This is a genomic window from Methylomonas sp. (assembly GCF_023228165.1).
Taxonomy (GTDB): domain Bacteria; phylum Pseudomonadota; class Gammaproteobacteria; order Methylococcales; family Methylomonadaceae; genus Methylomonas.
On sequence record NZ_JALOBS010000036.1, the window covers coordinates 1 to 45401 of the forward strand.

At 53.9% G+C, this 45401-nt stretch carries 41 protein-coding genes and 1 riboswitch; of the genes, 26 read left to right on the forward strand and 15 right to left on the reverse strand.

Features of this window, described 5'->3' with window-relative positions:
• Positions 1 to 377: 377 nt before the first annotated feature.
• A complete protein-coding gene (locus tag M0R33_RS20360; RefSeq protein WP_292573657.1) occupies positions 378 to 935 on the forward strand; it encodes a hypothetical protein in 558 nt (185 codons plus the stop codon).
• Positions 936 to 938: 3 nt separating this feature from the next.
• Here the strand turns inward: M0R33_RS20360 and M0R33_RS20365 are convergent, their stop codons facing one another.
• The 3 genes from M0R33_RS20365 to M0R33_RS20375 all read right to left on the reverse strand — a co-directional run bounded on the left by M0R33_RS20365 (position 939) and on the right by M0R33_RS20375 (position 6676).
• A complete protein-coding gene (locus M0R33_RS20365) occupies positions 939 to 4136 on the reverse strand; it encodes a conjugal transfer protein TraG N-terminal domain-containing protein (RefSeq protein WP_292573659.1) in 3198 nt (1065 codons plus the stop codon).
• Between the two features lie 63 nt (positions 4137 to 4199).
• Positions 4200 to 5663: a conjugal transfer protein TraH gene (locus M0R33_RS20370; protein ID WP_292573661.1), complete on the reverse strand. Its 1464-nt coding sequence runs from the start codon at positions 5661 to 5663 to the stop codon at positions 4200 to 4202.
• A complete protein-coding gene (locus tag M0R33_RS20375) occupies positions 5660 to 6676 on the reverse strand; it encodes a conjugal transfer protein TraF (protein ID WP_292573662.1) in 1017 nt (338 codons plus the stop codon). The genes M0R33_RS20370 and M0R33_RS20375 overlap by 4 nt, the downstream gene beginning before the upstream one ends.
• Before the next feature lie 506 nt (positions 6677 to 7182).
• Between M0R33_RS20375 and mobI the strand changes: the two genes are divergently transcribed.
• Complete coding sequence (gene mobI / locus M0R33_RS20380) at positions 7183 to 7653, forward strand: conjugative transfer protein MobI(A/C) (RefSeq protein ID WP_292573663.1); 471 nt, start codon at positions 7183 to 7185, stop codon at positions 7651 to 7653.
• A gap of 347 nt (positions 7654 to 8000) precedes the next feature.
• Here mobI and trfA read toward each other — a convergent pair whose 3' ends face one another.
• Complete coding sequence (gene trfA / locus M0R33_RS20385) at positions 8001 to 8867, reverse strand: plasmid replication initiator TrfA (RefSeq protein ID WP_292573665.1); 867 nt, start codon at positions 8865 to 8867, stop codon at positions 8001 to 8003.
• A 7-nt stretch (positions 8868 to 8874) separates the two neighbouring features.
• A complete protein-coding gene (locus M0R33_RS20390; RefSeq protein WP_292573667.1) occupies positions 8875 to 9315 on the reverse strand; it encodes a hypothetical protein in 441 nt (146 codons plus the stop codon).
• 129 nt (positions 9316 to 9444) lie between these two features.
• Between M0R33_RS20390 and mobH the strand changes: the two genes are divergently transcribed.
• Genes mobH through M0R33_RS20405 form a run of 3 tightly spaced genes read left to right on the forward strand, consistent with a single transcriptional unit; the run spans position 9445 to position 14308 of the window.
• Complete coding sequence (mobH, locus tag M0R33_RS20395) at positions 9445 to 11850, forward strand: MobH family relaxase (protein WP_292573669.1); 2406 nt, start codon at positions 9445 to 9447, stop codon at positions 11848 to 11850.
• Entirely contained in the window at positions 11847 to 13679 is a 1833-nt protein-coding gene (gene traD, locus M0R33_RS20400) for a conjugative transfer system coupling protein TraD (RefSeq protein ID WP_292573671.1), read from the forward strand. Before mobH ends, traD begins: the two co-directional genes overlap by 4 nt.
• Positions 13676 to 14308, forward strand: a complete 633-nt coding sequence (locus M0R33_RS20405; RefSeq protein WP_292573673.1) for a DUF4400 domain-containing protein — start codon at positions 13676 to 13678, stop codon at positions 14306 to 14308. The genes traD and M0R33_RS20405 overlap by 4 nt, the downstream gene beginning before the upstream one ends.
• A gap of 176 nt (positions 14309 to 14484) precedes the next feature.
• Here the strand turns inward: M0R33_RS20405 and M0R33_RS20410 are convergent, their stop codons facing one another.
• Positions 14485 to 15360, reverse strand: a complete 876-nt coding sequence (locus M0R33_RS20410) for a LysR substrate-binding domain-containing protein (RefSeq protein ID WP_292573675.1) — start codon at positions 15358 to 15360, stop codon at positions 14485 to 14487.
• A gap of 311 nt (positions 15361 to 15671) precedes the next feature.
• Here M0R33_RS20410 and katG point away from each other — a divergent pair, with 311 nt between their 5' ends.
• Positions 15672 to 17894, forward strand: coding sequence for a catalase/peroxidase HPI (gene katG, locus M0R33_RS20415; protein ID WP_292573678.1), 2223 nt, complete (start codon positions 15672 to 15674; stop codon positions 17892 to 17894).
• A 78-nt stretch (positions 17895 to 17972) separates the two neighbouring features.
• Here katG and M0R33_RS20420 read toward each other — a convergent pair whose 3' ends face one another.
• The 3 genes from M0R33_RS20420 to M0R33_RS20430 all read right to left on the reverse strand — a co-directional run bounded on the left by M0R33_RS20420 (position 17973) and on the right by M0R33_RS20430 (position 22298).
• A complete protein-coding gene (locus M0R33_RS20420) occupies positions 17973 to 18260 on the reverse strand; it encodes a cysteine-rich CWC family protein (protein ID WP_292573680.1) in 288 nt (95 codons plus the stop codon).
• 85 nt (positions 18261 to 18345) lie between these two features.
• A complete protein-coding gene (locus M0R33_RS20425; protein ID WP_292573682.1) occupies positions 18346 to 19509 on the reverse strand; it encodes a ribonucleotide-diphosphate reductase subunit beta in 1164 nt (387 codons plus the stop codon).
• Entirely contained in the window at positions 19506 to 22298 is a 2793-nt protein-coding gene (locus tag M0R33_RS20430) for a ribonucleoside-diphosphate reductase subunit alpha (RefSeq protein WP_292573684.1), read from the reverse strand. The genes M0R33_RS20425 and M0R33_RS20430 overlap by 4 nt, the downstream gene beginning before the upstream one ends.
• 111 nt (positions 22299 to 22409) lie before the next feature.
• Positions 22410 to 22628: riboswitch (cobalamin riboswitch) on the reverse strand.
• A gap of 285 nt (positions 22629 to 22913) precedes the next feature.
• On the opposite strand from M0R33_RS20430, the gene M0R33_RS20435 reads away from it, so the two are divergent.
• Positions 22914 to 23597 (forward strand): pentapeptide repeat-containing protein, encoded by a 684-nt coding sequence (locus M0R33_RS20435; RefSeq protein WP_292573686.1) that lies wholly within the window; start codon positions 22914 to 22916, stop codon positions 23595 to 23597.
• A 62-nt stretch (positions 23598 to 23659) separates the two neighbouring features.
• Here the strand turns inward: M0R33_RS20435 and M0R33_RS20440 are convergent, their stop codons facing one another.
• From M0R33_RS20440 to M0R33_RS20460, 5 genes are all read right to left on the reverse strand, one after another.
• Positions 23660 to 24187 (reverse strand): PepSY domain-containing protein, encoded by a 528-nt coding sequence (locus tag M0R33_RS20440; RefSeq protein WP_292573688.1) that lies wholly within the window; start codon positions 24185 to 24187, stop codon positions 23660 to 23662.
• Between the two features lie 281 nt (positions 24188 to 24468).
• Complete coding sequence (locus tag M0R33_RS20445; protein ID WP_292573690.1) at positions 24469 to 24681, reverse strand: hypothetical protein; 213 nt, start codon at positions 24679 to 24681, stop codon at positions 24469 to 24471.
• Positions 24682 to 24903: 222 nt separating this feature from the next.
• Positions 24904 to 25401, reverse strand: a complete 498-nt coding sequence (locus M0R33_RS20450; protein ID WP_292573692.1) for a hypothetical protein — start codon at positions 25399 to 25401, stop codon at positions 24904 to 24906.
• A 178-nt stretch (positions 25402 to 25579) separates the two neighbouring features.
• Positions 25580 to 26248 carry a MotA/TolQ/ExbB proton channel family protein gene (locus M0R33_RS20455; RefSeq protein WP_292573694.1) on the reverse strand — a complete coding sequence of 223 codons (669 nt, stop codon included), beginning with the start codon at positions 26246 to 26248 and terminating at the stop codon, positions 25580 to 25582.
• A gap of 15 nt (positions 26249 to 26263) precedes the next feature.
• The gene (locus M0R33_RS20460) at positions 26264 to 26701 is read right to left on the reverse strand and encodes a biopolymer transporter ExbD (protein ID WP_292573695.1); all 438 of its coding nucleotides are present in this window, start codon (positions 26699 to 26701) and stop codon (positions 26264 to 26266) included.
• Positions 26702 to 26832: 131 nt separating this feature from the next.
• Between M0R33_RS20460 and M0R33_RS20465 the strand changes: the two genes are divergently transcribed.
• The 3 genes from M0R33_RS20465 (at position 26833) to smbP (ending at position 28646) form a co-directional block, all read left to right on the forward strand.
• Positions 26833 to 27606: an energy transducer TonB gene (locus tag M0R33_RS20465; protein WP_292573697.1), complete on the forward strand. Its 774-nt coding sequence runs from the start codon at positions 26833 to 26835 to the stop codon at positions 27604 to 27606.
• 184 nt (positions 27607 to 27790) lie between these two features.
• A complete protein-coding gene (locus M0R33_RS20470) occupies positions 27791 to 27967 on the forward strand; it encodes a hypothetical protein (RefSeq protein ID WP_292573699.1) in 177 nt (58 codons plus the stop codon).
• A gap of 337 nt (positions 27968 to 28304) precedes the next feature.
• The gene (smbP, locus tag M0R33_RS20475) at positions 28305 to 28646 is read left to right on the forward strand and encodes a small metal-binding protein SmbP (protein ID WP_292573701.1); all 342 of its coding nucleotides are present in this window, start codon (positions 28305 to 28307) and stop codon (positions 28644 to 28646) included.
• Positions 28647 to 28680: 34 nt separating this feature from the next.
• Here the strand turns inward: smbP and M0R33_RS20480 are convergent, their stop codons facing one another.
• Entirely contained in the window at positions 28681 to 29586 is a 906-nt protein-coding gene (locus M0R33_RS20480; RefSeq protein WP_292573703.1) for a LysR family transcriptional regulator, read from the reverse strand.
• Positions 29587 to 29693: 107 nt separating this feature from the next.
• Here M0R33_RS20480 and metE point away from each other — a divergent pair, with 107 nt between their 5' ends.
• From metE to M0R33_RS20560, 16 genes are all read left to right on the forward strand, one after another.
• Positions 29694 to 32015, forward strand: a complete 2322-nt coding sequence (gene metE / locus M0R33_RS20485) for a 5-methyltetrahydropteroyltriglutamate--homocysteine S-methyltransferase (protein WP_292573705.1) — start codon at positions 29694 to 29696, stop codon at positions 32013 to 32015.
• The gene (locus M0R33_RS20490; protein WP_292573707.1) at positions 32012 to 32797 is read left to right on the forward strand and encodes a methylenetetrahydrofolate reductase; all 786 of its coding nucleotides are present in this window, start codon (positions 32012 to 32014) and stop codon (positions 32795 to 32797) included. The genes metE and M0R33_RS20490 overlap by 4 nt, the downstream gene beginning before the upstream one ends.
• Before the next feature lie 24 nt (positions 32798 to 32821).
• Positions 32822 to 34201: a DUF6513 domain-containing protein gene (locus M0R33_RS20495; protein WP_292573709.1), complete on the forward strand. Its 1380-nt coding sequence runs from the start codon at positions 32822 to 32824 to the stop codon at positions 34199 to 34201.
• 286 nt (positions 34202 to 34487) lie between these two features.
• Positions 34488 to 34769 (forward strand): type IV conjugative transfer system protein TraL, encoded by a 282-nt coding sequence (gene traL / locus M0R33_RS20500; protein ID WP_292573711.1) that lies wholly within the window; start codon positions 34488 to 34490, stop codon positions 34767 to 34769.
• The gene (locus M0R33_RS20505) at positions 34766 to 35377 is read left to right on the forward strand and encodes a TraE/TraK family type IV conjugative transfer system protein (RefSeq protein WP_292573713.1); all 612 of its coding nucleotides are present in this window, start codon (positions 34766 to 34768) and stop codon (positions 35375 to 35377) included. The genes traL and M0R33_RS20505 overlap by 4 nt, the downstream gene beginning before the upstream one ends.
• The gene (locus tag M0R33_RS20510) at positions 35374 to 36345 is read left to right on the forward strand and encodes a type-F conjugative transfer system secretin TraK (RefSeq protein ID WP_292573715.1); all 972 of its coding nucleotides are present in this window, start codon (positions 35374 to 35376) and stop codon (positions 36343 to 36345) included. The genes M0R33_RS20505 and M0R33_RS20510 overlap by 4 nt, the downstream gene beginning before the upstream one ends.
• On the forward strand, positions 36345 to 37724 hold the full coding sequence (locus M0R33_RS20515) for a TraB/VirB10 family protein (protein ID WP_292573717.1): 1380 nt from the start codon (positions 36345 to 36347) through the stop codon (positions 37722 to 37724). The genes M0R33_RS20510 and M0R33_RS20515 overlap by 1 nt, the downstream gene beginning before the upstream one ends.
• Positions 37725 to 37751: 27 nt before the next feature.
• Positions 37752 to 38570 (forward strand): DsbC family protein, encoded by an 819-nt coding sequence (locus M0R33_RS20520; RefSeq protein ID WP_292573719.1) that lies wholly within the window; start codon positions 37752 to 37754, stop codon positions 38568 to 38570.
• Complete coding sequence (locus M0R33_RS20525) at positions 38567 to 39082, forward strand: TraV family lipoprotein (protein WP_292573721.1); 516 nt, start codon at positions 38567 to 38569, stop codon at positions 39080 to 39082. Before M0R33_RS20520 ends, M0R33_RS20525 begins: the two co-directional genes overlap by 4 nt.
• Positions 39083 to 39214: 132 nt before the next feature.
• A complete protein-coding gene (gene traA, locus M0R33_RS20530) occupies positions 39215 to 39514 on the forward strand; it encodes a TraA family conjugative transfer protein (RefSeq protein WP_292573723.1) in 300 nt (99 codons plus the stop codon).
• An 11-nt stretch (positions 39515 to 39525) separates the two neighbouring features.
• Entirely contained in the window at positions 39526 to 39783 is a 258-nt protein-coding gene (locus M0R33_RS20535; protein WP_292573725.1) for an RRXRR domain-containing protein, read from the forward strand.
• The gene (gene traC / locus M0R33_RS20540; RefSeq protein WP_292573727.1) at positions 39780 to 42194 is read left to right on the forward strand and encodes a type IV secretion system protein TraC; all 2415 of its coding nucleotides are present in this window, start codon (positions 39780 to 39782) and stop codon (positions 42192 to 42194) included. Before M0R33_RS20535 ends, traC begins: the two co-directional genes overlap by 4 nt.
• Positions 42184 to 42501 (forward strand): hypothetical protein, encoded by a 318-nt coding sequence (locus M0R33_RS20545; protein WP_292573729.1) that lies wholly within the window; start codon positions 42184 to 42186, stop codon positions 42499 to 42501. Before traC ends, M0R33_RS20545 begins: the two co-directional genes overlap by 11 nt.
• Positions 42502 to 42505: 4 nt before the next feature.
• Positions 42506 to 43069 (forward strand): signal peptidase I, encoded by a 564-nt coding sequence (gene lepB / locus M0R33_RS20550; protein ID WP_292573731.1) that lies wholly within the window; start codon positions 42506 to 42508, stop codon positions 43067 to 43069.
• Positions 43070 to 43124: 55 nt separating this feature from the next.
• A complete protein-coding gene (locus M0R33_RS20555) occupies positions 43125 to 44258 on the forward strand; it encodes a TrbC family F-type conjugative pilus assembly protein (RefSeq protein WP_292573733.1) in 1134 nt (377 codons plus the stop codon).
• A 23-nt stretch (positions 44259 to 44281) separates the two neighbouring features.
• The gene (locus M0R33_RS20560; protein ID WP_292573735.1) at positions 44282 to 45292 is read left to right on the forward strand and encodes a TraU family protein; all 1011 of its coding nucleotides are present in this window, start codon (positions 44282 to 44284) and stop codon (positions 45290 to 45292) included.
• Positions 45293 to 45401: the final 109 nt, after the last annotated feature.

The window sequence follows — 45401 nt, forward strand, 5'->3', positions numbered from 1 at the left end:
TTCGAAGCCTTATTTTAGTAAGCATGAACGTCCGCTTTCGAGCAGCACCCATGGGCCGACTAAAATTTCTTTAGGTTGGCGATTGACTGCTAATGGCCGGGTCTTGCCTGCCAGTTCCTAAAAAACTAGAAAATTCGAACGACAGGTTTCGGGTTTAATTCAGTTTAAAAATATCCCGTTTCGTCTTTATTTGGCTGCGTTATGGTTGGTGACCTCTTGAAGTCACAGAACCTCAACGTCAATGGCTATCAATTCAATTGGATTAAAGCTAACTTGGCAACTCAGCCTATTCGCAGTACGATAAGATCGTTAAGCAAGGTTGGAGATCACCAATGCCCTCGTTTTCATCACACTCATGTCGCTTAAGACCTTCAACTATGCCGAACCATACTGATTCCGTAAATTCGGTATTTTCTGGTCATCATGCCACGGTCAATTGTCTCGAATGTAATCGATCCATGGTACCCAGGGTTGTTAAGTATTATGGTCAGCCACTGCGATCAATCTGTCCGTTTTGCGGTGCAACTTTTGCGAAGTTTTCGGGGGGATTTCAGCAGTTTTTTCAACGGTTTTCCAAGAAAATTGTTTCGTTCGATGCTTTTAAACGAATAGCCTTGGTTGCTGCTGGCTTTGGTTTGATTTGGCTTCTTGCAAAGATGGAAATAATCCCTCGCGAGATGGAAGCCCTTGGGATATTTGGTAGCATTATTTTCAGCGCATTCGGCCTCGCCGAACTTTTTTATCAAACGATCGAATTCATTGCGAAACAGTTTTCACACAACAGTCGCTATTACTGGTCGGCTACAGCTTTGATCGCAATTCTGATTCTGTATGTTAGAGATGATTTAACCCGTTACGTTGTAATGGCTTCTTTTCTTATGATAGTTAGATGGATACTGGCTGGTTTTGCAGTCGCGAGAAGTCACTCTCATTGAAAGTTAATAGTTTATGCGGCCACGCGCCCGATTGTAATTTCCAATTTGATCGATTAAGTCCATACGACCTTGACCAGCCGCGCTTTTAAGTAGCTTGGCGATATCATTACCTTCGATACTGCCTTCCTCATCTATCAACTGGCTTTTAGCAATACCAAGTGTGCCGCCATACTCTCCGGCAACAGCAATCCCCGCAAAGGCTTCAAACATCGCGGCACGATAATAAGTTTGCTGAGTCGGAGTTAATTTATCTGCAACTTCATTTACTCTTTGATCTGCCCATACTTGAGAAGCCTCCTTAAATCCAGAATACGATTGGTTTGAAGCGTATTTTATTGAATCCCAAACTCCCATTCCTTGCGCTTGAGATTGTTGAACATATTCTGCAAACTCCTTGATATGTTGATTACTAACCGACCCTAATGCTTCCAAATTTTTCGCGGAGTTATAAAGACTGCCCCCTAGATAATTGTAAGAAGCCTCTGCAGCAGAAGGCGTGTCATTGGCCGCAGCCGCAATCGATTGCCTAAAATGCTCGACTTTGACATTCGCCAATTGCCCAAAACCATCTTTTGAATTTTGTTCACGCTCAGCTAGGTTACGATCGTGTTGTGCTTCAACACGAGCTTCGCCACCGGCAATTTTTCCCGTCACTGAACCAATCTGTGCCTGAGCACGCTGATTTAGCGATTCGGTTTCAGCGCGAGGGTCTTTGAGATTGGCCTGTTCGACGACTGATTGAACCTTACCAGTTTCCGGTGCATTGGCCTTCAGCGATTCGTTCCGGCTGGCATCCCAGCTTTGATCGGCCTGCGGCGCATTAAACGCATCGCCCAACAGTTGATAACCCGAGACTTGGGCCAGATGCGATTGTTGATCATCCATGGTCCGGTAGGTGGGCGACGAAAAACCGGTCAATAACGACATGCCGGCGGTGGCATAGGCTTGATCGGCATCGCTGATCCAACCGGCAGCTTTCCATTGCGATGCCAGCCGTTGCGTATCGCCGCGCAAGCCGTATTGATCCAGCGTCCGATCCAGGCGTTCCATCAGGCCGGGGTCATGGGCGATTTTGTTACCTGTTTCTGCCGCACCGAAACTGGCTTGTGTCCCGAAGCGTTGTTGGGCCGATAGGGTTTGTTGATAGGATTCGCTGGCGGATACCGCATCCGTTGCGCTGTGTTGCAGTGATGACAACGATTGATTTTGTAATCCCATGGATGCGACGTTTCGGGTGCCGGTTTGCGCATCCATTGCCAGGCTTTTCGCCAACCCCGCTTGATAGCCCTGACTGTCGTTGACGGTTTGGCTGATGTCGGCGGCAATGGCGTCGGACTTGTCCTGACTGACTTTGAAATCGTTCTGCAAGCGTCCGGAGATTACGCCACTGAGTTGGTCATTACCCAACTTGGCACCGGCATTGGCACTGCCGGCCACCAAGGCCGAGAACTGATCGGCGGATATGCCGGTATCGGCATGTTTCTTGGCGAAAGCTTCACCAAACTGACGGTTGTAGGCATCGGTATAACTGGAGCTGCTGGCAATCTGATTACCCAGCGACCGGCTGTCAAAGGCATCGTTAGTGATGCTGGCCGACTTCGACGCCGTAGACGACACACTCTGCATGAAGCTACTGGTCGCCTGTTCCGAAGCGCTGTAGGTCGACGATACCGCCGCGCTCATGTCCTTGCCGGCGGTAAAGGTCGGCAGCACCTTGTCGACGCCCGTTTGCGTAACCGCCGACAATGGACTGTATTGATGTTGCGCTTGCGCATTCAAGACCGGCGCCGGACTTATCACGTCGGGCGTGGCGATTTTTTCGTTCACGTAATCGCCGCCGTCCATCCGTCCAAGGAAATGCGTGGCGGTCACTGCCCCGCGATAAATCAGCATCAAGGTAATGGCCGGCGTTGAAGCGGCCAACATACCACCGATCGACAGCCACTGTTGCAACTCCATGTCCAACTGGTAAATGCCCATCATCGACGGCAGGTTGTAGGTAGCCGTGGTCAGCGCCGCCATTTTGCCGGCGGCTGACATTTGGATGAACAAATTGATCACCGCCAGAATCGGCATCCACAATTGGATCCACAGCAGCATCGAGAAGTAGCCGATATTCATCCGGATACCGACATTGCCCAGCATCACCACAAACGCCATGATCGGTGCGATGGCATAACTTAAACCTTCGATGAAGGCCATCATCGGCCGGACGATCTTGGCAAACAGGGTTTGTTCGGCCGCCCATTGGGTATTGCGTTGTTGAATGGCTTGTTCGACCATCGCCGCTTTGTTCCAATGCAAGCCGTCTTCATGCCGGCCGATGACGCCTTTCTCGAACATCGGCATGATCGCCGACATCAGCATGTAATCGGCGGCATCGACTACGCCGGGGCCGGCCAACGCATCGAAGGCATCCTGGACTTTCGGCACGGTGTCGGCTGCCGCCGGTACGCCCAAGGTCGGTTGCAACAACCCTTCCAACGCTGTCGCAAAATTGCCATTGGCCACCACACTCAAATCCGCCCAAGCATAGGTGCAGGTTTTGGTTTGCGGTTGACCACCAACATAGATTTGGGTCATGTAGATGTCGGAATCAAACCTGATCGCATTCAACGGATCGGCATCGCGCAAGATGGCATCCACCGATTTTTGATTCAGATCCACACCGGTCAAGGTACATTCGCGGACATAGTTGGCAAACGAGGTTTCCATATCGCTGCCAGCATTCGGTGCGTTAGCCGCACCTAGATTCACCCGCGACAACAGATTCTTCCGCACTGCGGTCAAGGTCTGCAAACTGTCGGCAAAGCCATTGCCGGTCATCGACGGTGTGCCAAAGCCTTGCTCAAACAATCGCGTGGTCCGATAACCCATGTTGGACATCACACTACCCACCACCGCAGGTCCCAGCGGTACGTTGTCGACTACCACCACGCTGCCGGTATAGGCATCCTCGATCGACACCCGTACCGACGGCGCATACAGCATCAACCACAACACGTAGGCCAGCAATAAATCCTGATAGCGTATGCCCCGGCCATCCCATTGCAACAACGCCCTGAGCATGACGATGATGACGCCGATCAAGCCGCCGACGGCCGCCGCGGTGCGGTAATCACCGGTCCCGGAAATCATAGCGATCGCATTGAGGACAGCTTGCAAATAGGCGGAATCGCCCACGGAGAAGATTTCAAACATGGACGACCTGCCTTTTAATGAAAGAGGGAGAAATGCATCGTGGGGAGGACGGGGAATGAGCGTTTAAGGACTTGGCCACGCCATCCCGGACGCCGGCAACTGTGCCACGGTACCGTAGTGTTTCGGCTTCACCGTGGCCATCAATTGCTGGTAAAACGCCATCAGGGTTTGCGGATTGCCATAACGGCCGGCGATGGTGACGTATTCGTCCTGGATTTGCTCTCTTGCATCCTTCAAGGCATCCATCAGCAATTTGGCATAGGCATGGTCGTTCATGTGTGCAGCGGCTTGCACGGCGTTCAGCAAATCGTTAACGATCAGCTGTGCCAATTCCAGGGCAATCACCGGCGCCGCTTCTTCGGCCCACAGCTTGGCAATGCCGGCATCCTCCCTCGCCAGGTTATGGATCATGCCGCCGATGGCATCCGGCACGGTTTGCATGAAGGCTTTTTCGCTATCGGTGATCTGGCCGCTGTTGGTTGAGAATTTGTAGATCAAGCCGTTGCCGGAATTGGCAGACCCAAGCAGAATCTCCATCACCCGTTGCTTCATACCGACCAGATTGACGTTTTGGACGATGGGTTTCAGACATTGATCAGCATCGTGGCCATCCGAACAGCTATACAGCCTGACGGTTTGATAACTGTTACCCGCGTCGTTGCCGTACATCAAATCCTTGATCCGCAACACCGGCGGCGGCGCGCTGATGGCATTGTTCTCGCCTTTGCCGTCGGGTGCCACTTGTGGGGCGTCGACGATCACCGTGCCGGAAATACTCATCGCCGCTTCCAGCAAACTGTTGCCGCCGAAACGGAACCAGCCGCCGGCGTTCTGATTGACCAAAGCCCGCCAGACTAGATTGCCTTGAATGATCTTGGTCATGTCGGCCGGGTCGTTCTGCTTGATCTGCTGTACCGGATCGCCCAAGGTGCTGGTATTGGTCCAACTGGAAAATACATCCGAAATGCCTTGGGTAAACGAGGCATTGGACAGATTGGTTTTGCTCTGTAGATCGAAAGCTTTAACCGTGTCGTTGACCAGGCCCTGCGCCAAACGGCAGGAGTTGCTGAACATCTGGTTCATTTCCTGGATTTTCTTTTGCAGGTCGGTCATCACCGACGCACACCAGGGACACATGGCGCCCACGGCGAGTTGGAATGCATAGCCTGAGGCATTGGCGGCGACATTGCGCAGCAATTGCACGAACTGGTTGAAGTTGATGAAGCTGAAGCTGCCGGCAAACAAATCGATGCCGCCACAGCCGGCACTGAACGACGGCGGTACGAACGACACCAGATTGGTGTTGGTGATGCCATTACGCGCCACTAAGCTACCGCCGGTAATCACGCCACGGCGTTGCCCCAAATGCGCGGTCGGGGCCGTGAAATTGGTCATGGTGCCGAACATGCTGTCCATTTCCTGTTGCAGGTCGGCATAGGCTGGAACGACACTCTCAACCAACAGAATCAATACTAATACCTTGCGATATGGGTAACGATAGCGAAATCGATATGAATACGACATCATGGTGTACTCCCCCTTTGCGCACTGCGTTGCAATTCCTGGATCAGTGACAATGGATCTTGAGTGACCGCAGGGCTGATGCTACCGGCGGCCGGTAACAACATCGGTGTATTACGAATACCTTGGGTGGTTTGATATTGCGAAGCATCGATCCAACCGGCTTCCTTGGCGGCCAGCAAAATCCGACCGGTGATTTCTTCCAACGACAAGGCACCTTGCGCCAACGGTACAATTTGCTTGGGCGGTTTCATCAGAAACAGCGCCGGGGTTTGTTCAACCCCCAACATCGCGGCTTGCCCTTGATCGCGTTTGAACTGACTGAAAAAGCCGTTCGGCATCGGTAAGCCATCCAGCGACACGGGATAAATCTTGAATCCGTAGGCGTTTTCCAGCATCGCCAGAATCGGCGCCTGCACATGGCAGTACGGGCAATCGGAGCGGAAGAAAAACAATAGGCCGGCTTGGGCGGCAACCGCTTTCAAGGCGCGCTCGGCCACCACGCCGGCCTGATGATTGGCTTCATTGGCCGCATAAGTTGCCACCGGACGGCGCACGGTTTCATCCAGTTGCGGATCGGACATCACCACGTAACGGGCGGCGTTGGTAAAGCGTTCGGCCTTATCCATCATCACCCGTTGCAGGTAATAAAACGCCGCCACATTCTCGGGACTCGGATCGTCGATCGCCTGGTTCAGGTAATGCTCGAGGTTTTGCTTCAACCAGGCCGAGGACAGCGGTTGGGGTTCCGTAGAGGGCTTGGCTTGTGTTTTGGGTTCAATGTCAGCTTGAACGACGCTGGGCGGTTTGATGTCAGGCTTGGGTTTTTCCTGATCCGCTTGAATTTCGGGTTGCGATTTTTTAACCGGCTCCGGCAGCACCTCATACCAAAACCAGCCACGTTGTTTGTCTTCGAAATACGACACAGCCGGCCTGTCGACAGACGCATCCCCACAAACCGCCGATGCCGGCAGTAGCAGTACGAGCAAAAAGGGATGCAGAGCGTGTTTTGGGTTCATAGCTCAATTGTCTACGACACCCAAGACCTGGTTGTCATCGAAATCGCGATAATTTTGGCGATTTCGACAAAGCGGTCGAAAAAAGTACCCCTGTGTTGTCGGTATCGACGAAACCGCCGAAATTATCCTCCTTTCGCAACCCTGCCTCGGGCCCGAATCTCTAAAATCCGACTCGGAGTTCTGAAATGTGCCGCAAAAACCTAACAACGCACGGAAGGCTGAACGCCATGCACAATCGGACTTTGTGGGTTAGGCCCTGGTCATGACTACACACGGGAAAACCTATTTAGGGTTGTTGCCCAAAAGCCTGTATAGGTAAACACCACCGAAAATATCAGGCCAGCACTAACCGGCAAGCCTTTGCCCGTCATGGGTTAGCGTGGGTCGTGACGGTGTTAGGTCATTGCCTCGATTTTTGACGCTGCCGGAAACATTGAATAGTCATCATCAAACTCACTAGGTTTTTTGCCGCGAAAAACCTGTGGTTAAGGATAGGTTTTTTTTACATGAATTTGTTAAATGCAGAGCACGATGAATCGGCATTAGCTGATGAACGCGTGATTGAGTGGCTGGAAGCCCAGGTTGAGAGTTTGCATGGCCAAGCCCGCATGCTGGTCGATGATTATTGGCGACGCGTTAACCTGGAACGCAAAAAGCATCCGGCATCGCTACGCGGCAGAATGGGGGTGCGCATCCGTCGGAGGGAAAGCGCTTATTCGTTCACCATCGAGTGGTTTCTGATCGCCTCGCTATCGATCGACGGCAAAACCAAACCGGTCACCCAGCACATCAAAAAAGGCAAAGGCTATCGCTATCCCTTGCAGCATATTCTGAAAAAAGAACCGGATTGGGAAGTCTCGCTAGTGGAGGAATTTGAAAACGAGTTTGTCGATCTGCGCAAACAAATCGATTTATTGGGCAAGTTCCGCGATGCATTTCATCGCTGTCGGCAAAGTTTACGCGACGCTCTCGACTGAAAGTTATCCACAGGGGCGTAGCCCCTTATTAAGATTAAAAAAAGATTATAAATAGATTAGCACCCGATTTTTCGAGTCATTGAAAATCGCTGTAGGCCACGCCGAACATGGCTTACAGCGATTTCAAAAAATTGACGAAGCGTTAGTCGAATGCCGTGTGTTTTGTCAGCCGAATGCCGTGCTTTGCGTTAGCCGAATGCCGTGGGGTGTCAGTCGAATGCCGTTACCTTGTTAGCCGAATGCCGTGCCTCTGTCAGTCGAATGCCGTGTACCCGTCAGCCGAATGCCGTGTTGGGGCGGCATCGACCGGGCTAAAAGTGCGTCAGTCGAATGCCGTGCCATTTTGGTTAATGTTGCCTGAGTTCGAGATGCCGTTTTTGCGTGGGTGTGGGTTGTTTTTTGACCTTGACGACATCCTCATCGATTTCAAAGCGCTCAATAGCGCCGATAGTGACCAAGGCCTGCAAGGCTTTGCGCATCCGCAGTTTGAAGTCGCGGGGATTTTGGGTGCTACTGCCGCTGAGCTGATAAAGCGTTTGCAGTTTCAACGGATACGGTGCGGCATGCGACGACAGGAAGCCATGCAGCCATAACGCCAGTGGACGTTTACGCAATTGCTGTCGCTGTTCGAATTCGATATGGGTGTAACCGTCTTCGAACAGTCGTAACATCGACTCGGTCAGTTCCACCACATAGCGCTGAGTGATTTCGTCGCGGTGGTAGCGCAGAAAGCCTTTTTCACCAAACGTCTGCCGACCGTGGTAGGTGATTTCAACGAAGGCGCCGCCTAAACGCGCCATGGATTCCTTCAACCATTCGTGCTGACTTTTGCCGGTCGATCGGCCTAACGCCATCAGCAGCGCGTGCGCACTGAAGGTGACGCTAAAGCCCGGCAATTGCATTCTGGACAGGTGCACGATCTGCATCCAGACGTCCAGATCGGACTGATTGAGCTGAACGCCCAGATAACGGACTTCGATGCCCTCGACAGCGGCCAGTAAGGTGCGCTTTTTGTACGCTATCCGCTCATTGCCCTGCACACCAGCAAACAACGCACTGCGCAAACAGGCATTCGGGGTGCCGCGCATACCGGCTGGCCAACTGGGAAGTGTCGCTAGCGACTCCACGCGTCGGGGCTGGGCTTTCTTGCGTTCAGTCAATGACTGGAAGCGTTCGGTCAAATTGGTCAGTGACGTGACGGTATTTTGCGTCATACCCACCTCACTTTTTCAAACTGCGGGGATCGCAGTGCGTGGATGGCGAAGTCACCGGCGGTGGATTTTGCTGGAGCATCTCGCGCTCTACGTCTGTCAGGTCCAGTTGATGATGACAGTATTTGCGCCAAGCCCGTTCCAGGGTCATGGGGTCGGGCGCTTCGGCGCTTTCATTTCTGACGAATTCATCAAGGGAGGAATCCGTTATGGTTGACTCTACCGGATCCTCGCGTCTGACCACATGTTCGATGGATGAGGTACACCATACCGAACCACCCAAACGACTGGGCTGTCTAGCGTGGTCGAGGCGCCAGGCTAACGCGGCCGGTGGAACCAGCGATTCAATGGCGGTTTCGCTGACTAGGTCAGACGGCGCGGGTAAGGTACTACAGCCCATACAGATCAGGATGGGAATTAGTGTGCTAACGGGGGTGTTTCGGATACTCATGTCGTCTCCAGTCGATTTTTGAAGACTCAACACAGTAAGCATTATTTTTTAGGGCTCGTCATCGAAATCGCGATAATTATTGCGATTTCGAAGATGACCTCGAAAAAAAGTTAGGCATGATGGGTCGCCATGAAAACTCATCACTCTTCATTCCGGATTCCTTGGCTGCAACGTTGGTTTGGCATTAGTCAACCTGCGCCTGAGCCTTGCCCGGCCATCCAGGAAGACGAGATTCCCCGTTACCCGCCCTTCATGAAGGGGCTGCCGGCCGCGCCGGTGGCCCGCATTCTCGGTACCCAAACCGAGCTGATTCAGACCATCGAACAGACCTTGGCGCTACCGGACGCGCTGTTTCAAAGCATCGTATTGCCGGTGATCGCGCGTTACGCCGCCTTCAGTCATCTGCTACCGGCATCGGAATCCCATCACCATCGGGGAGCTGGCGGCTTGTTTCGGCATGGGCTGGAGGTTGCGCACTGGGCGACCCTGGCGTCCAAAGACTGTCTGTTCGCTACCGATGCCACCCCTAAAGTTCGAAAATCCCTGGAACTGCGCTGGCGACTGGCTGTGTGTTTTGCCGGGTTGCTGCATGACATCGGCAAACCGGTATCCGACATGGCCGTGGTCGACCAACAAGGCGAACACACGTGGAATCCTTGCGATGAAAACCTGACGGATTGGGCTAACCAGCATCACATCGAGCGCTATTTTTTACGCTGGCGAGAGAATCGGCATAAACGTCATGAACAGTTTTCGGCCCTGGTCATCGAGCGGGTTTTGACCCGCGAATCACGTGCCTTCATTCTGGAGCCAGGCCCTGAGATCATGCAAGCTTTGTTGGAAACCATCCATGGTCTGGATCGGGGCTCCAAATGCTATGCACTGGTGATGGCCGCCGATTGCATGAGTGTGGAACGGGATTTGAAGGCCCACTACCACGGTTTGGAATCCGCGATGGGCATGCCGGTTGAACGCTACCTGTGCGATGCCATGCGCCGTTTGATTAAATCCGGTCAATGGCTGGCTAACGAAAAAGGTGCCAGGATTTGGCGATTCGAAGACGGTCTGTATATCGTCTGGCGCACCGCCGTTAAAGAAATCCTGAGCCTGTTGGACAAAGATCATATCCCCGGCATCCCGCGCGATGAAGATACCCTGGCGGATATTTTGATCGAACGCGGGCTCGCGATTCCAAAATCTCTACCCAACGGCGGACGGTTTCGTTATTGGCGGATGCAAACCGAGACCCTGAATGGCAGCTTGTTCATGTTGCGCTTGGCCTCGATCGAGCTGGTGTATAGCGGTGAACCGCCGGTCGCTGTGATCGGTGCCGAAGTGAAGGATGAAACCGAGTCACCTGCTGCTGATCAAATCCCGTTAGTCTCCCAGTCTACGAGCGAACCTAACGTCAAGGTCGGCAAGCGGCGAAAAGTGAAGGCGCATGATAACCCGGTCAAAATCACCGCAGACGAGCCCAAAAGTGAACACGTCGCTGAACCCATCTTACCCGCCGATTTAGCGGCAATTTTGGCTATGGATGCGCTGGCAGACAGTGGAAGTGGGTTGAGCGGTCATGAAGATGACGTCGTGAAGGATACGATTGGACAACACCTAAACGACACCGCCTCAAATGCATCAAGCAGCGACGCGAAAAGCGTGATTGAAGTCGAGTCAGACGCCCTTGCACCGAACAATACTCAGCAAGATCAAAGCGACGTTACCCGACACTGGCTGGCATCGCAAGGTCAAGCTGGGCACTGGCTGATTCAACTGGCCGCCATTGTCACGGCTGAACACTGGCGCTGGGGCACGGATATTTTGGAGGTGCAGCAACAGTGCTTGCTGAGTTTTCCCAAAACGCCGGATGCACTCAAGCTGGAAGCCAATCAGTTTATTCGCGTTCTGGAGGAAAAAGGCTGGTTGGTGACCGATGTGCTTTCGCCTATGCGTAAGGTCAGAGAGATCCAGCAGATCCGTGGCGTACTTCTCGCCAGTGAACCAAGCGGCATGTTCAAACAGCTTTTGGCCAACACCACCATACCCGATGTCTATCGGCCTCAACCGATTGAATCAGAGTTGTCAGTTCAGACACGGGAACAGAATGCCGAGCGCACGTCAAAAAACACTCCAAAGCCATCAGCGCTTTCACCCAGTACGCCAGGAATCAGCCAGGAAATTCCTCTCGATGCCAAACCCTTGCTGGACAACGCCACACCCCAGTCAGCTTCAGTGGTACCCCACAACCCAGAACACGTGCCTGCCAAGTCGTCCAAAGCGAAATCGGACACGGGCACCCACAAAAAGCAGCACTACCGGCAAGCCATCAGACACTGGATGGACGAATTGCAACAAGCACCCGCGCGAATGGCAGTTACTGGGGATGACTCAACATGGCTTGAAGTGGACGAACAGTCGATAGCGACTTTTCTGAGTAACACACCCGGCTTGACCCGCACCCAGTTAATGCGAGAACTTGCCAGTCATGGTGATTTCCGAAGTGTCGGTACCTGTTTACAACTGCGGCCTACGCCATGAAATCCGATTACGACTACCAGTTTCCCTGGCGGCCCATCTTCGAGGTGTATGCCATCTCGGGCTGGCTAGGCGGTGCCGGTCTGGCGCATTTCACGAGTCGCTGGTCGGGCTTGCCGCCTGAGCCTTTCGATTGGTTGATGACGGCGTGCGGAGTCATGGCGTGTTGGCGGATGTCACCGGCGCTGAGTCTCTGGTACCGCAAACGCCGGTTGCGTCAGTTTCGATTCCAATACCTGGATGCCGAAAAGCTGGTAGCGATGGTGAAACAGCATCCCGAGGCCTTGTGGTTCGGCTGGGGATTCGATTGGGTGCAAAAGCATGCCCAGTTGGCCTACGAGATTTTGAAACGGGATGTCTCGACGCTGATTCCGAGCGATCATCAACGCATGGGATCGGCCTGGATACATGGACTGGAAGTGTCCGAAGGTGATATTCGCCAGCCCTTGCAGCATACGGCCGGCCATACGCTGCTAGTCGGTACCACTGGCGCCGGTAAAACGCGCGCCTTTGACGTGTTGGTGACGCAAGCCGTGTTGCGCGGCGAAGCAGTGATCATCATCGACCCCAAGGGCGACAAGGACTTGATGGCCTGCGCCAAACGCGCCTGCGCCTTGGCCAAGCGTCCGGATCGTTTCGTGTATTTCCATCCGGCGTTTCCGGAAGACAGCGTGCGACTCGATCCCTTGCACAACTTTAACCGGCCTTCGGAAATCGCCAGCCGCATCAGCGCCATTTCACCCAGCGAAAGCAGTAACGACCCGTTCAAGGCATTTGGGCAAAAATCGCTGGATAACGTGATTCAGGGTTTGATGGTGATCGAGGAACGGCCTACCTTGGTGAAACTGCGCCGTTATTTGGAAGGCGGTCCTTCGACGCTGGTGATTCAGGCCTTGGAACGCTATTTCGACAACAAACTGGGGCATTGGCGGCAAGAGGCGCGGCCTTACCTGAAAAATGCCAAGGAGATTGATACCAAAGCGGTGGGACTGGTGCGATTTTACCGGGAAGTCATGCAGTACCAATTGCCTAATCTGGATTTGGAAGGCTTGTTGTCCTTGTTCGAACACGACCGAGCCCACTTCAGCAAGATGGTCGCCTCCTTGATTCCGATCATGAACATGCTGACCTCGGGTTCCTTGGGACCTTTGCTGTCACCGAATCCGCACGACGTGGATGATTTGCGTCCCATCACCAATACCGGCCACATCATCGAAAAAGCTCAGGTCGCTTACATCGGCCTGGACTCGTTATCGGACGGCATGGTGGGCAGTGCTATTGGTTCGATTCTGTTGGCGGATTTGGCCGCTGTTGCCGGCGATCGCTACAACTACGGCGTCTCGGACCGACCGGTGAATGTGTTTGTCGACGAGGCGGCGGAAGTCATCAACGATCCCTTCATTCAGGTGTTGAATAAGGGCCGGGGCGCCAAGATTCGGCTGTTCATTGCCACGCAAACCTTTGCCGATTTTGCCGCCCGTACCGGTTCCCAGGACAAAGCGCGGCAAGTGCTGGGCAACGTCAATAACCTGATCGCGCTCAGGATCATGGACAGCGAAACCCAGCAGTACATCACCGACAATCTGCCGAAAACCCGATTGAAATACATCATGCGCACCCAAGGCGTAGCTACCAGTGCGACCAATCCCACGGTGTTTTCCGGCAATGTCGGCGAACGCCTGATGGAAGAAGAAGGCGATTTGTTTGCGCCCCAGCTACTCGGACAACTGCCTGACTTGCATTACATCGCCAAGTTATCCGGCGGCCGGATTGTCAAGGGCCGCTTGCCGATTCTGCGGTCGGCACAAGATCATCGTGGCGCGGGCTCATGACGCGCAATCTGTTGTTCAGCCTGATGCTGTGGCTACTGGAAGTGATCCTGGTGGCCAGTTTTGTGTCCGACCGCTGGACGCGTGAACTGCAGCGCTCGGAAGACCAGATGATGATCAGCTACTTTGGCGCCGATAAAGAATCTCAGATCAGCCACACCGCGCAGCGCTGGTTTGATCGCTTGTTCGTCACCACCGGCATTCGGGAAAGCGTTTTCCGCTACTTCATTCCGACCGAGCGCGAACGCCAGATGTCCAGAGGCTTCGAGGATTTGGGGCGTAACGATTTGTTCCCCTTTATCGAAAGCCGACTCAACGTGCTGTGGGACACGATCTTTCAAATGATCAAGCGCCTGACTACTGCTTATATCTGGTTGCCCTACCTGGCGGCTGCCATGCTGCCGTTTGTCGTCGACGGACTGGTGCGGCGCAAGATCAGCCAGACCAATTTCGATTACCCCAGCCCCATGGCCCATCGCTACAGCCTTTACCTGATTCTGGGCGCGCTGTATCTGCTACTGGTCAGTTTGACCCTGCCGTTTCCGATTCCGCCACAAGCCGTGCCGGTGGGCGTTTTTGTCGTCGCCTATGCCGTGAACGTGCTGTTGGCCAATACGCAAAAGCGGATTTAGCCGGACAAGCCTGGCGTTCAAAACAGGTTCATTTAAATCTCGTGACAATCTCGCGGGGCATTATGCCCGAAATAACTCATAAATCTGCTTAACTCTATAGTCGTAAGCTTTAACGCCACGCTTCAGTCACAATAACGCATTGTGGCGCTCAATTATCCGAATTTCAGCAATTAGGCTCAGGGTAGTGGTTTATAAGCCAGCAGTCCGGCCAGAGTTTCCATTAGTTCGCCACGGGGATGGTTCCTGAGCCAGACAAGCGCGATTTTGCGGCTGGGCCGTTGACGGATGTTGATATAACGAATGTCCTTATCGTCGGGCTGAACAGCGACGGATGGCATCAGCGTGACACCGACGCCGTTTTTGACCATGAAACGCAAAGTTTCCAGGCTGGATGCCCGGAAGTCGTGTTCCACGAATCGGGAAGGATTGCACAACTTCAAGGCCTGATCGCGCAGGCAATGACCCTCGTCCAGTAACAGCAGATTCTCCTTGGCCACCATGTTTAGGTCTACTTCCTCCAGATCAGCCAGTGGGTGATCTACGCCAACTGCCAAAGTAAATGGGTCTTCAAATAGTATTCGACATTCCAAAGAGTCATGTTCTACCGGCAGGGCTAGTAAAGCCGCGTCCAATTTTTTGCCGAGCAGCAATTCGATGAGCGAATTGGTTTTTTCCTCGAGCAGTTGTAACTTAATATCCGGATAGTGTTGCTTGATGCGGAATACATACTCCGGCAGCACGTAACTCGCCAGAGAAGGAAACGCCCCAAGCGACAGCATGTTGCGATGCCGAGCACTGGCGTGGATGGCGATTTGCCGAATGCCCTGAACGTCGTCGAGAATTCTTCTCGCAATCGGCAAAATCTCTTGGCAAGTTTCCGTCACTTCCACGCTATTTTTCTCGCGCACGAACAGGTCTACGCCCAAATAATCCTCTAGTTTTCTGATCTGAGTGCTCAACGTTGGCTGGCCGATCGAACATTGGTCGGCCGCCTGACTAAAATTTCTTAATTCCGCTACCGCCACCAGGTAGCTCAAATCACGCAAGTTCATCGCTAATTATTCCCTACAGTGTGAGTTGTTCGGCAAAAAGCCGGCCGATTTTAAATAGTACCACCTTGCGATTGCAGTCTATTGATTTGAAAAATGGGGCTATCGATGAAATGAATTTCAAAATAACTGCATAATCCAGTTAAATACATCCGCCGAAATGATCAATTAGCGGATTTTGAATCCGTTGCTTCGTCCACTACCAATAGAATGTTCGATAAAAATCGGCGGTGTCTTATTGATCGCTTCTGCTACCTGAAGCGCCAACTGCATGATTTTTAGCATTCACCTACAACCAGGAACAGAGGTGTACCATGAAAACCAAACAAATTTTCCTGGCTTCCGCATTGGCGGTAGCCATATCGGCAGCTTTGACCGCCACTCCGGCTCTTGCCGAAATGCAGCCGACAACCAACAGCTTTTGGTGGCCGGAGCAACTGGATCTGAAACCGCTACGCCAGAACTCAGCCGAGTCCAATCCGCTCGGTAAAGCCTTCAACTATGCCGAACAATTCAAAACCCTCGACCTGAAAGCGGTCAAAAAAGACATCGCCAATGTACTGCATACATCTCAATCCTGGTGGCCGGCCGACTACGGTAATTACGGGCCGTTTTTCATTCGCATGGCTTGGCACAGCGCCGGCGTCTACCGCATCTTTGATGGCCGCGGTGGTGCGTCTGGCGGTCAACAAAGATTTGAGCCACTGAACAGCTGGCCGGACAATGTCAATCTGGATAAAGCGCGACGGCTGTTGTGGCCGGTCAAACAAAAATACGGCGCCAAACTGTCGTGGGCCGATTTGATGGTACTGGCCGGTAACGTCGCGTTGGAAGACATGGGCTTCAAAACCCTCGGCTTCGCCGGCGGCCGCGCCGACGATTGGGAAGCCGAAAACGTCAATTGGGGCATGGAAAAGAAATTTCTGGCCGACGAACGCCATGACGTCAAGGGCGAGTTGGCGAAACCGTTGGGGGCCACGCAAATGGGGCTGATTTACGTCAATCCGGAAGGTCCGGGTGGCAACCCCGACCCGTTGGCTGCCGCCAAGCACATCCGCGAAGCCTTCGGCCGCATGGCGATGAATGACGAAGAAACCGTGGCGCTGATCGCCGGTGGCCATACCTTCGGCAAGGCACACGGCGCGCATAAACCCGACGAATGCGTCGGCAAGGAACCGGCCGCCGCCGGCATCGAGGAGCAAGGCTTGGGCTGGGCCAATAAATGCGGCAGAGGACATGGCGCCGACACCGTCAGCAGCGGCCTGGAAGGCGCCTGGTCGACCAATCCGACCCGCTGGACCCACGACTATCTGACCTGGTTGTACACTTTCGATTGGCAGCAAACCAAAAGCCCGGCCGGCGCCACTCAGTGGATTCCGAAAGACGGCAAGGGCGACAACTTCGTGCCGGACGCACACGACAAGACTAAACGCCATGCGCCGATCATGTTCACCACCGACCTGGCGTTAAAAATGGACCCGGAGTACCAAAAGATCTCCAAACGTTTTCTGGATAACCCCAAGGAGTTTGAAGCCGCGTTCGCTAGGGCCTGGTTCAAACTGACCCACCGCGACATGGGACCGAAGGCGCGTTATGTCGGTGCCGAAGTACCGGCCGAGGATTTTGTCTGGCAAGACCCGATCCCAAAAGTCGATCACAAGTTGATCGACGCCAAGGATACCGCCAAGTTGAAAGCAGCGATTCTGGCCTCGGATTTGACCATTCCGGAATTGATCAGAACCGCCTGGGCATCGGCTGCGACTTTCCGCGGCACCGATATGCGCGGCGGGGCCAACGGCGCCCGGATTCGACTGGCGCCGCAAAAAGATTGGGAAGCCAACGATCCCGCCGAATTGGCGAAGGTGTTGGCTAAACTGGAAGCCATCCAAGGCGACTTCAACCGTTCCTTGAAAGGCGGCAAGAAAGTGTCGCTGGCCGACGTGATCGTGCTGGGCGGTTCGGCGGCAGTGGAAGAAGCCGCGAAGAAAGCTGGCTTCAAGCTGCAAGTGCCGTTCAAACCGGGGCGGATGGATGCCTCGCAAGAACAGACCGACGTGCATTCCGCAGCGGTGCTGGAACCGAAAGCCGACGGTTTCCGCAATTTCTTTGCCAAGGATAACGCCCATTCGCCAGCGGAAATGCTGGTCGAGCGCGCCAGTTTCCTGACCTTGAGCGTGCCGGAAATGACGGTGCTGGTCGGCGGCATGCGGGCGCTGGATGCCAATGCAGCTCACGTCAGACACGGAGTCTTCACCAGCAAGCCGGGCACGTTAAGCAACGACTTCTTTGTCAACTTGCTGGATATGTCCACGCAATGGAGCAAGTCGGCGACCGAAGGCGTTTACGAAGGCAAGGACCGCGCGACCAACCAACTCAAATGGACCGCAACGCCGGTGGATTTGATCTTCGGTTCCAATTCCGAGTTAAGGGCGGTGGCGGAAGTCTACGCCTCCGAAGATGCCAAGGAAAAATTCGTGCAGGATTTTGCTAAGGCCTGGGCCAAAGTGATGGACTTAGATCGTTTCGACAATCGCTGATTTAAGCTTGCTTGACACCCAACTTGACTGCAATCAAGTCAAGTTGGGTGCCTAGCTAAACCAAATGACTGGAATATCTCAAGAGTCTGACGATCGAGAGTTTTTAATCCCAATGTCTTCATTCCTTACAATAGCTTCTAACTCTTTCAAGCAGACTGGACATAAACATTCATCGTAAAGTTGCCGGACATACTCAATCGTTTCAAAGGACAAACAAATGTTCGAGCAATCACAGCGATGAATGCGATTAGCCTTGCAAACAAATTGACGCTGACAACGCGGACATTGTTTCGCTTCATGTTTACTATCAAAATTATTGCTGAACAAGAGTGCCCTCCAGTGGAAAGTCAGCAATCTGAAGCGCATTACTCCGTACTTCAAACAGCCGATTTATAGTAGCCGTCATGATTGATAATCGACTCGGTTTTGTAATTCCGAGCGTTTTCGACGGTTACTCCCAAACCAAAGCCCCACCGGTCTGATATTCGGTAACCCGAGTTTCGAAGAAGTTTTTCTCCTTGCGTAGATTGGCCTGTTCGTCCAGCCACGGCAGCACGTTGGCCGAGCCGGGGAAGGGTTCGGAGAGACCTATTTGCCTGGCCCGGCGGTTGGCGACGTAGCGGAATTGCTCTATGTGCAAGCCGGCGTTGTAGCCCAGAATCGGGTCGCGCAGGATGTAGCCGGCGTAAGCCGTCTCGGCGGCTTCGGCTTCGTCCCACATTTGCCGTAGCGCTTGCGGATCGAGGGTTAGATTTTCCTCATCCAATAATTGCCGCACCACGCGGATGCCAAACGCGCAATGCAGCACTTCGTCGCGCATGATGTACTGCAATTGTTCGGCGGAGCCCTTCATCAAGCCGCGCCGCTGCAACGCAAACACCGGGCTGAAGCCGTTATAAAACCAGGAACCCTCGAACACGGCGGCGAAGAACAGATAAGCCATCGCAAATTCATGCAACGCGTCGCGGTCGGTCAACGGCCGCCCGGATTGCAACACGCCGTGCAGGCGGCGGTTGGCGAGCGCGATTTTGCCATGGATTTCCGGCACCACTCGGTAGCGGTTGTAGATTTCGCGCTGGTCGATCCCCAGGGTTTCGATGCAATGCTGGTAAGTCCAGGTGTGCAGCGCTTCCTCGTAGACTTGGCGTGCCTGGTAGATTTGCAATTCCGGCGCACTCATCTTTTCCATTACCGCCAGGCCGATGTTGCGCATCGCCAAGATGTCGGAGGTGGTTAAGTAAGCCAGCACGTTTTCGAACACGTGGCGTTCGGCCGGCGTCAATTTATGCTGGTAATCGTGCACATCCTGCGCCATCGAGATTTCCAGCGGTGTCCAGTGGTTGCGGTTGGCGTTCAGGAAAAACGACCAGGCCCAGGGGTATTTGAACGGCGCCAATTGGTTAATGTCGGCCTGGCCGTTGACCACTCGTTTTTGCTCGGCATCGATGGGCGGCAAACTCGAGTTCGTCTCAACCGTATTGATCGCATTATCAGCGTCGGCAATCGGACCGGATCGGGCCACCGTTCTAAGTTCATTCGCATTCCCAAACCGATTGCCGCTCGAAGCCGGCAGCGCCGGCTGATCCCAATCGTCAAATTTCAGCGTCGGCTTCATTGGCAGGCCTCGCAATCAGGATCGGTAATCGAGCAAACCTTGGGCGCCGCGTCGTCGCCGCCCGTTTTCTCCATCGCCGTCGCGCCCAAGGTGCGCAGGTAATAGGTGGTCTTCAAGCCGCGCTGCCAGGCCAGTCGGTATATCTGATCCAGCTTGCTGCCGGTCGGCGCGGCGAGGTATAGATTCAACGATTGAGACTGATCTATCCATTTTTGCCGGCGAGCGGCGGCTTCGATCAGCCATTCCGGGTCGATTTCGAAGGCGGTGGCGTAGCGGGCCTTGATGTCGGCCGGCACCCGCTCGATGGCCGCCAGCGAGCCGTCGAAGTATTTCAGGTCGGCCACCATCACCGCATCCCATAAACCCAGCGTTTTCAATTCGCGCGCCAGCGCGGCATTGACCACGATAAACTCGCCGGACAGGTTGGATTTGACGTATAGATTCTGATACACCGGCTCGATGGCCGCCGACACGCCGACGATGTTGGAAATGGTCGCGGTCGGTGCAATCGCCACGCAATTGGAATTGCGCATACCCACCTGAGCAATGCGTTGACGCAGCACGTCCCAGTCGAGCCGCCCACCCGCGACCACGCCCAGATCGCCGCGCGTTTCGCTCAAGCGGGCCAGCGTATCCGGCGGCAACAAGCCTTGCTGCCACAGACTGCCGCTAAAGCTGCTGTAGCGGCCGCGTTGCTCGGCCAAATCGGCCGAGGCTTGATAAGCGTAATAGCACAGCAATTCGGCCGAATAATCGGCGAATTCCACTGCGTCCTGGCTGGCGTAAGCGAGCCCCAGTCGGTGCAAGCAATCGGAGAACCCCATCATGCCCAGTCCGACCGGACGGTGGCGCAGGTTGGCGTTGCGCGCCTTGGGCGTCGCGTAAAAATTGATGTCGACGACGTTGTCCAGCATCCGCATCGCTGTGGCGACGGTGCGCTGCAATTTGTCGGTGTCCAGTTGCCATGCGCCGCCATGCTTGACCAGGTGGGCGGCCAGATTTACCGAGCCCAGATTGCAAACCGCCGTCTCGTCGGCCAAGGTATTCAGCGTGATTTCGGTGCACAGGTTGGAGCTGTGAATGACACCGGCATGCTGTTGCGGCGAACGCAGATTGCAGGCATCCTTGAACGTGATCCACGGATGGCCAGTTTCGAACAGCATGGTCAGCATCTTCCGCCAAAGCTGCACCGCACCGATGCGTTTATACAATTTGATCTCGCCGCGTTCGGTCTTGGCTTCGTACGCTTGGTAGGCCTCGGCGAAGGCCGCGCCGTATAAGTCGTGCAAGTCCGGCGTATCCACCGGCGAAAACAAGGTCCAGTCGGCGTTATCCCGTACTCGTTGCATGAACAAATCCGACACCCAGGCGGCGGTGTTCATGTCGTGGCAGCGGCGGCGCTCGTCGCCGGTGTTCTTGCGCAGCTCTAGAAACTCCTCGAAATCCAGATGCCAGTTTTCCAGATAGGCGCACACCGCGCCCTTGCGCTTGCCGCCCTGGTTGACCGCAACGGCGGTGTCGTTGACCACTTTTAAGAATGGAATCACCCCTTGGCTGTGGCCGTTGGTGCCTTTGATGCGGCTGCCCAAAGCCCGTACCGGCGTCCAGTCGTTGCCCAGGCCGCCGGCGTATTTTTGCAGCAGCGCATTTTCCTTGATGCTTTGGTAAATGCCGTCCAGGTCGTCGGAAACCGTGGTCAGGTAGCACGACGACAATTGCGGGTGGCGGGTGCCGCTGTTGAACAAGGTCGGCGTCGAACACATGAAGTCGAAGTTCGATAGCAGACGGTAAAACTCGATGGCTCGCGTTTCGCGGTCGATTTCGTTTAGCGCCAAGCCCATCGCCACCCGCATGAAAAAGCACTGCGGCAGTTCGATGCGGCGGCCGTCGACGTGCAGGAAATATCGGTCGTACAGGGTTTGCAGGCCCAGATAATCGAATTGCAGATCGCGCTCGGCCAGCAATGCGCCACCCAATCTTTCCAGATCGAACTCGGCCAGACGCGGGTCCAGCAGTTCGGCGGCGACGCCAGTCGCGATGAAGTCGGCAAAGCAGTCGACATAGTGTTCGGCCATGTCGGCTTGTGTCAACGCCAAGCCGGTCGCTTCCAGGCGCAGATTGCTCAACAGCAAGCGCGCGGCGACTTTACCGTAGTCCGGTTCGATTTCGATCAAGGTGCGCGCCGCCAGAACCAAGGCCTGGCGCACCGCCGCCAGCGGCATGCCGTCGTAGAGATTGTTCAGCGTTTCAGCCCACACCCGGTCGGCATCGACGCCCGCCAAATCCGCGCAAGCCTCTCGGCACAGCGCGCTGAAGGTCTCACTGTCCAGCGGCCGGCGTTGGCCTTGGTCGTCTACATACAAGCTGGGTGCGACATGCTCGGGCGCTTGTTGAGCCGCGCGCTGAGCCGCGTGCTTTTCCCGATACAGCACATAAGCACGGGCCACGTCGTGGGCGCCGGAACGCATCAACACCAGTTCCACTTGGTCCTGAATATCCTCGATATGCACCGTGCCGCCGCCGGGCAAACGCCTTGTCAAGGCCTCGACCACGCTAGTCGTAAGCTGCGCCACTTGGTCGCGGATGCGCGACGAATTGACGCTGTGCTGGCCTTCCACGGCCAAGAAGGCCTTGGTGATGGCGATGCCGATTTTTTCCGGCTGAAACGCAACCACGGCACGGTTGCGGCGAATCACCTCCAAGCCGCTATCGGTTGGATACGCGGGGGTGTGTTTAACGGATTCGACAGGGCCGGGATAAAAACTGGCGGGTTGAACGGCGCTATCCATGTGTTTCTCCACAAGGGGAGCGGGGACATGAAGCCGCAACGGCAGACGTAAAACGGCAGCGAGAATCCGACCGTAATGCTTGCCATCGTCCTCGGAGACACCCCGCTCCTGGTTGATAAAGGTTTCGAGGGCAGGTCTCCTGGCTTTCGGGTCGCCGTTTCGGTTCGGCCTTCCCGGACTCGCGTCCAGTGGCACGGATTGAACCTCAACTCGCCGATTACAGTTGCGGGGGCAGCTCCGGCTTATAGACGATCATGCGAACAGCACGCCAACGCCAACCGGATTCCCTTTTAATCCCCTTCGGGGGGAACCGTCTTGGCCATGCAGTTTAGGGATGCTTGGCAGACATGTCAAGCCTAAAATCACTAGATGTAGTTTTGTCTTGATAGATCATAAACTATATATTGTGTTGATATTGATAGATCGATCTAAGCGGTTTCGTCGAAATTCATAATAAATTGGAAAATGACTTTCTAAACCAGCTTACTTTTTCCTTTTCTCTGTAGCAGGATTGCCAGCCGATTCCACCCTTGCCTAAACTAACAAAAACTAAAACTTTGGAGTGAGGTTATGGGTTTGCGGATTGTTTTTCTTCTACTGTTCGGCCAGTCGCTTATGCTTGGCCCGGCTCTGTGCCAAGCAGCCGAATTCAGTCGCGAACAAGTCGTGGCGATGGTTGGCGAAGCCCTAATCCAGCCGCCGAAACTGACCAATAAGGACCTTTCAGGGCTTGATCTGTCCGGCGTGGACTTTAAAAGCGCCGATTTGTTTTCCGCCAATCTGGAGGGTTGCAATCTGGATCAGGCCAACCTGCACGGAGCCAATTTGAACCGGGCGCAACTGCGCAAGGCAACATTGAAAAAGGCGAATTTGTCCAACGCCAGTTTGTACGCCGTAGTACTGGAAAATGCCGACTTGTCGGAGGCTAATTTGACCGGCAGCCGCATCATCGGCGTGTTGAACGGCGTCAATCTCAGCCATGCCAACCTGGCCGGCGCCGATCTCGGTGCCGACATGACCAATCAAGGCATGGCGCCTGCCCGTACCGAAATGAACAACGCCGTGTTGACCGGAGCCGACCTGAGTGGCGCCAATTTGACCCATGTCATTCTGTCCTATGCCAAGCTACAGCAGGCCAATTTGCGCAACGCGCGCTTGCAGTGGGCGGATCTGTCCGGCGCCAACTTGAACGGCGCCGATGTGGCCGAGGCCGACTTTCGCCATGCCAATCTGGATGGCGCCGGCTTGAACAATGTGAGGGGAATGGAGTCGGCTCAGGGCCTGAAAAGCGGGAAATAAAGCATCGAAAAGGCAGTGCGACGTCATTTCAGACCAACGCACCGCCTTTGCTTGAAAGGATATTATTCCTTGCCGATTTGATAGATTTCGCTATTGTCTTCGACGATCCTGCCGGACGTCGCATCGACTTCCACTTTCTGTTCCGCGCCGTCTTTGCCTTTGATGTCGAACTCGTATGACGCGGCGCCGTCGGGTTCGATTTCATACTCCACTTCGACTATCGTACCGGAATGAGCGGCTAAAGCGGTTTTGCGGGCGGCCTTCTCGCCGACTTTCAGCTTGGCTTTAAACAAGGGGTCTTTGGCATTTTTGACCTCCTGTTCGATTTCGCTGATCTTGCCGGTTTTGGTGTCGCATTCAATGTCCCAAGCCTTGCCGTCCGGTGTTTCGATGTCGAATTCGTAGGTGGGCACGCCGTTTTCGGTTTTCAATTCGACTTTGACCACGTCGCCGTTTTTCTCGGCCAACGCCGCATGCATACATTGCTCGATGCTGAAATCGGTTTTCGGATATTCCGCATGGGCGATGCCGCTGGTGGCTCCCGCAAGTAGTGCAATTGGTAGAAATGATAAATAGGTATTCGCTTTCATAATGATGTCCTCAGGCCGGGATCAAAAAACCGGGAAGGAAAATATCTGTGCGTGAGGCTAAACGAGCGATCAACGACCCCAGAAATTTCTATCCCGTTGCGATAAGCCTACCACATCGGCTAATACAGCAGAGCCATGCCAGATCAAACTTGCAACAGAAATTGTTTTTGGAGATGAGGAAAGAACATGGTCACTGCGGCGTAAATCAAACCCTGGGGTTTGGCTTAGCCTCCGGCGACTGGCCTCATGATTACGTTTTTGTTACACGATAACCAACTGTCCTAGATCGGCCAGAACAGCAGCGTAAGCACCGATAAGCCCAGCCAGAAACCAATTTCGTATGTTTCTGTTATTGGCTGGATTTTTTTCAACGCGCCGTAGGTGTGGACTAGCACCATGAGCATCCAGCAAGTCAGCAGAAACTGGAAATAAAAAATCTGAACAGCCGGATCGCTGGCTGCTCTAATGCCAAAGCTACCGATCACAAAAGCCACGCATCCCAAACATCGACCGTAATAAACGCATAAATTGGTTTCGCTTGGGATAGGCCACCTTAACGTTTTCGCCCAATGAACAGGCCAGATCGCCATGGGGATGCCAAAAATCAATAAGGTCAAGCTGCCAATGACGAGAAGAAACAAATCCGAATAGCTACCCCAAAGTCCTATCATGTTGGTTTTGTCCCATGACTCATACATAGTGGATTGGAAGGCGGATTATTTGCCAGACTTTGACAACTCGGCACAGCCGACCGTCGCGTCTGCTCCAGCCTCGGTATAGCAGGCGCTGAGTTTGTTTGTCCCCAAAATACGACCCTGATTGTAGCCTTTACTATCGCTTGACACCCAGGTGAACGAGGTATTGTCAGGATAGATGACACCGAAGAATTGTTTGGTACCATCCATATAGGTGAAATGTCCTTTGAATATCCGGCCGTTTTGTTCGGTTATTTCAATCGTCTTGATCCAGCTTGCGTAACCTTTTTTTTCTGAATAGGTTTTGTTTTCGCCAGACCAATTTCCAACCAGATTAGGGATGGGATCGTCATTTGGAGTCGCTAAACAAGCATTGGCATTCACTAACGCCGTTACCACAGCAACCATCGGCAATAAACCGGCCTTGGATTTAATAAATTTGAACATAAACATTTTCTCGGTTGTAAATGGGGTAAGTGAGAAATACCATTCATAAGCTACCGGCTTTTTGCGGTGCAAGAAATGGATGCCTGTCGGCTGAAGCCGCTCTCTGTCGCAAAAGCAGCAATGAGCTTGTAAACAACTTTTTCGAGTGTAGATTCGTCGCAAGAACGGTGTCAATTCGAAGGATTGGAAAAGGAAAATTGAATGGTGCCAACAAGAATTATTCCCTCATTCCGACAAGCGTTGCCGGTATCTAGCTAATCCGGTTGAACGGGCTGTCGCCTCCAATGGTGCGAATGAAGGGCGACAGTTGCTTCATGATGCGTTTAAGCAGATGAGGAAAACGGTCGCGTTCATAGAAAAATATCTTGTTGCGCAGCAGCGCGTAAAAATAATATGCCGGTACGGCGATGATCAAACCCCACATGGTGGTAATCAGCGATTTGTCGATTGCCGAAACCAACGCCGACATGTCGCGCTTGCCGACCACCGAGAACTGCTCGAAAGTACCCATGATACCAACGGTGGTGCCCAATACGCCGATCAACGGCGCGATCACGTAGGCGGTGGATAGCGAGGACAACGATTGGTACAAACGATCCGACATGTCATCTATAGGTGTGGGATTGACGTCGGGATGAGTCGGTTCGCCGCGTTCGCCGGCCTCGATATAGTCCAAAATCACGCGGGCCAGCGGCGAGGATTGCGCGGGCAACCGCTCGCGGAATTCGTCGAATGCCTGCTGATCGTGAATGGAGCCAGCCGTTTCGATCAGTTCGCCAGGCATCACCCGCGAGGAACGCAGGTCCAAAAACCGTTGCACGATAATGCCCAAAGTAACAATGGACAGCGGCAGCAGGGCCAACATCGTGATGCCGCCTTGAAGTACATATTCATCAAAATAATTTTCGGAAAATTCCATGGTGTTTGTTCTTGATTAACTGGAGGATGGTAAAGTCGGCTTGATGGTCTCGATTTTGACCTTGTCGATTCCGTTGACGCGGCAAGCGCCGAGCACGTCGATTGTGGCTTGCAAATCGCTGGCCAGGTCGCCACGAACGACAACGTTCTCGATGGGCAGGCCGCTAGCCTTTTTTTCCGCTAGCCAATGCGCCAGTTCGTTCGATTCAAGCTTGCTGCCATCAACCAGGAGTTCATTCTCCTTGGTGATGAAGATCATTAAAACCTGGCGTTCAGTGGTTTGCGATTCGGTATATTCGCTGACCGGCACTTGAACATCAATGGCATCGAAAACCGCCAATTCGGTGGCGAACACGAAAAACAGCAGGATGTTCAATATCAAATCCAAAAAGGCGTTCAAGGAAATATCCGGTTGATGGGTCCATCGGGAAGTGCGTCGGGGGCGGGTTCTCATGTTGTTCTGGATTGATCCAAGGAGTTGTCGATTGACGAGACCTATGTTGCAATGAAATAAGCGTTGGATTATATGCGGTATCTGAACCGGCTATTTCCTTTTCAGCCAGTCAGTATTGAGAACACGATGTTTTGAATACCTTGCGACGAGTGCCGATCATAAAAACGAACCGAAAATCCAATCTTGGACTGGCTGTTTCGCTCAGCTTTCACGCCCTTTTGTTTGGTGCGCTGCTCAGTATCAGCAACGGTCGCCAAGAACCCATCCAGTCGCCGCAAGTCATCGAGGTGGCCACGCTGTTGCTACAACAACCGCCAGCCAAGCTTGAACTGCCGGCAGCAGCTCATAATCCTGCTTCGGCGCCCCCGCCAGACGTCGAACGAGTGAAAACGCCACCGCAGCCGGTCAGCAAGTCCAAGGAGAAGCCCAAACCGAAACCCAAAAACAAGCCGCGCGAACAACCGGTCGTCGGCAACGATAATCCGGTCGTAGAACCAGCCGATACCGTGGGAAGTTTGTCGGCTAGCAATGAAGCTGGAACGTCCGTAGGTGCAGGCAGTGGCGGTGGGAAAGCTGGGAACGCAGGCAGTGGCCCATCCGGTGACGGGCAATATGTGCCAGCGGATTACAGCTCCGCCGCATTGCGTAACCCGCCAACGTACTACCCGCTCATGGCCGTGCAACGAGGATTGCAGGGCACCGTAAAATTGCGGATACAGGTTTTGGCCAACGGACGGGCCGCTGAAATCCAAATTGAGGAGAGCAGCGGTCACGAGTTACTGGATCGTGCCGCGTTGGAACAGGTGAGAGAGTGGCGCTTTTTACCCGCCCGCCGTGGGGATCAGGCCATTACCAGTTGGGTCGTGGTGCCAATAAAATTCAGAATTGAGCGTGAACGAAGATGAGTTAGCCTGGTAAGGTACGCACCGCGTACCTTTTGGCTTTCGATACCATGATGACCTTCTAATGGTACGCGATGCGTACCCTACATCTCAAATCGATAAGCGGACCACCAACCATCGACGTAATTATCCAAGGTTTGGGAATACGTGAAATCAAATTTTTATGATCATGACCAAGCACAAAAATATGAGCCAAACTAATGATAACTGCAATAAATCCAACGCACTGAGTACTGCGGAACTGGCGGAGTTAATAGTGGATGCACTTTTGCACGGAGGTGTGCTTCGTAAAGACGACATTAATCGCGCGCTTGAGTTTGTCTCGGAAGAAATCGATGCGCGTAAAGCCGTGGGGGACTATTAAAAAATACATTCAAAGCGCGTAAGGCTAATTAGAGCTTGCTCAGAAGAAGTGTCAAGGCATATCACTATATGTAGTGACGAAAAAAGGCGAACAAAACTAGATATTGCACTCGCATTGGTCAATCAGGCATGCCTCGATTTCAGTGATCACGCGACCAAAAACGTAATCAAACAATTACCTTGGTGTTTTCAGGTGTAATTCAGGTATCCCTGTTAACTTGCCATTGTACGTTGCGCAAGCACCGAACAATGTACCCATTGCAAGCTTAATGCTACTTAACGAAGCATCAACTTCTTGTGTAGCAATGGATTTTTCTTACTCAATCAAATAAAACAATATGACACCGAAAAATTTTATAACAGCACTCATTTTCTCCGTTCTCTCACTGAATGTTTACGCCGCAGGATCGGCAATGAACGAAGACTTTAGCAACCTGATTGCGTTATCGAAAAACGCAATCGACGCGGGCAAGGCCAATGACTCGGCGGCATTTTTGGATAAAGTCACTGTCGCTGTTGATACTTACAAGGTTCAAGAAGAGGCCAGTAAAAGTTACTCGATTCATTTACCCCGTGCCGGCAAACAACTCAAGGCAGCGTTGAAAACGGCTAAGGCCGGGAACATCGCAGAAGGCGTGACCGACTTGGAAAACGCTATTGACGAAATGCAGAAGAAATAATCCAATTTCAATAATAAATCCCGAAGCGCATTGATCAGACGATGCGCTTCGCCTCAACCGCCACAGCCATCGCGGCGTGTTCCACTAACCAGCGTAAATACTCCAGCTCGGCGTCCTCGTGCCGGCACGCCAGATACATGGTCTTGGTTATGGGTAGACCCGCAAAACGTAAGCCGGTTAGACCGAGTTTGGCAGATTTGTCGGCCAGTAGCCATTCCGGCAGCAAACAGACGCCGCGGCCGGCGGCGGCCAGTTGCAGCATGATGTCGGTTTCCTCGACTTGCAGATGCGCGGCGGGCTCAATGCCGGCCGGTTGCAGCACCTTGCGGAACATGTCCAGCCGTTCGCGGGCTACCGGGTAGGTCAACACGGTTTCGCTGCGCAGGTCGACGGGTGCGATTTTGGCACGGCCAGCCAGCGGGTGGCTGTCGGCCACGATCAACACCAACTCAAAATCAAACAGCGGCTGGTAACTCAACAGGCCGTTATCGACCGGGTCGGAGGTCAGCACCGCATCCAGTTTGTATTGGCGGATGGCTTCGAACGATTCGAAGCGGTAACGCGAGGTGACTTCGACCGTCAAATCAGGCCAAGCGCGCAGATAGGGTTGCAGAATGTTGCGGAACCATTCGTAACAGGCGTGGCATTCGATGCCGATGGTCAATTTGCCGGTTTTGCCTTTGGCCAGTTGCGCCAAGTGGTTTTCCGCTGAATCGACGGTGGCGATCACCGACTCGGCCACCTCGGATAAATAGCGCCCGGCCTGGCTCAACACCAGCGAACGGCCCTGTTTGTACCACAGCATCGCGCCCAAGCGTTGCTCCAGGTTTTTGATTTGATGCGACAACGCCGATTGGGTCAGATTCAGGGTTTCGGCGGCGGCGCTGAGTGTGCCGTGGCGTTTTAACGCCAGCAGGATGCGCAAGTGGATCAATTCCATATTGATGAATATGCCTCATGGATCAATGAAGAATCATCGATTATCTTCATTCTATTGTCTGTTTACAATGTTTTATGTGTCAAACATTCAATAGAAAGGACTTACTCATGACGAAAATTCACAATTTAGGTTTCCCCCGGATCGGTGCCAAGCGCGAGCTAAAGTTTGCTTTGGAAGCTTACTGGAAAGGCGAGTCCTCGCGAGACGATCTGAAAACGCTTGGCCGACAGTTACGCCAGCGCCATTGGCAACTGCAAACCGAACTCGATCTAGTGCCGGTCGGCGACTTCGCTTTTTACGACCAAGTGCTAGACATGAGCTTTACCTTGGGCAACTTGCCCGAACGGGTGCAAGATTTCCACGGCGATGCCCTGGACAATTACTTCCGCGTCTCTCGTGGCCGTTCAGCGCAATCCGCCAGCGATGCTCAGTGCTGCGGGGGCGTAGCCGCCGGCGAAATGACCAAATGGTTCGATACCAACTACCACTACATCGTGCCCGAATTCACCGCTGCCACCGAATTCAAGCTGGATGCGTCCAGCTTGCTGGAACAACTGGCGGAAGCCAAGGCCCAGGGTGTCACCGCTAAGCCGGTGATTATCGGCCCAGTCACTTATCTGTGGTTAGGCAAGGCCAAGGACGATTCCAACAAGCTCGCGCTATTGCCTAATTTGCTGCCGGTTTACGCCGAATTGCTCGAAACGCTCGCCGCTCAAGGCGTTGAATGGGTACAGATCGACGAACCGATTCTGGTCACAGAACTGGATGCCGAGTGGCAAAATGCTTTCAATATCGCCTACCACCACTTGCAAGATAGCCGCGTCAAATTATTGTTGGCAACTTATTTTGGCCAACTGGCGGAAAACCGCAGTCTCGCCGCCAATTTACCGGTGGCCGGCCTGCATGTCGATGCCGTCAACGGCCGCGACGACATCGAGCCGCTGATTATTCGATTATCAGCGGACAAGGTGTTGTCGCTGGGCGTGATCAACGGCCGCAATATCTGGAAGACCGATCTCAACGCCGTGCTGGATTGGCTTGAACCGATCGCTCAACAACTGGGCGAACGCCTGTGGCTTGCGCCGTCGTGCTCCCTGCTGCACGTGCCGGTCGATCTGGACAGCGAGCAGAAACTCGACGCTGAAATCAAATCCTGGCTGGCCTTTGCCAAGCAGAAACTCGGCGAACTGCAAGTGCTGGCCACGGCTCTGAACCGGGGGCGCGATGCGGTCAAAGCCGAACTGGACGCCAATCGCGCCGCCATCGAGGCGCGCCGCAACTCATCGCGGGTCAACAATCCAGCGGTCAAGGCCGCTTTAGGCAAGATCGACGCAAAACTCGGCCAGCGCCAGAGCTCTTATGCGCAACGCGCGCTCAAGCAGGCGGCGTTGCTGAAACTGCCCAAGTTCCCCACCACCACCATCGGCTCGTTTCCACAGACTGCCGAAATTCGCCTGGCACGTAGCCAGTTCAAGTCCGGTAAACTGGATGCAGTCGGTTATCAAACCGCGATGCAAGCCGAAATCGCCCGTTGCGTGCGCGAACAGGAAGCGCTCGGACTGGACGTGTTCGTGCATGGCGAAGCCGAGCGTAACGACATGGTGGAATACTTCGGCGAGCAACTTGACGGCTACGCCTTCAGCCAGTCTGGCTGGGTGCAGTCTTACGGCTCGCGCTGCGTCAAACCGCCCATCCTGTTCGGCGACATCAGCCGTCCGCAGCCGATGACCGTCGAATGGATCAGTTACGCCCAATCGCTGACCGACAAGCCCATGAAAGGCATGCTGACCGGGCCGGTGACCATCCTGAATTGGTCGTTCGTTCGCGACGATCAACCTCGCTCGGTCACCTGCAAGCAACTGGCGCTGGCTATCCGCGAGGAGGTGCTGGATCTGGAGAAGGCAGGGATTGGCGTGATACAAATCGACGAGGCGGCCTTGCGCGAAGGCTTGCCGCTACGCCAATCGCAATGGCAGGCGTATCTGGATTGGGCGGTGGAATCGTTCCGTATCACGGCTAACGGCGTGGCGGATGAGACGCAGATTCACACCCACATGTGCTATTCCGAGTTCAACGACATCATCGCTGCCATCGCCGATATGGATGCCGACGCCATCACCATCGAGACCTCGCGTTCCGACATGGAGTTGCTGGATGCGTTCGAGCATTTCAACTACCCGAACGGCATTGGCCCCGGCGTGTACGACATCCATTCGCCCAATATCCCGAGCGAACAGCATATCGTGGCACTGATGCACAAGGCCGCCGAGCGCGTTCCGGCCGAACAACTGTGGGTCAATCCGGATTGCGGCCTGAAAACCCGCCAGTGGGCTGAGGTGATACCAGCGCTGACCAACATGGTGGCCGCAGCTAAAACCTTGCGCGCGACTTTGGACTGTTCCACCTCGTTTAGTGTCGATAGTCGATGAACATTTCGTTTGAAATCGTCCCCAGAACCTTGGACGCCTTTGAAAAACAATATGCGTTTGTGCAGAGTCTGAATGACTGCATTAATATCATCAATGTACCGGATATCCAGCGCTTCGATATGCGCAGTTGGGAACTGGCGAGGCATGTCGATCGGAACCAATACCGGTTTATTCCGCATTTCCGGGCCATCGATTTCAAAATCGAAAGCGGCGAGCTGTATCGCATTATTGAAGGTTATCAGCTCGACAACGTGTTACTGGTGACCGGCGACCCGCCGGAAGGCCTGAAACGCAGCTATTGCAATACCGACGTGGTAGACCTGATCCGGGCGGTACGCAGGCGCTTTCCGAAACTGAACATCTATGCCGGGTTTGATCCGCATCGACAAGGCTTGCAACACGAATGCCATTATATCCAGCGCAAGGCCGATGCCGGCGCCAACGGTTTTTTTTCGCAACCGTTCTACGATCATCGGCTGGTGGAACTGTTTGCCGAACACATGGACGGCCTGGAAACCTATATCGGTATCAGCCCGGTGGTGACGTCGGCCTCGCAGAATTATTGGGAAGTGAAGAATCATGTCAAATTTCCCAAGCATTTCCGGCCAGATTACGATTGGAATGTCGAGTTCGCCAACCGGCTGATCGGCTCGGCGGCGGAGAACGGTTGGCATGTGTATTTCATGCCGATCAAGGTGGATTTGCCTAAATATTTCCAGCGCATCCGCTTGGTCAAGCCGGTGCCAGCGTCCTTAATCGGAAGATGTGAGCGGTTCATATGACGTCCTCTTCGGGCACGCATAAAAATGGCAGAGCACATTCTGTTTCTGACCGGCAAATTGGCCGAAAAGCAGCTGCGCAGAACCATCGAAGACATGGCACCGGATTTCGACTATACCGTGCATGTCCTCGGTATTACGGTGGCTGCGCTGATGACCGCCGACATGATAAAACGCCGTTTGACCGACACCTTTGGTGCCGACCGGATTCTGGTTCCCGGCCGCTGCCGAGGTGATTTAGACGCTTTATCTCAAGAACTTGGCATACCCGTTGAACGAGGACCGGAGGAGCTGAACGATTTGCCGGAATTCTTTGGCAAAGCGCGAAAACGTCCGGACCTGAGCCGTTATGAACTGCTTATCTTTGGCGAGGTTGTCGAAGCGCCTCACATGGATGTCCCGGCCATCATTCGCCGCGCCGAGGCTTACCGGCGTGACGGTGCGGATGTCATTGATCTGGGGTGTTTGCCGGCGACGCCGTTTCCCCATTTGGCCGACGCCATCAAGGCGTTGAAGAGCGAAGGTTTTTTAGTTAGCGTCGATTCGCTTGATCCTGAGAATTTATTGTTGGCGGGACGCGCGGGTGCTGATTTTCTGTTGAGCCTGAATGAAGAAACGCTCTGGATTGCCGATGAGGTGGCTTCGACCCCAGTGCTGATTTCCACACCGCACGCCGATCTGGATTCGCTCGACCGCGTTATCGCCAAAATGCAGGTCAAGGGTCGGCCGTTCATCGTCGATCCCATTCTCGACCCCATCCATTTTGGCTTCACCGATTCCATAGTCCGCTACCACGACGTACGGCGGCGGCATCCGGACGTGGAAATCATGATGGGTGTGGGTAATCTCACCGAACTGACCCATGCCGATACCGCCGGGATGAACGCCATGCTGTTGGGTATTTGTTCTGAGCTGCACGTTCGCCACATTCTGGCGACGCAAGTGAGTAAGCATGCCTGCAAGGCCATCAAGGAAGCCGATCTGGCCCGTCGTATCATGCTGGCTGCACGGGAAAGCAACCGATTGCCGAAGCATATTGATGATGGCTTGATGGCGCTGCATGAACGGGCACCGTTTCTATTGTCGCTGGCGGAAATACAGGAATTACAGGCCGCTATCCGTGACCCCAGTTTTCGCATCATGATTTCCGCCGAAGGAATTCATATCTTCAATCGTGACGGTTTATGGTCAGACAACGACCCCTTTGCCTTATATCCGTATTTGGGCATCGAAAACGATAGCGGGCATGCTTTTTATCTGGGCGTCGAACTCGCGAGAGCACAAATCGCCCAGGAACTCGGCAAGCGCTACGCCCAGGATCAACCGCTCAATTGGGGCGTCCATAGCCGGGTCGCTGAAGACGCGCCCGCCGATCCCAATTGTTACACGCCTCAAGGACAACCTTGAAAGCATCGCCGTCGTCGCCTTGCTCTACGCCGGGACTGGATTTACGTGAGCGAGTGTCCCATTCAAGAAACCGTTTTCCATTGATAAAGGACTAACAATCTTGCTATCAAATAATTTCAGACGCCATTGGTTAGGTCGATCTTAGGGCAGAGACCGATAGCTCAAAGCCAGTATCAATTTCAAACTTTTTCGCTCGATTGACGAAATCTCAATAATTATCGCGATTTCGAAAACGACCTCCCGAAAATTCTCTTCACAATAATGACCATCCCAACCGGAGGTCATTATGGAACCCGTTGCCATCCCCCAATCGATAGACGATCCCATCCACATTCTACTGTGGAGCGCTGACGAGATCGTACCCTTCATGGTCAGCATGCTCACCGGCATGTTGATCGATCAGTTCATTCCTGGCTTAGCGCTCGGGTTGATTTCACTCAAATTTTACCGGCGTTTTCGGGACAATCGGCCTGACGGCTACACATTGCATGCGCTGTATTGGCTTGGTTTGTTGCCCAGTCGCGCGCAGACCATCCCCAATCCCTACATCCGCCGGTTCCTGCCATGAGATGGTCGGATTTTCTGCAGACCTGGGACGGGCACGAGACCGAAAACAGGTTTAGCCGCGTCATCATTATTGGTTTACTCGTGATTTGCGTGATTACTTCGCTGGCCGCCTGGCGCACCGAACGCAGCATCATTCTGGTGCCGCCGAGCTTGACGCAGGAAGTCGAAGTCACTCGCAGCCAAGCGTCCAGTGAGTTCAAGGAGTCCTGGGGCTTGTTCCTGGCCGAATTGCTTGGCAACACCACCCCAGCCAATGCTGATTTTCTGAAAACCGCCGTCGAGCCGCTTTTATCGCCGGATATTTACCGCAGTGTCCTGGATGCCATGAGCGATCAAATCAAGGCCATCAAAATGGATCGGGTCGCGATCAGTTTTACGCCGCGTCATGTCGATTACGAAGCCGAGACCAACAAAGTCTTCGTCAGCGGCGAACTGAAAAGCCAGGGCCCCAGTTCCAAACCGGACGTAAAGCTCCGTACCTACGAATTCATCATCGACATCAAAAATTATCGGCCCCGGCTGGAATACATCGACGTGTATCCAGATTCCCCCAGAACCCTGGCCCGTTTGAAAGCCACCCAAGACCAACCCCAAGAGGCTAAACCATGAAACGATTGATGCACCCCTGGTTATTACTTTCGCTCGCCAACGGTGCTTGGGCCGCCGATGAGTTACCGGTGACGGTATTACCGCCGGTCACCACCGTGGCCGAAGAGTCATCATCTCCATCACAGCCCGTTGCCACGTCTCAGCCGGATTTAGGCATCGAATTACCCCCGGTCGATGCCAGTGTATTGAAAGCCGCCAAACAACAAGCGGCGGCGTCAAACTCAGAATTTGCGACTTCCATCGGACCGCAACACATTGCAGTTAAACCCGGCATCAACGAACTGATGCCGATTGCCGTCGGTCACTTAAATCGCCTGGTCACGCCATTCGAGCATCCGGTAGTCACGACAACCAGTCAGGCCACCACCAGTACCAAAGGCAAAATCGTCTACGTCGCCACCGCCGACGAAACGCCGGTGACGTTATACATTACCCCTGGTGACAATCAGGACATTGCCTTGTCGCTGACCCTGATCCCCAAACGGATCCCCGCACGGGAAATCCATCTTGATTTGGATAGGGACAGCTATCAGTTGCTAAACCAATGGCAACGCACCGATGAGAGTCGCTCCTCCAACCAACAGGAACAAGCCTACATCAGTCAGCTTAAAACGTTGTTTCGAGACATAGGCTTACAAAAGACACCAGCCGGGTATTCACTACGCGAACCCAAGCCCCAAGAACAGATTCGCTGCCTGCAAGACCGTGTGCACATCAAAACCGGCCAAGTCCTGGAAAGCCAGGATCGGCTGATTCTGGTGGGGCTTGCCCAAAATACCGGCGGCGACATGCTCGAGTTTGACGAACGCAGCTGTGCAACGACGCAACAGGACGTACTCGCCGTTTCAGTTTGGCCCAACGTGGTATTGAAACCCCATGAAGCCACCGAGTTGTATGTCGTGGTCCGACAATCGTCAGAGGCGTCAGTCACTTTGCGTCCTTCATTATTGAACGGAGGGCAACGGTAATGGCCAGCGTCGAGTCCTGGTGGACACGCTTGAGTCCGGCAGCCAAACGCAATCTGGCCGTCGGCAGCATTGGTACCGTGCTGTTGGCGGTCATCATCGCATTGGCCACAGTTACCCCGGACGTCAACAAGCCACGCAGCAAACAGGCCACCATCCAACACATTCTGACCGATAGTGATCCGCGCTCGCTGGGTATCGACGGCATTTCCGCGCAATTACGTGATCTGCTGCAGAAAAACGACGAACAAGCCCGTCGGCTGACGGCCATCGAAGAACAACAACGGCGCGAGCAGCTATCCGACGAAATTCGTTTCAAACAATGGACCACCGCCGAGCGCGAAGCTTATGAAGCCAAGCTTCAAGCAGTCACCGGTGAAGTCGAGTCGTTGAAGAACAAATCGTCTACACCGACGTTAGCCGGAAATCCCAGTGATTCCAGTCAGCCTTTCATAGAACCAACAACACAGGGAAGACCCTACAACCGCCGCCCAAACAACTCGCCGTTCGACAACAGCCAAGACGATCTCAACCGCGTCTTCGAGCAAGCGGCTATTCCTGGACCGACACCGAGCAATACCGGCGTCTCGAGAGGACGAGCCAATAGCCAAGCGCCGGCGGCGATGCAGATTCGGATCATTCAGGAAGGTACTGGACAAACAGATAGCAAAGATACAGATGCAGCACCAACCTCTGATCGAGGTCGCTCGAACCGCGCTCACACCAACAGCGATGTCTTCATCCCGGCCGGCAGCATTTTAACCGGCGTATTGCTGAATGGTCTGGATGCGCCCACCGGCCGCAAAGCCAAGAAAGAACCGATGCCAGTACTGTTCCGGATCAAGAAGGAAGCGATTCTGCCTAACCGTTTCCATGCTGATGTCCGCGAGTGCTTTCTACTGGCCGCCGGCTTTGGCGATTTGAGTGCTGAGCGCGCCTACTTTCGCGGCGAGACCTTTTCCTGTGTGCGCCAAGACGGAGGTGTCATCGAAGTGCCGATGAATGCCTATGCCACTGGCGAGGACGGCAAAAACGGTGTGCGTGGTCGGGTGGTGTCCAAACAAGGTGCGCTGCTTGCCCAATCAATGATGGCTGGCTTTTTACGCGGCTTTTCCGATGCGTTCGGCCGTAACCAGATTCCGGTGCTGATGACCGGCGGCATCGGTGCGCTATCCGGTACCACACCGTTCCAAAACGCCTTTTCCTCGCAATCGATGGAAGGCGGTGCTTTGCGAGGCGCAGGTTTCGCCATGGAGCGACTATCGCATTTTTACATGGACATGGCCGAGGAGATTTATCCGGTCATCGAAGTCGATGCCACCCGCCAAGTCAACTTCATCGTGCAAAAAGGCACGGCGCTGAAGCTGAAAACACCGAGCTGATTTTTTAATTCTAACCCAAGGGTCGCTATGACATTACGCCAACTTTCTTTATTTCTGGTTTCGATACTCGGTACCTCGATTGCCCTGGCCGCCAATCCGCCCAAATCGCCGATGTCGGACATTGCAGCAGGCCTCATGTCGATCAAAATCGACGGCATGCAGGACTTGCCGATCTCAGGCCTGAAGATGGTCAAGTCCGGTGAGCAAACCGTATTTATTTCCAGTAACGGCCGCTTTGCGTTTTACGGCGGCAAATTGATGGACATTTGGACCCAGCAGGAAATCAAGGACCTGGCCGATATCGACAAAATCGCCATCCGCATCGACCTATCGCGGATGAAACTCAAACCTGACGATCTGGGCGCGGTGACCGTCGGCCACGGCAAAGGCCAAGTCCTGGTATTCATCGATCCGCGCTGCCCTTATTGCAGCAAGGTTATGAAAGACCTGCAAGCCTTGCAAGACCAGTACACCTTCAAACTGGTGATGGTCCCCATCCTCGGACCCGAATCGCAAAACATCGTCGTGCAACTGGCCTGTCAATGGGGATCCAGCGAATCCAAAGCCAAAGACGCCGTCCGCGACCGCTTGTTGAAACAGGATTACGCCGGTTTGCCGACTGAACCGCCTGCTCAGTGCGACAAGGAGCCGCTGCAGAAGGCTGTTGTCACCGCCAAGTTGTTCGATTTGAAGGGCGTGCCATTTCTGATCGCCCCGGATGGTCGCACCCACAGTGGCGCACCAGAGGTGTTAGCCGATTGGTTGGCCGACAAACCGAAACCGTCGCCCACTCTGGCAACGACACCTGACGCACAAAACCAAAACGCCAAGGAGAAAAAACCATGAAAGCCTTTAGTTCAATTAACCGTTTTGGCATCTCTGTTTTGCTGGCCACTATCGCTACCGGTTGCGCCACCACCGAATACGGCTGCAAAGGCATGCCGGACGAACCCAGCTGTCTGTCGACCACACAGGCTTACCAGGCCACTAATACGGCGATAACGGAGGCGCCTCCGGAAAATAACCCCAATTCGGAGACAACCTCATCAACGGCACTCGTACCGCCGTTACAGCAACCCGTGCCCAAGATCGACGATCCCACACCGATTCGTACACCCTCACAGGTCATGCGCATCTGGATCGCGCCTTGGGAAGATGCCGATGGCGATTTGATGGTGTCCAATTACGTTTACACCGAACTGGAACCGCGGCGTTGGATGATCGGCAAAGCAGCGCCAACTAAAAGCGCGTCGTTGATCCCCTTGCAAGTCGAACAACGTCCACCGGAAAAGCGATCCAGCGTCGATACCGTTGAAGACGAGAGTCCAGTGAATCGATTGGGCAAACCATTGCCATGATGGGGTAACCCATTTAACCGCAGGTCCCACACCCCCTGCGAGACTGAGCGGGTAACCGCTTAAACCCTGCTGGACTGAACGTCCGAGATTCGACGGGCAACCGTCTTTTAACCTGAAATGAGGATACTTTTGATGAAAACGTCATATCGAAGCGGGGTCTTAGTGACCCTGGCATCGTTATTTTTTATGTTGATGGCTTCCGACGTTATGGCCGGTACCGCCGGTACCGAGTTCAGTACCGTTTGGAGCTTGCTGACCGGCTGGGTGGAAGGCTTGCTTGGCCGGATCATCGCCATCGTGTTCGTCATCGTCGGCCTGGTCGCCGGTGTCGTGCGCGGCAGCATCATGGGCTTTGTATTAGGCATTGCCAGCGGCGTCGGCCTGTTTGCGGCACCGACCATTATCACCAACATCGTCACCGCCACCATTTAGGCCACACCACGATGACCGGTTCAAGTATTGATACCGAGACTGCGGCGGGCAACCGCCGCCCTTGCCAACCGACCAAGACCACGCGCAGCGTCAAGGTCCAAGCTGCCAATGGCAAGCTAATTTACCCCTGCCATCCAGCCAGAGCCAGACAATTGAAACGCCAAAAGCGTGCGGTTCGCGTTTGCCGGCATCCCTTTACGATTCGCCTGCAAGCCGAACATCAAACCGAAGCCATACACCACCTGTATTTCGAGGATCAGACCCCATGACTACCGCGCAACGCCCCCGTGCTGATCAACTGTTCACGGTACTGGCTTATGAATATGACCATCATCTGTTCCTGATGGCCGATAGCAGCATAGGCTTTGGTTTTCTTTGTCGGCCGATGACGGGTGCCGACGCTAGCGTGTCGGCGCGGGTCAATGTGTTGCTCAATCAGGACTGGCCGCCTGACACCTTGTTACAGGTCAGCCTCTGGACCTCGCCGGATATTGAGGAAGCGCTGGCGATCATGCAGACCCGACGTCTGAAACAGCAAAAGCCAACCTATAAAACAATGACTCAGGCCAGCGTCGATTTTCTGCGGCGAGGCACAACCAAAGCCCCGGAAGCAATTTCAGGGGCACGCCTACGACGCAGTCACATTCTGGTCACGATCAAACTGCCGATGGCCTATCCAAGACCCAGTGAACAAGACATTCGTCGTGCCAGCGAATTGCAAATGGCCACCCAGCAATCGCTGTCGACCATCGGCCTGTATCCGGAACTATTGGACGCCGATCAGTATGTCCGTATCCTGAACACGATTCTCAACTGGCAGCCCGATGCCGGCTGGAAAGACCGAGTCGTGCCCGAGTGCGATCCGACCCAACTGATCCGCGACCAATTGCTGGATTACGACAACGCGCTCGAACTCGATGAAAAAGGCCTGTGGCTGGGACAAAAACGCGTCAAGACGCTGTCCGCCAAACGCACCCCCGATTATTTTTACTTCGGCAGCGCCAAAAGCTATCTGGGCGACATTCTGTCGGGCACACGCGGCATTCGTCAAAATGCGTTGCTCAGTCTGACCTTGCATTATCCGGATGCCGAATCGACCCGTACCCGACAGGAAGGTGTCCGGCAATTCATCACCAACCAGGTCAATACGCCCATTGCCCGGTTTTTGCCGGTGTTGGTGCAGCGTAAACACCATTTCGACGTGTTGTTCGATGCCTACCGCGACGGCGACCGGCCGATTCGGGCCTATTTTGGGGTGCTGCTGTTTTGCGACGAAGCCGAAGAAGCCGCAGCGGTCTCCAATGCACGCGTTTATTTCCGGGAGCTGGGTTTTCAGCTGTTGGAAGACAAGTATTTCTGTCTGCCATTTTTCCTGAATTGTTTGCCGTTCGGTCCTGAACGCTCCGCGATTGCCGACCTGAAACGCTACCGTACTTTGGCCACCCGGCATGCGATTCCGTTATTACCGCTGTTCGGTGATTGGGCCGGCACCGGCACACCGACCTTGAACTTTGTTTCGCGTAACGGCGAACACATGGCGGTGTCGCTGTTTGATACCACCGGTAACTACAACCTGTGTATTGCTGCCGAATCCGGTAAAGGTAAGTCTTTCCTGACCAACGAAATCATCGTCAGCTATCTGACCGAAGGCGCGCAAATTTGGGCGATCGATGTGGGCCGTTCCTATGAAAACCTCTGCGAGGTGCTGGAAGGCGATTTCGTCAAATTCACACATGGCTCGAACATCTGTATGAACCCGTTCGAGATCGTGCAGAACTTCGAGGAAGAAGCCGATATGTTAGCGGGGTTAGTCAGCCAGATGGCGGCACCGACCGAGAAACTCACTGATTTCCAAACTGCGGGTCTCAAACGAATTTTGAAGCAACTCTGGACGGATAAAGCGCAGGCCATGTCCGTCGATGACATTGCAAAATGTCTGTGTGCTGAAACCGATCAACGCTTGAAGGATGTCGGCGAACAGTTGTTTCCCTTTACCACGAAAGGCGAATACGGCCGTTACTTCAATGGCCGCAACAACGCCAAATTTGCCAATGACTTTACCGTGCTGGAACTGGAAGAACTCAAAGGCCGCAAACATCTGCAGCAGGTGGTGTTACTACAACTGATCTACCAAATCCAGCAAGAAATGTATCTGGGCGAACGCAACCGACCGAAGATCGTCATCATCGACGAAGCCTGGGATCTGCTCACCGAAGGCGATGTCGCCAAGTTCATGGAACACGGCTATCGGCGGTTTCGCAAATACGGCGGTGCCGCAGTGACGATTACCCAGTCGGTGAACGATTTATACCGCAATGCGGCTGGTCGGGCCATTGTCGAGAACTCGGCCAATATGTACTTGCTCGGCCAGAAAGCTGAAGTCATCGAAGGCATGAAGCAGGATCGGCGATTGCCATTATCAGACGGTGGCTATGAGTTGCTCAAAACCGTGCATACCTTGCCCGGTGCCTATTCTGAAATCTTCTTCATCACCGAAATGGGTTCCGGTATTGGCCGGCTGATCGTCGATCCGTTCAAACGCATTCTGTTCTCCACCAAACCTGAAGATGTCAACGCCTTGAAGCAGTTGCGCCGGCAAGGCTTGAGCCTGGGTGATGCCATTCAACAACTCATCGACAACCGCAGCAGCAAACCCAGGGAGACTACCTATGGATCCTAAATCGCAATGGCTCAGCACCGTTTTCATTTCAGTCTGTCTGGGCGGCATCGGCGGCTGGCTGGCTGCGCAACAGCAATTACAACAGCCCATCGCTCGATTAAATATGGTCACACCGATGTTTGTACTTGACCGGGCCAAGCTGATTCAAAGCATTCCACCCAATGCCAGCCAGGAACACATGGCCAAGATCGTCGATGACTGGCAGGCTCAGGCCAAAAAGCTTAGTGATGCGGGTTATCTGGTCATTGATTCAACGGCAGTGGTGGCTGCACCGGAAGATGTCTATGTTCAGCATCAAACCCGGTAAGACTATGCGGTCCAATCATTCCAACATCGCTATCACCAGGACAACCACGACCAAGCAGAAACCCTATCAAACCCGAGCGGCATTACTGCGGTTCATCGTGAAAGCTTTACCGATTTTATTGCTGGTGTTGGCCGCTGAACGCTATATCGGTCAACGATTTTTAATCGGTGGCGACGACCAGGTCGACCGTTGTCTGCCGGATAAATGGGTGTATCTGATCGACACTCACAACAAGGACATCTGGCGCGGCGATTTGATTGCCTTTCGCGCCGAACGCATGGCGCCCTTTTTCAAGGATGGCCAGATCATCGTCAAAATCGCCGCCGGCGTCACCGGCGATACCATTCACGTTGATCCGCAGCACACCATAATCAACGGTGAACGGATCATCGACGGGCTGCCTTTGACGGAGAAACTCAAAAAACCTGCGACCCAATTCAAACGCCATGAAACCATTCCACCGGCCGCCTATTGGGTCACGGGGCAAACCGACAAAAGCTTCGATTCACGTTACTGGGGCTATGTCTACGATCATCAAGTGATTGGACGGGCCTATGCGTTGTTTTGATTGGTCTAAACATCCTTGGCGTCAAACGGTGGTCTGTTTGTTCTGTTGGTTCAGTATGCAAGTTGGGCAGGCGGAAGAAGCCTGGCTGCAACGTTCTCAGGCTATTTTGCAAGCCTTGGAAGGCCAGCCTCGCCCAGACTGGTTGAATGGCCAATCTGAACAGTTGGACGTGAAACGCCAGGCGCAACAAGTTTTCGAGGCCTCGCAAGCAATACGGTCGAATGGGCTAATCATGGAATCGCAAAATCCACAGTCGACAATCACTTCAAGCAAGCCTCTCACGCTGTTGTTCGTCTCGTTTTCACTGGGTGAGTCCGCGCTGAAAGGCATCTTTGAAGAGGCGGCAGGTCGGGATGATGTATTGCTCGTGTTTCGCGGCCCCAAGCCCGGCCAAAAACTACCGGCATTGATGGCCGACCTCAAACGCTTGCTGAAAGGCATCGACCCCATGCCCAACATCGTGATCGATCCCACCCGTTTTCAACGCTGGTCGGTGTCATCCGTACCGGACATTGTGATCGAACAAAACGGTAAATCCAAGCTACACGTTCGTGGTGTCAGCAGTCTGTCCTGGCTGGACGAGCAGATTAAAGCCGGCAAGCAGGGTGATTTGGGAACGATGGGCGATGTTGCTGATATTGTCGAAATCGACTTGCTTGAAGAGATCAAACGTCGGACGGCCGCCATCGACTGGAAACAAAAGCAGCAACAAGCCATCGCTCGGTTCTGGGATCAGCAAAAATTTGAAGTGCTACCAGTCGCGCAGGAGGATCGAGATCGAAGCGTGGACTTGACCATCACCGCCCCGCGCGATCTGACAGCACCGAATGGTCAACTGATCATCCGAGCCGGACAAACCGTCAACCCCTTGGACAAGATGCCGTTTGGCTTATGCCTGAAGGTGTTCGATGCCACGGTGTCGGCACAAGTTGAGCTGATTCAGCATCAGTCCTGCCACGACAAACAGGCCCGCGTGATGTATCTGGCCACGTCGTTGCCGCGTCAGTCCGGGTGGGACAGCTTGCAGCGTTTGGAAACTGCGCTGCAGGCCCCGGTGTATTTACTGACGCCGGATGTGCGAAGTCGTTTTCAATTACAGCAAGTACCGGCGATTGTCGAACAAGTCGGCAACCAGTTAGTGGTTCGTGAACGCAAGCTGCCTGTTTCAACAGCGGGAGCTAAATCATGAAGCGATTACAGCGGACGGCTATCATGGCCTTGGGTTTTTTATGGCTGTTGATCTCGGGTGTAACAGCGGCCGAAACCACTACCAATAGCGTCGACCCGTTGTGCTCGGATGCCGAACTGTGGTCCGGCAAGCTGATTACCGATATTTGTTGGAGCTGCTTGTTTCCGATTCGTGCAGCCGGGGCATCGCTGGGTGGCGGCAATGTGCCCAGTATTGCTACCGACGAGAAGTTCTGTTTCTGTACCGACAGTATGAACATTCCGGAACTCGGTATGACCATGGGCTTATGGAATCCGGCAAGACTAATCGAGATCGTCCGCAATCCCTGGTGTTCGCCTGCGCTGGGCGGGCATAAATTCAGTGCCTCGAACGTGCGTCTGATTGCCACCACTGGCAAGGCGGACTTCGATGCCAGCGAAATGTCGTTCTTCAATTATCACTATTTTGCTTTTCCGCTGACTATCCTGCTGGACCTGTTCTGGGATGGCCGCTGCAACAGCGATGGCTACCGGGATTTTGATTTGCTGTATGTCTCGGAACTCGATCCGACCTGGAATAACGATTTGTTGGCGTTTTTTACCAGTCCGGAAACGGCGTTGTTCGCCAATCCGGTAGCCATTTCCGCTTGTGTCGCCGATGCCGTGGCTGCAGCCACTGGCAATCCTTTGGATACGTTGTTCTGGTGTGCCGGTGCTTGGGGCCATATGTATCCCTTATCCGGCATTTCGCCGACCAGCTACGGCACCGATCCGCGCATCACCAGCTTTTTGGCCACGCGGGCGACGGCAGCTTTACATCGACGTGGGCTAGCCTGGAAAACGGCAGGTAACGATGCCTTGTGCGGCGGCTACATCTATCCCTTCATCCCCAAATCGCAATACCGGCTATCGATGTTTTATCCGGTCGCGGAAACCGACTCCAATCACGCTATTGGCGAAACTACTTTCAAATGGGGTGCGGGTCGCACTTATCCAGGACCGGGTGAAGATCATCTCTACCTCCTTTGGAGGTGGGTCGACTGTTGTCTATTCTAGGGAGAACTGTTCACGATGCATCAGTCTAACACATTGATTAAGAATACTAATGTGAGGTCAACCGTGAACAGAACACTCCTGAAAGCAAGTAGTATTAACCCGATCATAA

Bases quoted from the DNA above. Each gene is read 5' to 3' on its own strand.
- M0R33_RS20360 (WP_292573657.1), top strand. From the start codon at position 378: ATGCCGAACCATACTGATTCCGTAAATTCGGTATTTTCTGGTCATCAT.
- M0R33_RS20365 (WP_292573659.1), bottom strand. From the start codon at position 4,136: ATGTTTGAAATCTTCTCCGTGGGCGATTCCGCCTATTTGCAAGCTGTC.
- M0R33_RS20370 (WP_292573661.1), bottom strand. From the start codon at position 5,663: ATGATGTCGTATTCATATCGATTTCGCTATCGTTACCCATATCGCAAG.
- M0R33_RS20375 (WP_292573662.1), bottom strand. From the start codon at position 6,676: ATGAACCCAAAACACGCTCTGCATCCCTTTTTGCTCGTACTGCTACTG.
- mobI (WP_292573663.1), top strand. From the start codon at position 7,183: ATGAATTTGTTAAATGCAGAGCACGATGAATCGGCATTAGCTGATGAA.
- trfA (WP_292573665.1), bottom strand. From the start codon at position 8,867: ATGACGCAAAATACCGTCACGTCACTGACCAATTTGACCGAACGCTTC.
- M0R33_RS20390 (WP_292573667.1), bottom strand. From the start codon at position 9,315: ATGAGTATCCGAAACACCCCCGTTAGCACACTAATTCCCATCCTGATC.
- mobH (WP_292573669.1), top strand. From the start codon at position 9,445: ATGAAAACTCATCACTCTTCATTCCGGATTCCTTGGCTGCAACGTTGG.
- traD (WP_292573671.1), top strand. From the start codon at position 11,847: ATGAAATCCGATTACGACTACCAGTTTCCCTGGCGGCCCATCTTCGAG.
- M0R33_RS20405 (WP_292573673.1), top strand. From the start codon at position 13,676: ATGACGCGCAATCTGTTGTTCAGCCTGATGCTGTGGCTACTGGAAGTG.
- M0R33_RS20410 (WP_292573675.1), bottom strand. From the start codon at position 15,360: ATGAACTTGCGTGATTTGAGCTACCTGGTGGCGGTAGCGGAATTAAGA.
- katG (WP_292573678.1), top strand. From the start codon at position 15,672: ATGAAAACCAAACAAATTTTCCTGGCTTCCGCATTGGCGGTAGCCATA.
- M0R33_RS20420 (WP_292573680.1), bottom strand. From the start codon at position 18,260: ATGCGCTTCAGATTGCTGACTTTCCACTGGAGGGCACTCTTGTTCAGC.
- M0R33_RS20425 (WP_292573682.1), bottom strand. From the start codon at position 19,509: ATGAAGCCGACGCTGAAATTTGACGATTGGGATCAGCCGGCGCTGCCG.
- M0R33_RS20430 (WP_292573684.1), bottom strand. From the start codon at position 22,298: ATGGATAGCGCCGTTCAACCCGCCAGTTTTTATCCCGGCCCTGTCGAA.
- M0R33_RS20435 (WP_292573686.1), top strand. From the start codon at position 22,914: ATGCTTGGCCCGGCTCTGTGCCAAGCAGCCGAATTCAGTCGCGAACAA.
- M0R33_RS20440 (WP_292573688.1), bottom strand. From the start codon at position 24,187: ATGAAAGCGAATACCTATTTATCATTTCTACCAATTGCACTACTTGCG.
- M0R33_RS20455 (WP_292573694.1), bottom strand. From the start codon at position 26,248: ATGGAATTTTCCGAAAATTATTTTGATGAATATGTACTTCAAGGCGGC.
- M0R33_RS20460 (WP_292573695.1), bottom strand. From the start codon at position 26,701: ATGAGAACCCGCCCCCGACGCACTTCCCGATGGACCCATCAACCGGAT.
- M0R33_RS20470 (WP_292573699.1), top strand. From the start codon at position 27,791: ATGAGCCAAACTAATGATAACTGCAATAAATCCAACGCACTGAGTACT.
- smbP (WP_292573701.1), top strand. From the start codon at position 28,305: ATGACACCGAAAAATTTTATAACAGCACTCATTTTCTCCGTTCTCTCA.
- M0R33_RS20480 (WP_292573703.1), bottom strand. From the start codon at position 29,586: ATGGAATTGATCCACTTGCGCATCCTGCTGGCGTTAAAACGCCACGGC.
- metE (WP_292573705.1), top strand. From the start codon at position 29,694: ATGACGAAAATTCACAATTTAGGTTTCCCCCGGATCGGTGCCAAGCGC.
- M0R33_RS20490 (WP_292573707.1), top strand. From the start codon at position 32,012: ATGAACATTTCGTTTGAAATCGTCCCCAGAACCTTGGACGCCTTTGAA.
- M0R33_RS20495 (WP_292573709.1), top strand. From the start codon at position 32,822: ATGGCAGAGCACATTCTGTTTCTGACCGGCAAATTGGCCGAAAAGCAG.
- traL (WP_292573711.1), top strand. From the start codon at position 34,488: ATGGAACCCGTTGCCATCCCCCAATCGATAGACGATCCCATCCACATT.
- M0R33_RS20505 (WP_292573713.1), top strand. From the start codon at position 34,766: ATGAGATGGTCGGATTTTCTGCAGACCTGGGACGGGCACGAGACCGAA.
- M0R33_RS20510 (WP_292573715.1), top strand. From the start codon at position 35,374: ATGAAACGATTGATGCACCCCTGGTTATTACTTTCGCTCGCCAACGGT.
- M0R33_RS20515 (WP_292573717.1), top strand. From the start codon at position 36,345: ATGGCCAGCGTCGAGTCCTGGTGGACACGCTTGAGTCCGGCAGCCAAA.
- M0R33_RS20520 (WP_292573719.1), top strand. From the start codon at position 37,752: ATGACATTACGCCAACTTTCTTTATTTCTGGTTTCGATACTCGGTACC.
- M0R33_RS20525 (WP_292573721.1), top strand. From the start codon at position 38,567: ATGAAAGCCTTTAGTTCAATTAACCGTTTTGGCATCTCTGTTTTGCTG.
- traA (WP_292573723.1), top strand. From the start codon at position 39,215: ATGAAAACGTCATATCGAAGCGGGGTCTTAGTGACCCTGGCATCGTTA.
- M0R33_RS20535 (WP_292573725.1), top strand. From the start codon at position 39,526: ATGACCGGTTCAAGTATTGATACCGAGACTGCGGCGGGCAACCGCCGC.
- traC (WP_292573727.1), top strand. From the start codon at position 39,780: ATGACTACCGCGCAACGCCCCCGTGCTGATCAACTGTTCACGGTACTG.
- M0R33_RS20545 (WP_292573729.1), top strand. From the start codon at position 42,184: ATGGATCCTAAATCGCAATGGCTCAGCACCGTTTTCATTTCAGTCTGT.
- lepB (WP_292573731.1), top strand. From the start codon at position 42,506: ATGCGGTCCAATCATTCCAACATCGCTATCACCAGGACAACCACGACC.
- M0R33_RS20555 (WP_292573733.1), top strand. From the start codon at position 43,125: ATGCAAGTTGGGCAGGCGGAAGAAGCCTGGCTGCAACGTTCTCAGGCT.
- M0R33_RS20560 (WP_292573735.1), top strand. From the start codon at position 44,282: ATGGCCTTGGGTTTTTTATGGCTGTTGATCTCGGGTGTAACAGCGGCC.